Annotated in this window: 59 protein-coding genes, 4 tRNA genes, 1 rRNA gene and 1 pseudogene (1 of these 65 only partly in view); 8 read left to right on the top strand and 57 right to left on the bottom strand. The window is 58.0% G+C overall.

All coding sequences use genetic code 11. From position 1 onward, the window contains the following. A protein-coding gene (locus KGA88_RS08305) for a sugar nucleotide-binding protein (RefSeq protein ID WP_046041630.1) crosses the window boundary here: on the bottom strand, positions 1–776 show its 5' portion. 109 nt of this gene lie to the left of the window's left edge; 776 of the gene's 885 nt are visible here — the first part of the coding sequence; its start codon is at positions 774–776; its stop codon lies off the left edge, out of view. A 353-nt stretch (positions 777–1129) separates the two neighbouring features. Here KGA88_RS08305 and KGA88_RS08300 point away from each other — a divergent pair, with 353 nt between their 5' ends. Next, positions 1130–5452, top strand: coding sequence for a DEAD/DEAH box helicase (locus KGA88_RS08300; protein WP_223590082.1), 4323 nt, complete (start codon positions 1130–1132; stop codon positions 5450–5452). Between the two features lie 153 nt (positions 5453–5605). Here KGA88_RS08300 and KGA88_RS08295 read toward each other — a convergent pair whose 3' ends face one another. Continuing rightward, positions 5606–7729 (bottom strand): mechanosensitive ion channel family protein, encoded by a 2124-nt coding sequence (locus KGA88_RS08295; RefSeq protein WP_223590079.1) that lies wholly within the window; start codon positions 7727–7729, stop codon positions 5606–5608. A 344-nt stretch (positions 7730–8073) separates the two neighbouring features. On the opposite strand from KGA88_RS08295, the pseudogene KGA88_RS08290 reads away from it, so the two are divergent. From KGA88_RS08290 to KGA88_RS08270, 5 genes and pseudogenes are all read left to right on the top strand, one after another. Then, positions 8074–8217: pseudogene (locus tag KGA88_RS08290) on the top strand (MFS sugar transporter); the annotation flags it as partial. Positions 8218–8451: 234 nt separating this feature from the next. Further along, positions 8452–9378, top strand: a complete 927-nt coding sequence (locus KGA88_RS08285; protein WP_223590077.1) for a DUF72 domain-containing protein — start codon at positions 8452–8454, stop codon at positions 9376–9378. Further along, positions 9375–10172, top strand: coding sequence for an endonuclease/exonuclease/phosphatase family protein (locus tag KGA88_RS08280; protein WP_223590075.1), 798 nt, complete (start codon positions 9375–9377; stop codon positions 10170–10172). Before KGA88_RS08285 ends, KGA88_RS08280 begins: the two co-directional genes overlap by 4 nt. Continuing rightward, on the top strand, positions 10169–11461 hold the full coding sequence (clsB, locus tag KGA88_RS08275; RefSeq protein ID WP_110662068.1) for a cardiolipin synthase ClsB: 1293 nt from the start codon (positions 10169–10171) through the stop codon (positions 11459–11461). Before KGA88_RS08280 ends, clsB begins: the two co-directional genes overlap by 4 nt. Next, entirely contained in the window at positions 11448–12434 is a 987-nt protein-coding gene (locus tag KGA88_RS08270; protein WP_223590072.1) for a lysylphosphatidylglycerol synthase domain-containing protein, read from the top strand. The genes clsB and KGA88_RS08270 overlap by 14 nt, the downstream gene beginning before the upstream one ends. 141 nt (positions 12435–12575) lie before the next feature. Here the strand turns inward: KGA88_RS08270 and KGA88_RS08265 are convergent, their stop codons facing one another. The 3 genes from KGA88_RS08265 to KGA88_RS08255 form a co-directional block, all read right to left on the bottom strand. After that, complete coding sequence (locus KGA88_RS08265; protein ID WP_223590071.1) at positions 12576–13334, bottom strand: alpha/beta hydrolase family protein; 759 nt, start codon at positions 13332–13334, stop codon at positions 12576–12578. Then, positions 13324–14433, bottom strand: a complete 1110-nt coding sequence (locus tag KGA88_RS08260) for a DUF3182 family protein (RefSeq protein WP_223590069.1) — start codon at positions 14431–14433, stop codon at positions 13324–13326. Before KGA88_RS08260 ends, KGA88_RS08265 begins: the two co-directional genes overlap by 11 nt. Before the next feature lie 298 nt (positions 14434–14731). After that, positions 14732–15724 (bottom strand): GlxA family transcriptional regulator, encoded by a 993-nt coding sequence (locus KGA88_RS08255; protein ID WP_223590067.1) that lies wholly within the window; start codon positions 15722–15724, stop codon positions 14732–14734. A 101-nt stretch (positions 15725–15825) separates the two neighbouring features. Here KGA88_RS08255 and KGA88_RS08250 point away from each other — a divergent pair, with 101 nt between their 5' ends. Beyond that, on the top strand, positions 15826–16374 hold the full coding sequence (locus KGA88_RS08250; RefSeq protein ID WP_110660253.1) for a cysteine hydrolase family protein: 549 nt from the start codon (positions 15826–15828) through the stop codon (positions 16372–16374). A 97-nt stretch (positions 16375–16471) separates the two neighbouring features. On the opposite strand, the gene KGA88_RS08245 is transcribed toward KGA88_RS08250, so the two are convergent. Together KGA88_RS08245 and KGA88_RS08240 are read right to left on the bottom strand one after the other, a co-directional pair. After that, positions 16472–16990 carry a single-stranded DNA-binding protein gene (locus KGA88_RS08245; protein WP_007984430.1) on the bottom strand — a complete coding sequence of 173 codons (519 nt, stop codon included), beginning with the start codon at positions 16988–16990 and terminating at the stop codon, positions 16472–16474. A 9-nt stretch (positions 16991–16999) separates the two neighbouring features. Continuing rightward, a complete protein-coding gene (locus KGA88_RS08240) occupies positions 17000–18397 on the bottom strand; it encodes an MFS transporter (RefSeq protein WP_110657346.1) in 1398 nt (465 codons plus the stop codon). Positions 18398–18588: 191 nt separating this feature from the next. On the opposite strand from KGA88_RS08240, the gene uvrA reads away from it, so the two are divergent. Further along, a complete protein-coding gene (uvrA, locus tag KGA88_RS08235) occupies positions 18589–21423 on the top strand; it encodes an excinuclease ABC subunit UvrA (protein WP_218486197.1) in 2835 nt (944 codons plus the stop codon). Positions 21424–21488: 65 nt separating this feature from the next. Here the strand turns inward: uvrA and bfr are convergent, their stop codons facing one another. The 50 genes from bfr to rrf all read right to left on the bottom strand — a co-directional run. After that, on the bottom strand, positions 21489–21953 hold the full coding sequence (bfr, locus tag KGA88_RS08230) for a bacterioferritin (protein ID WP_007970123.1): 465 nt from the start codon (positions 21951–21953) through the stop codon (positions 21489–21491). 148 nt (positions 21954–22101) lie between these two features. After that, on the bottom strand, positions 22102–23556 hold the full coding sequence (locus tag KGA88_RS08225) for a catalase (protein WP_223590065.1): 1455 nt from the start codon (positions 23554–23556) through the stop codon (positions 22102–22104). A 239-nt stretch (positions 23557–23795) separates the two neighbouring features. Beyond that, the gene (gene rplQ, locus KGA88_RS08220) at positions 23796–24182 is read right to left on the bottom strand and encodes a 50S ribosomal protein L17 (protein WP_046041617.1); all 387 of its coding nucleotides are present in this window, start codon (positions 24180–24182) and stop codon (positions 23796–23798) included. Between the two features lie 42 nt (positions 24183–24224). Beyond that, positions 24225–25226 carry a DNA-directed RNA polymerase subunit alpha gene (locus KGA88_RS08215; RefSeq protein WP_007970428.1) on the bottom strand — a complete coding sequence of 334 codons (1002 nt, stop codon included), beginning with the start codon at positions 25224–25226 and terminating at the stop codon, positions 24225–24227. Between the two features lie 22 nt (positions 25227–25248). Then, complete coding sequence (gene rpsD / locus KGA88_RS08210; RefSeq protein ID WP_003176404.1) at positions 25249–25869, bottom strand: 30S ribosomal protein S4; 621 nt, start codon at positions 25867–25869, stop codon at positions 25249–25251. An 18-nt stretch (positions 25870–25887) separates the two neighbouring features. Then, positions 25888–26277, bottom strand: coding sequence for a 30S ribosomal protein S11 (gene rpsK / locus KGA88_RS08205; RefSeq protein WP_002555466.1), 390 nt, complete (start codon positions 26275–26277; stop codon positions 25888–25890). Between the two features lie 30 nt (positions 26278–26307). Continuing rightward, the gene (rpsM, locus tag KGA88_RS08200; protein WP_009045849.1) at positions 26308–26664 is read right to left on the bottom strand and encodes a 30S ribosomal protein S13; all 357 of its coding nucleotides are present in this window, start codon (positions 26662–26664) and stop codon (positions 26308–26310) included. A gap of 130 nt (positions 26665–26794) precedes the next feature. Continuing rightward, positions 26795–26911: a 50S ribosomal protein L36 gene (gene rpmJ / locus KGA88_RS08195; protein WP_002555468.1), complete on the bottom strand. Its 117-nt coding sequence runs from the start codon at positions 26909–26911 to the stop codon at positions 26795–26797. 24 nt (positions 26912–26935) lie between these two features. Then, positions 26936–28264, bottom strand: coding sequence for a preprotein translocase subunit SecY (gene secY / locus KGA88_RS08190; RefSeq protein WP_003228718.1), 1329 nt, complete (start codon positions 28262–28264; stop codon positions 26936–26938). Further along, positions 28265–28702 carry a 50S ribosomal protein L15 gene (gene rplO / locus KGA88_RS08185; RefSeq protein WP_003228720.1) on the bottom strand — a complete coding sequence of 146 codons (438 nt, stop codon included), beginning with the start codon at positions 28700–28702 and terminating at the stop codon, positions 28265–28267. Positions 28703–28705: 3 nt separating this feature from the next. Next, a complete protein-coding gene (gene rpmD, locus KGA88_RS08180) occupies positions 28706–28882 on the bottom strand; it encodes a 50S ribosomal protein L30 (RefSeq protein WP_003176408.1) in 177 nt (58 codons plus the stop codon). A gap of 2 nt (positions 28883–28884) precedes the next feature. Then, positions 28885–29385: a 30S ribosomal protein S5 gene (rpsE, locus tag KGA88_RS08175; protein ID WP_003186035.1), complete on the bottom strand. Its 501-nt coding sequence runs from the start codon at positions 29383–29385 to the stop codon at positions 28885–28887. Between the two features lie 3 nt (positions 29386–29388). Continuing rightward, complete coding sequence (gene rplR, locus KGA88_RS08170; RefSeq protein WP_003186037.1) at positions 29389–29739, bottom strand: 50S ribosomal protein L18; 351 nt, start codon at positions 29737–29739, stop codon at positions 29389–29391. 10 nt (positions 29740–29749) lie between these two features. Continuing rightward, positions 29750–30283 (bottom strand): 50S ribosomal protein L6, encoded by a 534-nt coding sequence (gene rplF / locus KGA88_RS08165; RefSeq protein ID WP_003176412.1) that lies wholly within the window; start codon positions 30281–30283, stop codon positions 29750–29752. Between the two features lie 12 nt (positions 30284–30295). Further along, the gene (rpsH, locus tag KGA88_RS08160; RefSeq protein ID WP_003186040.1) at positions 30296–30688 is read right to left on the bottom strand and encodes a 30S ribosomal protein S8; all 393 of its coding nucleotides are present in this window, start codon (positions 30686–30688) and stop codon (positions 30296–30298) included. Positions 30689–30897: 209 nt separating this feature from the next. Continuing rightward, positions 30898–31203 carry a 30S ribosomal protein S14 gene (gene rpsN, locus KGA88_RS08155; protein WP_003176414.1) on the bottom strand — a complete coding sequence of 102 codons (306 nt, stop codon included), beginning with the start codon at positions 31201–31203 and terminating at the stop codon, positions 30898–30900. Positions 31204–31216: 13 nt separating this feature from the next. After that, a complete protein-coding gene (gene rplE, locus KGA88_RS08150) occupies positions 31217–31756 on the bottom strand; it encodes a 50S ribosomal protein L5 (protein WP_003210069.1) in 540 nt (179 codons plus the stop codon). Between the two features lie 22 nt (positions 31757–31778). Continuing rightward, positions 31779–32093, bottom strand: coding sequence for a 50S ribosomal protein L24 (gene rplX / locus KGA88_RS08145; protein WP_003176416.1), 315 nt, complete (start codon positions 32091–32093; stop codon positions 31779–31781). Positions 32094–32104: 11 nt separating this feature from the next. After that, entirely contained in the window at positions 32105–32473 is a 369-nt protein-coding gene (gene rplN / locus KGA88_RS08140; RefSeq protein WP_002555479.1) for a 50S ribosomal protein L14, read from the bottom strand. A gap of 23 nt (positions 32474–32496) precedes the next feature. After that, a complete protein-coding gene (rpsQ, locus tag KGA88_RS08135) occupies positions 32497–32763 on the bottom strand; it encodes a 30S ribosomal protein S17 (RefSeq protein ID WP_003176419.1) in 267 nt (88 codons plus the stop codon). A gap of 2 nt (positions 32764–32765) precedes the next feature. Beyond that, positions 32766–32957, bottom strand: a complete 192-nt coding sequence (rpmC, locus tag KGA88_RS08130) for a 50S ribosomal protein L29 (RefSeq protein ID WP_002555481.1) — start codon at positions 32955–32957, stop codon at positions 32766–32768. Then, the gene (rplP, locus tag KGA88_RS08125; protein WP_003228729.1) at positions 32957–33370 is read right to left on the bottom strand and encodes a 50S ribosomal protein L16; all 414 of its coding nucleotides are present in this window, start codon (positions 33368–33370) and stop codon (positions 32957–32959) included. The genes rpmC and rplP overlap by 1 nt, the downstream gene beginning before the upstream one ends. A 12-nt stretch (positions 33371–33382) precedes the next feature. After that, positions 33383–34069 (bottom strand): 30S ribosomal protein S3, encoded by a 687-nt coding sequence (gene rpsC, locus KGA88_RS08120; protein WP_007970424.1) that lies wholly within the window; start codon positions 34067–34069, stop codon positions 33383–33385. A 13-nt stretch (positions 34070–34082) separates the two neighbouring features. After that, entirely contained in the window at positions 34083–34415 is a 333-nt protein-coding gene (gene rplV, locus KGA88_RS08115; RefSeq protein WP_003103908.1) for a 50S ribosomal protein L22, read from the bottom strand. Positions 34416–34426: 11 nt separating this feature from the next. Further along, positions 34427–34702, bottom strand: a complete 276-nt coding sequence (gene rpsS / locus KGA88_RS08110) for a 30S ribosomal protein S19 (RefSeq protein ID WP_002555486.1) — start codon at positions 34700–34702, stop codon at positions 34427–34429. 16 nt (positions 34703–34718) lie between these two features. Continuing rightward, positions 34719–35543 (bottom strand): 50S ribosomal protein L2, encoded by an 825-nt coding sequence (rplB, locus tag KGA88_RS08105; RefSeq protein WP_008018194.1) that lies wholly within the window; start codon positions 35541–35543, stop codon positions 34719–34721. Positions 35544–35557: 14 nt separating this feature from the next. Beyond that, complete coding sequence (gene rplW / locus KGA88_RS08100) at positions 35558–35857, bottom strand: 50S ribosomal protein L23 (protein ID WP_002555488.1); 300 nt, start codon at positions 35855–35857, stop codon at positions 35558–35560. Further along, positions 35854–36456, bottom strand: coding sequence for a 50S ribosomal protein L4 (gene rplD / locus KGA88_RS08095; protein WP_003228735.1), 603 nt, complete (start codon positions 36454–36456; stop codon positions 35854–35856). Before rplD ends, rplW begins: the two co-directional genes overlap by 4 nt. Positions 36457–36468: 12 nt before the next feature. Then, positions 36469–37104, bottom strand: a complete 636-nt coding sequence (gene rplC, locus KGA88_RS08090; protein WP_003186059.1) for a 50S ribosomal protein L3 — start codon at positions 37102–37104, stop codon at positions 36469–36471. Positions 37105–37184: 80 nt separating this feature from the next. Then, on the bottom strand, positions 37185–37496 hold the full coding sequence (gene rpsJ, locus KGA88_RS08085; protein ID WP_003186070.1) for a 30S ribosomal protein S10: 312 nt from the start codon (positions 37494–37496) through the stop codon (positions 37185–37187). Positions 37497–37653: 157 nt separating this feature from the next. Continuing rightward, the gene (tuf, locus tag KGA88_RS08080) at positions 37654–38847 is read right to left on the bottom strand and encodes an elongation factor Tu (protein ID WP_008053875.1); all 1194 of its coding nucleotides are present in this window, start codon (positions 38845–38847) and stop codon (positions 37654–37656) included. Between the two features lie 30 nt (positions 38848–38877). Beyond that, a complete protein-coding gene (gene fusA / locus KGA88_RS08075; RefSeq protein WP_007994652.1) occupies positions 38878–40983 on the bottom strand; it encodes an elongation factor G in 2106 nt (701 codons plus the stop codon). Positions 40984–41013: 30 nt separating this feature from the next. After that, positions 41014–41487, bottom strand: a complete 474-nt coding sequence (rpsG, locus tag KGA88_RS08070; RefSeq protein ID WP_007994653.1) for a 30S ribosomal protein S7 — start codon at positions 41485–41487, stop codon at positions 41014–41016. 108 nt (positions 41488–41595) lie between these two features. Then, positions 41596–41967, bottom strand: a complete 372-nt coding sequence (gene rpsL, locus KGA88_RS08065; protein WP_003186084.1) for a 30S ribosomal protein S12 — start codon at positions 41965–41967, stop codon at positions 41596–41598. Between the two features lie 216 nt (positions 41968–42183). Further along, positions 42184–46383 (bottom strand): DNA-directed RNA polymerase subunit beta', encoded by a 4200-nt coding sequence (rpoC, locus tag KGA88_RS08060; RefSeq protein WP_110657201.1) that lies wholly within the window; start codon positions 46381–46383, stop codon positions 42184–42186. A gap of 64 nt (positions 46384–46447) precedes the next feature. Continuing rightward, positions 46448–50521, bottom strand: coding sequence for a DNA-directed RNA polymerase subunit beta (rpoB, locus tag KGA88_RS08055; RefSeq protein ID WP_053162836.1), 4074 nt, complete (start codon positions 50519–50521; stop codon positions 46448–46450). 220 nt (positions 50522–50741) lie between these two features. Continuing rightward, the gene (gene rplL / locus KGA88_RS08050) at positions 50742–51107 is read right to left on the bottom strand and encodes a 50S ribosomal protein L7/L12 (RefSeq protein ID WP_056855887.1); all 366 of its coding nucleotides are present in this window, start codon (positions 51105–51107) and stop codon (positions 50742–50744) included. A 75-nt stretch (positions 51108–51182) separates the two neighbouring features. Beyond that, positions 51183–51683, bottom strand: coding sequence for a 50S ribosomal protein L10 (gene rplJ / locus KGA88_RS08045; RefSeq protein WP_007970413.1), 501 nt, complete (start codon positions 51681–51683; stop codon positions 51183–51185). Between the two features lie 198 nt (positions 51684–51881). Further along, positions 51882–52577: a 50S ribosomal protein L1 gene (gene rplA, locus KGA88_RS08040; RefSeq protein WP_003186095.1), complete on the bottom strand. Its 696-nt coding sequence runs from the start codon at positions 52575–52577 to the stop codon at positions 51882–51884. Continuing rightward, positions 52577–53008, bottom strand: a complete 432-nt coding sequence (rplK, locus tag KGA88_RS08035) for a 50S ribosomal protein L11 (RefSeq protein ID WP_007933726.1) — start codon at positions 53006–53008, stop codon at positions 52577–52579. The genes rplA and rplK overlap by 1 nt, the downstream gene beginning before the upstream one ends. A 117-nt stretch (positions 53009–53125) precedes the next feature. Further along, a complete protein-coding gene (gene nusG / locus KGA88_RS08030; protein ID WP_007984405.1) occupies positions 53126–53659 on the bottom strand; it encodes a transcription termination/antitermination protein NusG in 534 nt (177 codons plus the stop codon). 9 nt (positions 53660–53668) lie between these two features. After that, a complete protein-coding gene (secE, locus tag KGA88_RS08025) occupies positions 53669–54037 on the bottom strand; it encodes a preprotein translocase subunit SecE (protein ID WP_007984402.1) in 369 nt (122 codons plus the stop codon). A 45-nt stretch (positions 54038–54082) separates the two neighbouring features. After that, positions 54083–54158 (bottom strand) — tRNA-Trp (locus KGA88_RS08020). A gap of 175 nt (positions 54159–54333) precedes the next feature. After that, positions 54334–54409 (bottom strand) — tRNA-Thr (locus KGA88_RS08015). Positions 54410–54435: 26 nt separating this feature from the next. After that, a tRNA-Gly gene (locus tag KGA88_RS08010) sits at positions 54436–54509 on the bottom strand. A 25-nt stretch (positions 54510–54534) separates the two neighbouring features. Then, positions 54535–54619, bottom strand: a tRNA-Tyr gene (locus KGA88_RS08005). A 142-nt stretch (positions 54620–54761) separates the two neighbouring features. Further along, positions 54762–55202, bottom strand: a complete 441-nt coding sequence (locus tag KGA88_RS08000; RefSeq protein WP_223590062.1) for a hypothetical protein — start codon at positions 55200–55202, stop codon at positions 54762–54764. A 7-nt stretch (positions 55203–55209) separates the two neighbouring features. Next, positions 55210–55959 (bottom strand): pantothenate kinase, encoded by a 750-nt coding sequence (locus KGA88_RS07995; RefSeq protein ID WP_223590060.1) that lies wholly within the window; start codon positions 55957–55959, stop codon positions 55210–55212. Continuing rightward, positions 55949–56908: a bifunctional biotin--[acetyl-CoA-carboxylase] ligase/biotin operon repressor BirA gene (gene birA, locus KGA88_RS07990; protein ID WP_223590058.1), complete on the bottom strand. Its 960-nt coding sequence runs from the start codon at positions 56906–56908 to the stop codon at positions 55949–55951. The genes KGA88_RS07995 and birA overlap by 11 nt, the downstream gene beginning before the upstream one ends. A gap of 135 nt (positions 56909–57043) precedes the next feature. After that, a 5S ribosomal RNA gene (gene rrf / locus KGA88_RS07985) occupies positions 57044–57153 on the bottom strand; the annotation flags it as partial.

Below are 57153 nucleotides of genomic sequence, written 5' to 3'. Positions count from 1 at the left end.
TGTGGCTCTTCCGCCGCATCCGGACGCGCGGCGTGGGCCTGGGCGGTCGGCGCTTCGATGGCCAGCGGATGCAGGCTGCGGGCTTCGGTCAGAATCGCCTGCCCCAGCGCCAGCGGCGTGGTCGCCTCATGCCCGGCGTAGTGGTAGGTGCCCCAGAGCGGCGCGGCGCAATCGAGTTGCTTGAGCACTGAAATGATCACGCGGGCAGCATCGTCGACCGGCGTCGGATTGCCGCGTCGATCGTCGGCCATCAATAGTTCTTCGGGTTGTTCGGCACGGGCGAGGAAGCGGCCAAGGGCACCGTCCGGGCTGTCATCCAGCAGCCAGCCGAAACGCAGCAGCACATGTTGCGGGCAGGTGGCGCGAACACTTTGCTCGATCCGCCACAACGCCTGACCGCGCAGGCCCAAGGGCACCGGTTCGTCTTTTTCGCTGTAGGCCGTGGCGCGGGAGCCGTCGAACACTCGATAGCTGGAAGGCTGCAGCAGAACGATGTTGTGGTGCTGGCACAATTCCGCCAGACGCTCGATAGCGCGCTCCTGGCCGGCCAGACGCGACTCGCTCACTGCCTCGGCCTGAAACCAGTCGAAGTAGTAGGCAAGGTTGATCAATGCATCGGGACGGGTGTCGTCGAGCAATTGTGTCAGGCTCGCGGCATCCCAGCCGTCTTGCGGCGGGCGGGGGGCGAGGAAACCGATGTCTTCCTCCGCACCGAGGCGAATCAGCGCCTGCCCAAGGGCATTTCCGCCGCCCAGTAACATAAGGCGCATTCGCATAGAGTCAGCAGGCCCAGTCTGATTGGAACGATGGCTTTTTCGACACCGCGCCCAGGCGATGTCGTTGGTAATTGCCGGAATCGTTGCATTTTGCGGGTTTAGTGCGCAACCGTCATCCGTAAAGTGTAGATGTCCGGGATTTGTGGTGCTGCCACTGGCCCCTGTGGCGAGGGGGCTTGCCCCCGTACGGCTGCGCAGCAGTCGCAAAATTGTTGAAGGCGGTTTGCCTGTTACACCGCGCTTGCGGATTTTGGGGCCGCTTCGCGCCCCAACGGGGGCAAGCCCCCTCGCCACAGGTTACCGACCAGCCTGCGAGACTTGCATCTTGCGCCCCCACCCGCATAACTTGCTGCATGAACCTGCCCATCCCCGCAGACAGTGCCCTGAGCGGCTTCCACCCCGCCGTCAGCGCCTGGTTCAACCACACGTTCGCAGCGGTCACCGCCGCCCAGGCCCGGGCGTGGCCGCTGATTCGCCAGCGCCGCTCGACCCTGGTCGCCGCGCCCACCGGCTCCGGCAAGACCCTCACCGCCTTTCTCGCCGTCATCGACGACCTGGTACACCGCGGCCTGGAACGCCCCGAAGGCTTGCCCGACGCCACCCTGGTGGTCTATGTCTCGCCCCTCAAGGCGCTGTCCAACGACATCCAGATCAACCTGCAAACCCCGCTGGCCGGCATTACCGAGCAATTGCGCGTGATGGGCCTGCCCGAACTGCAGATCAGCACCGCCGTGCGCACCGGTGACACGCCGCAAAAAGACCGCTCGGCGATGCGCAAGACGGCGCCGCACATTCTGGTGACCACACCGGAATCCCTGTACGTGCTGCTCGGATCTGATTCCGGCCGGCAGATGCTCGGCACCACACAAACGGTGATCGTCGACGAGATCCACGCCATGGCCGCCAGCAAACGCGGCAGCCATCTGGCGCTGAGCCTTGAACGCCTGCAAGCGCTCTGTCCGGAGCCACTGTTGCGCATCGGTCTGTCGGCCACGCAAAAACCTATCGAAGCCGTCTCGCGTTTTCTGGTGGGCCGCGATCGCCCGTGCGAGATCGTCGACATCGGCCACGCCCGCCCCCGCGATCTGGACATCGAAGTGCCACCCGTGCCGCTATCGGCGGTGATGGCCAATGATGTCTGGGAACTGGTCTACGACCGCCTCGCCGCCCTCGCCCGGGAACACCGGACCACGCTGATTTTCGTCAACACCCGGCGCCTGGCCGAACGCCTGAGCCGGCACTTGAGCGAACGCCTGGGCAAGGATGCCGTGGCGGCCCACCACGGCAGCCTGGCCAAGGAGTTTCGCCTGGATGCCGAGCAGCGCCTCAAGCGCGGCGACCTGCAAGTGCTGATCGCCACGGCATCACTGGAGCTGGGGATCGACATCGGCGACGTCGACCTGGTGTGCCAGATCGCCTCGCCGCGTTCGATTGCCGGATTTCTGCAACGGGTCGGCCGTTCCGGGCACCAGGTCGGCGGCACGCCCAAGGGCCGTTTGTTCGCCACCACCCGCGACGACCTGATCGAATGCGCCGCGCTGCTCGACTGCGTGCGCCGGGGCGAACTCGACACCTTGTTGATCCCGCAAGCGCCGCTGGACGTGCTGGCGCAGCAGATCATCGCCGAGGTCAGCTGCCAGGAATGGCCGGAGCAAGCGTTGCTGGAGATGCTGCGCCGCGCCTCGCCCTACGCCGCACTCGACGACAAACATTACCAGGCGCTGCTGCACATGCTCGCCGAGGGCTACAACGGACGTCAGGGCATCCGTAGCGCCTACCTGCACCGCGACGCCGTGAGCCGCACCCTGCGCGGTCGCCGGGGCGCGAAACTGACCGCGGTGACCAGTGGCGGGACCATTCCGGACAACGCCGACTACAGCGTGCTGTTGGAGCCACAAGGGCTGAACATCGGCACCATCAACGAAGACTTCGCGGTGGAAAGTATTGCCGGGGATGTCTTCCAGCTGGGCAACACGTCCTATCGAATCCTGCGCGTGGAAACCGGAAAGGTCCGGGTCGAGGACGCCCAAGGCCAGCCGCCGACCATTCCGTTCTGGCTCGGGGAAGCGCCGGGGCGCAGTGCCGAATTGTCCTCGGCGGTGGCGCGCTTGCAGGCACAACTCGACGACCTGCTGGGTGCCGCGCCAGGCAACGTGCAACCTGCACTCGACTGGCTGACCGAGACCCTGGGCCTGAACCTCGCCAGCGCCGAACAACTGGTGGATTACCTGGCCCGTGCGCGACAAACGCTGGGGGCCCTGCCCTCGCAAGACACGCTGTTGATGGAGCGTTTTTTCGACGAGTCCGGCGGCACGCAACTGGTCATTCACACGCCGTTCGGCAGCCGCATCAACCGCGCCTGGGGCCTGGCCCTGCGCAAGCGTTTCTGTCGCACCTTCAACTTCGAATTGCAGGCCGCCGCCAGCGAAGACGCCATCGTGCTGTCGCTGTCCACCAGCCACAGTTTTGAACTGGACGATGTCTGGCGCTACCTGCACAGCAACAGCGCCGAACACATCCTGATCCAGGCCGTGCTCGAGGCGCCGCTGTTCGGCGTGCGCTGGCGCTGGAATGCCGGCGTGGCCCTGGCCCTGCCGCGCTACAGCGGCGGGCGCAAAGTCCCGCCGCAGATCCAGCGGATGAAAAGCGAAGACCTGATCGCCAGCGTGTTTCCCGACCAGATCGCCTGCGTGGAAAACCTCGCCGGCGAACGGGAGATTCCCGACCATCCGCTGGTGGAACAAACCCTCGACGATTGCCTGCACGAAGCCATGGACACTGAAGGCTGGCTGGCCTTGCTGCGGCGCATGGAGCGCAGCGACATCCGCCTGATCAGCCGCGACTTGCCGGCGCCCTCGCCGCTGGCGGCGGAGATTCTCAGCGCCCGACCCTATACCTTTCTTGACGATGCACCGCTGGAAGAACGCCGTACCCAAGCCGTGCTCAACCGGCGCTGGAGCGACCCGCAATCCACTGACGATCTCGGTGCACTGGACGCCGAGGCGATTGCCGCCGTGCGCGACGAAGCCTGGCCGGCGCCCTCCGGGGTCGATGAAATGCACGAGGCCTTGATGAGCCTGGCGTGCATTACCGATGCCGAGGCCGGCGCCAATGCGCAGTGGCCCGATTGGCTCAACAGCCTGGCCGCCAGCGGGCGCGCAAGCCGTTTGCAGATCAACCCCGGGCAATCGCTGTGGCTGGCGCTGGAGCGACTGACCTGCCTGCGGGCTATTTACCCACAAGCTGAACTGACGCCTCCCCTGCAAGCGCTGCCGGACTTCGATGAAGTCTGGGAGCCCGACGAAGCCGTACTCGAACTGATCCGCGCGCGACTCAGCGCCTTCGGGCCGCTCGCGCTCAATCGCATTGCCGAACCACTCGGCTTGCCCGCCGCTCAAGTCAATCAAGCCCTGGCGCAACTGGAACGCGAAGGCTATGTGCTGCGCGGTCGCTTCACCCCTGGCACCGCCCAGGAAGAATGGTGCGAGCGGCATTTGCTGGCACGGATTCACCGCTATACGGTCAAGCGCCTGCGCCGGGAAATCGAACCGGTGGCGTTGCAGGATTTCATGCGGTTCCTGTTCGACTGGCAGCATGTGTCGAGCGCAAGCCAGGGCCAGGGCGCGGCGGTACTGCCAGCTATCGTCGCGCAATTCGAGGGCTACCCCGCCGCCGCTTCAGCCTGGGACAGCGACATCCTGCCGGCGCGGATCAAGGACTACGCGGCGACCTGGCTGGATGAGTTGTGCCGCAGCGGCAGACTGGTGTGGACACGCCTGACCGCGCACAACAAAAGCGCCAGCACCGCGTTGCGCAGCACGCCGATTGTGTTGCTGCCGCGCAACCGGGTCGGCCTCTGGAGCGGCTTGACCGAGCAGACACCGGTCAGCGAATTGTCGCCGAAAACACAAAAAGTCCACGCGGCCCTCAGCCAGCACGGCGCGCTGTTTTTCGATGAGCTGATCCATGAGGCCCACCTGCTGCGATCGGAGCTGGAGATCGCTCTGCAGGAACTGGTGGGCGCAGGGTTGGTGAACGCCGACAGCTTCGCCGGATTGCGCGCACTGATCACCCCGGCCAGCAAGCGCCAGCCGCGCAACGCTCGGCGCGGGCGCGGGCGCGGGGCGTTTATCGGAGGCATGGATGACGCCGGACGCTGGGCCTTGTTGCGACGAGTGCCGGCCATGCCGCTCTCGGAAAACCCGCGCCCCGCACCGACGCCGGCCGACACCCTGGAACACATCGCAATGACCCTGCTACGCCGCTACGGCGTGGTGTTCTGGCGCTTGCTGGAGCGTGAGGCGGACTGGCTGCCGAGCTGGCGCGAACTGCTGCGCACTTTCCATCGTCTGGAGGCACGTGGCGAGATTCGCGGCGGGCGGTTTGTCAGTGGCCTGGCGGGCGAGCAATTCGCCCTGCCCGAGGCGATTCCATTGCTGCGCGAGGTCCGGCGTCGGCCCCATGACGGTAGCCTGGTCGCGGTGTGCGGGGTCGATCCGTTGAACCTCGCCGGTACGCTATTGCCTGGGGTAAAAGTCCCGGCGCTGGCGAGTAATCGGCTGGTGTATCGCGATGGCTTGCCGGTGGCTGCCGAGATTGCCGGCAAGCAGCAGTTTTGGGGGGAGTTGGATCAGCAGGTGGGTGCCGAGGTGCGCAGCAAATTGATCCGGCATTGAGGGTGTCTCTACCGGCCCCTTCGCGAGCAAGCCCGCTCCCACATTGGATCTATGTCCGGACGCAGATTGGTGTTCCAACACAAAACCCTGTGGGAGCGGGCTTGCTCGCGAAGAGGCCATCACAGGCAATAAAGAACCTCAGCACAAAACCCTCTACTGAGACCGCGGCCGATCCGGCATCAGCACCGCCGCATGCTCTGGCTCAATCTCCGGTGGTGCTTCGACCGGATGCCGCGGCACCAGCGCCTGCTGTGGATAAGTCTGCGCGAAATGCACCCACGGGGAGTTATCCACAAGCTTCTTCAAACGCTGGTTGAAGGCTCGGCTCACCGCATACTGACCACCGGACACCGTGCGAAACTGCGCGGTCAGCACCACGCCGTTGAGGTCCATCCTGTCCACGCCAAACACATCCAGCGGCCCTTGCAGGTTGTAGCGCAGGAACGGGTCGTTGCTGATGGAATGCCCGGCCTCGCGGATCAGTTCGATGGCCTTGTCGACATCGGTGTCGTAGGTGAATTGCACCGAGAAAAACGCATAGGCGAATTGCCGCGATTGGTTGGTCACCGCCTTGATCTGCCCGAACGGCACCGAGTGCACGAAGCCCTTGCCGTCGCGCAGGCGCAAGGTGCGGATGGTCAGGCCTTCGACCGTGCCGGCATGCCCGGAATCAAGCACCACCCAGTCGCCGATGGACAGGGTGTCTTCGATGATGATGAACAGCCCGGTAATCACGTCCTGCACCAGTTGCTGGGAACCAAAACCGATTGCCAGGCCGATGACCCCGGCACCGGCCAGGAACGGCGCGACGTTAATGCCCAGGTTGGCCATGGTGGTGATCGCGCAAATCACCACCAGGATGATTTTGATCGCGTTGCGCAGCAGTGGCAGGATGGTTTTCACCCGCGTGCTCGGCTGGCGCGCCGAGCGCTTGTTGGCCGGTGGTTTCAGGGCCTCCTGTATCGCCGTGTCGAGCAAGACCCAGACCATCCAGGTCACCAGCAGGATCAGCCCGATGTGGCTCAGGGAATCACTGATCGCCCGGCCCACGGCATTGCTCACCGCGAATTCGAACAGCGACACACCCCAGATCCGCCCGAGGATATCGATGAACACGATGGCCATGCCGATACGCAACAAGGCATGGGACAGATTGAGAAAGCGCTCCTTGTAGGCGCTGCTGCGGCGCAGGTCCGCTTCGCTGCGCGCCTTGAACAAATGATGCAGCGTGGTGCTGAGGAATACCGTGGCAATCAGCAACACCGTGGTGAACAAGGCGCTGCGCAGGACTCTCTGGTTGTCCGCCCCGGCGCCGATCAGGTTGATGATCGAGACCATCACCATCAACAGAATCGGCCAATACCAGAGCCCGGAAAATATCCGCAGGGTCTCACGCAATGCCGGTTGGCTGAGGCGTTGGGCCAGCGGCAGGATGCGGATGACCTGGGCTACCGGGCGACGCATGCGGATCACCAGCAAGCCGAAGGAAATCGATGCCGCCAACCCGGTGAACACGGCGATGCTGCTGGTGAGGTTGCTGCCCAGTTGATGGGCGATCTGCGGACTGGTCAGGGCATCGCTCAAGGCCACCAGAAAGCCGATAACGAACAAGGGACGGGGACTCTTCTCGCGGATGATCTGCACCGCCCGCCGCTTGTGCCCGGCATTGAACACCACCACCAGCGACAGCACCAATGACGCAGCAAATATCCCCGCGCTAGCGGCATAAGCCAGACACAGCGCCAGCGCCCGTCCCGCCGATATCGGCAAAAACTGGCTGGCATAAATCGTCAACGGCAGACTGACCACCGCCGGAAGGGTGTAGGGCAGTACGTAACCGAGCAACGCCTGGCCCCGTTCACGACTGAGCAGCAGACGATGTTCGCACAGGCGCCTGACGGCCATCCGCCCAAGCAGCCACAGACAGGCAAACACGGCCACCCACACGCAGGTCAGCAGCAGGAAATCGCCGGCAACGCTCCAGGGCGAACGGGCCGATGGCTGATTGACCAACTGATCCACTTCATCGGCCGCGCGGTCGGCACGCAGGCGCCAGACGTCGACGAGGTTTTCGTTGAGATCGAGTTTGCTCTGGACCTCGTCGATGCTCGAGCTGATGGCACCGAGCAAGCCGCCCTGTACCAGCGGTTCGGGGTGCGCCGGCGGCGTCGCGGCGGTCGCGGCGGCCGGCAACCCCGGTATCGCGGCGGCCTCCAGTTGCTCGCTACCCACGAACAGTAACGCTCCCAGCAATATCGCCGTCTTGAGCCTGATCAAAGCACCCGCTCCTTTGGCTGTGTCTGTAAGAAACTGATCGAGAAATGCCGGGCAGGTTCGGACATTGCCAGCGGATAGCAGGACAGTGACGCCTTATGTGGCGAGGGGGCTTGCCCCCGTTGGGGTGCGAAGCGCCCCCAAAACCTACCGTTCGAATTCATCTGAAACACCGCATGCAATGGGTTTACGACTGCTTCGCAGCCGAACGGGGGCGAGCCCCCTCGCCACAAGTATGCATCTGCGCTCGCGATATTTGATCTACACGCAAATATCAAATGTCCATCCCTGTATTTTTCTGAACGAGCCAAATCCCGACACTGCGCTCCATCGAATCAATCTCCGGAGAGTCGTTGATCCTCGCACGGATCGGCACCGGCCGGGCTCACGGGGTGTTTTTCTCGATCGGCTCGACCATCGCCACCAGTCTAGTGCCGAAGGAAAAAGCCGCCAGCGCGATCGCCATCATGTTCACCGGCCTCACCTCGGCCCGGTCTATGCCGAGAGTTCAACGCCAATCATTGCCGGTCACGGCCCCCCCTGTAGGAGCCGGCTTGCCGGCGATGGCGGCGGAACAGTCGACATGGAAGTGACTAACACAGCGCTTTCGCCAGCAAGCCGGCTCCTACAGAACCGGCAAGGCGTACCGTCCGTACCGACGCCGAAACTTTCGCCGTTGCCCCGTAGTCATCCCAAGACAGGGTAGGCAGACCGGAGAAGGCAACATGGCGGCGATTCATATCGGTATTTCAGGCTGGCGCTATGTGCCCTGGCGGGGAGACTTCTACCCCAAGGGCCTGATCCAGAGGCGCGAATTGCAATTCGCCTCCCGGGCGGTCAACAGTATCGAAATCAATGGATCGTTCTACGCCCTGCAACGGCCCGAACGTTATGCGCAGTGGTATGGCGAAACCCCGGCGGGTTTCGTCTTCAGCGTAAAAGCCCCGCGCTTCATTACCCACATCAGGCGCCTGCGTGACATCCACAAGCCTCTGGCGAATTTCTTCGCTTCCGGGGTTCTGGAACTGAAAGAAAAACTCGGCCCGATCCTCTGGCAGTTTCCACCCAGTTTCAAATTCGATGCCGAACTGTTCGAAACCTTCCTCGACCAATTGCCCCGCGAAACTGAAAAGGCCGCCACCCTGGCCCGCCAGCACGATGCCCACGTCAATGGCCACGCCAGCCTGAAAGCTTACACAAAGCAGCCCTTGCGCCATGCCGTGGAAATCCGTCACGAGAGCTTTGTCGATCCGCTGTTCGTGCGCTTGCTCAAGCGCTACAACACGGCACTGGTCATCGCCGACACCGCAGTCAAATGGCCGTACCGCGAGGACATCACCAGCGACTTCGTCTACCTGCGCCTGCATGGCGCCGAGGAACTCTACGCCAGCGGTTATACCCCGCAAGCACTGAAGCGCTGGGGCGAGCGGATCGAAGCCTGGCATCACGGACAACAACCGGACGATCCACAATTGATCGCGCCCCGGCAAAAACCCAAGGCGTGCAAGTCCCGGGAAGTGTTCTGCTATTTCGATAACGACAGCAAAGTCCGCGCGCCCTTTGATGCACGCCTTTTGCTGGAGCGTCTGCACCTCGACAAAAACCTCGCCACCGTCCCCGGCAAACCTGCCGCCGAAGGTGCGTTGCCATGAGCATTCCCGAGCCGGTCGGCGTCACGGATGAACAGACGCCCATCAACACGACGGTGCGCCGCTTCACGGTGCTGACGGTCAACACCCATAAAGGATTCACCGCACTCAACCGGCGTTTCATCCTGCCGGAACTGCGTGAAGCGGTGCGCAGCGTATCTGCCGATGTGGTGTTTTTGCAGGAAGTCCACGGCACCCACGAACTGCACCCCAAGCGCTACACCAATTGGCCGGCGATGCCGCAATACGAGTTCCTCGCCGACACCCTCTGGCCGCAGTTCGCCTATGGCCGCAATGCGGTGTATCCGACGGGCGATCACGGTAATGCGTTGCTGTCGAAATTCCAGATCATCCGCCACGACAACCTCGACGTGTCCATCAGCGGCCACGAGAACCGCGGGCTCTTGCATTGCGTGTTGCGTTTGCCCGGCGACGGCCGGGAGGTGCATGCGATTTGCGTGCACCTTGGGCTGCGCGAAAGCCATCGCATCGCGCAACTGAAACTGCTTGCCCAACGCCTGGATGCCGTGCCCGGCGATGCCCCGGTGATTGTCGCCGGGGACTTCAACGACTGGCGCCAGCGCGCCGATGCAGTGCTCAAACCCAGTGGCCTGCGTGAAGTCTTCGCCGCGCAGCATGGCAAACCGGCACGCAGTTTTCCCGCGCGCTTGCCGGCATTGCGCCTGGACCGCATTTACGTGCGCAACCTCAAGGCCAGCCATCCGCAAGTACTGACCTCCCGACCCTGGTCGCACCTTTCCGACCACGTCCCGCTGTCGGTGGAGATCGAGCTATGAGCAGCCAGTCGATGGAAAAAACCACGCTGCAACATATCCCTGCCCCGCCGACCCGCGAGCCGACAGCGGTCGATGTCGAATATGGCTGGCAAGGCAGCAACCGGGTCGAGTTGCTGGAAAATGGCGAGGAGTACTTTCCCCGGGTGTTTGAAGCCCTGCGCCGGGCGCAAAGTGAAATCCTGCTGGAAACCTTCATTTTGTTTGAGGATAAGGTCGGCAATGAGCTGCAACAGATATTGATCGAAGCCGCCCAGCGCGGTGTGCGCACCACCGTCAGCCTCGACGGCTTTGGTTGCGGCGAACTGAGCACTGGCTTTCTCACCGCCCTGACTGCGGCCGGCGTACATCTGCAAATGTTCGACCCGGCACCGAAACGCCTGGGCATCCGCACCAACTGGTTCCGGCGCCTGCACCGCAAGATTGTGGTGGTGGATGGCAGCGTCGCCTTCGTCGGCGGGATCAACTTCTCCGCCGATCATCTGGCCGACTTCGGCCCCGAGGCCAAACAGGATTATTCCGTGGAAGTGCAAGGCCCGGCCGTGGCCGATATCCATCACTTCGCCCTGCTGCAATGCGGTCGCCCGGTGCGGGCCAAATACTGGTGGCAACGGCGCCGGTTGCGGCGTTCGGAACTGGCCTTCAGCGATCACGATGGCCAGGTGCGTCTGGTGTACCGCGACAACGCTGAACACCCGGCCGACATCGAAGAGGTTTACCGCCAGGTGTTGCGCCAGGCGCAGCGCCGAGTGGTGATCGCCAACGCCTACTTTTTCCCCGGTTTCCGCCTGCTGCGCGAGATCCGCAATGCGGCCCGCCGGGGCGTGGATGTGCGGCTCATCCTGCAGGGCCAGCCAGACATGCTGGTGGCCAAGCTCGCCGCGCGCATGACCTACGACTACCTGCTGAAGTCCGGGGTGAAGATCTACGAATACTGCGACCGTCCGCTGCACGGCAAGGTCGCGTTGGTGGATGAAGACTGGAGCACCGTCGGCTCCAGTAACCTCGACCCGTTGAGCCTGGCGATGAATCTGGAAGCCAACGTGCTGATCCGTGACCGCGGTTTCAATCGACATCTGTTCGATCGCCTGGAAGACCTCAGCGACAACCACTGCAAGGCCATGTCTTTCGACATCACGCCACGCGGGCGTGTCTGGCACATGACCATCGGTTTTCTGGTGTTTCACTTCCTGCGGCATTTCCCGGCATGGGCCGGTTGGTTGCCGGCGCATAAACCGCACCTGAAACCCTTCCAACCCCCAACCGGGAGCGCCGACCATGAACCGCGCTGAGACCCACGCGCCAGCCCATGCAAAGAGCCCGGGCAAGTCCCATTGGGGTCGCTGGAAACGACCGCTAACGATGCTGTTTTTCCTGATGCTGATCGTGCTGTTCGCGACGCTCGCCCAGCGCCTCGAATGGAACGAAGTGTTCGATAACCTGGCCGATTTCAAGGTGCGCACGCTGATCATTGCGTCGGGGCTGACCCTGGTGAGCTTTCTGGTGTACGCCTGCTTCGACCTGATCGGCCGCACCTACATCCGCCAGAACCTGACATGGAAGCAGATCCTGCCCGTGGGGATCATCAGCTATGCCTTCAACCTCAACCTGAGCGCCTGGGTCGGCGGTATCGCCATGCGTTACCGGCTGTATTCGCGGCTCGGGGTCAGCAAGAGCAACATCGCGAAAATCCTCGGCCTGAGCCTGGCGACCAACTGGTTCGGCTACATGGTGATTGCCGGCGCCGTGTTCAGCAGTGGGCTGGTGCGCATGCCGCCGGGCTGGAAGCTCAGCAGTAGCGCGCTGCAAGGCGTGGGGGTTTTGTTGCTACTGCTGAGCGCCGGGTACCTGGCGGCGTGCCAGTTTGCCAAACGTCGGGAGTGGGCGATTCGCGGTATCGAAATTGACCTGCCATCGCTGCGCATGGCGGTGCTGCAACTGGCCCTCGGGGCCCTGAACTGGGCGCTGATGGCGGCGGTGATTTTCACTTTGCTGCCGGGCAAACTGGATTTTCCATTGGTGCTGGGCGTGCTGTTGATCAGCGCCATCGCCGGGGTCATCACCCACATCCCGGCCGGGCTCGGCGTGCTCGAGGCGGTGTTCGTGGCGCTGCTGCAACATGAGGTTTCGCGAGGCAGCCTGGTGGCGGGACTGCTGGCTTATCGAGCGATTTACTTCATTTTGCCGCTGTTGATTGCCCTGGTGATGTATTTGCTGGTGGAGGCCAAGGCCAAGTCGTTGCGGATTTCCAGGAAACCCAAGTGATTTTGTGCTGGTTGTGAGGACGCCTTCGCGAGCAAGCCCGTTCCCACAAGGATCGAAGGCGTACCATAGAATTTGCATCCACCAACGGACCCTGTGGGAGCGGGCTTGCCCGCGAAGGCGTCCGCAAGATCACCACAAATCTCAGGACGATTGAATAATGCTCAACCGCTCCCCTACCACCATCTCGGTAATCCAATCGACGAGGATCGAGGTGTAGGCCTGTTGGGAAACCGGCTCACTCAAGGCATGGTCGGCGCCGTCGATGATGCGGTGAGTCAGTGAATGAGTCTGCTGGCACGCCGCGCGGTAGCTCATGATCGTCGCATGGGGCACGTAATCGTCAGTCTCGGACTGCACCAGCAGGACATCCCCGGTGAATTGCGAACAGGCATGCAAGGCGCGGTTACTGTCGGCACGCACCAGGGTGCTTCGATAGTCACGCAGATCCAACTTGTCGAGATCGCGTTTCGGCGCGTGCCATTGCTCGTCGCGATACAGCGCCGGCACCCGTAGCGCCAGCCAGCGCACGGGTCTGAGCGAGGTCAGGATCGAGGCCAGATACCCCCCGTAACTGGTGCCGACCACGGCAATCGCCGAGGTATCGAGGGCCGGGTGCGCGAGCAGGCGATCATAGGCTGCCAGCAGGTCGCGCAAGTTGTCTTCGCGGGTCACCCGGGACAATGGAATGCCGGTGCCGCCGGTGTGCCCGCGCAGGTCGAAAGTCAGACACACGCAGCCCAACCCGGCGATGCCTTTGGCGCGCTCCAGGTCCCGCTCCTGACTGCCGCCCCAACCGTGCACGAAGAGCACGCCGGGGACTTTCGATTTGGGGCTCAGAAAAGTCCCGCTCATCTGTTCGTTGTCGATGTCGATCTGAATGGATTCGCTTCTAGCCGTCATAGGATTTGACCGTTACGTACTTGAGCAGAAAGTCACTGGTCTGCGCCGGCCCGCGGTACACCTCGATGGCGTCTGCAGGCAGCGGCTGATCGTTGTAGGTTTCCACCGAAGACACCCGGATCGCGCGCATCCCCCGATCGTTGACGAAACTCTGCAACGCCGCCACTTCGGCACTGCTGGCACCACCCATGCGCCAGGACTGTTCGAGCACACCGCTGCGCGCCTGCCCGTCACTGTCAACACCTTGGGCGATGTCGTAGTTGCGCCGCGAGGCATAAAAGCCGGGATAGGCTTCATCCGCCGCCTTGTCGAACACCTGCGCCTGATGAATCGCCAGGCGCACATCTTCCGGCAGATCCAGTTTCAGCAATTCGTCGTAGTCGCCCGGCACCACCAGCAGGTTGGACCCGCCATACACAGCCTCGCCCTGCGCGTCTTCGGTAAGGTATTGATCACCGCAGTAACTGAGGACCTTGCCGCCAATAAAACTCTGGCCGACGCTGTGGGTGATCACCTGGTCCAGATCCTGTTCGAGCACCACGCCTTCGGTGAACGTAGTCCCGGCCTCTGGCCTGGCGAGCACTTCATCGAACCCGTCGAGGCTTTTGATCACTTCCTGACCGCGTCCGGCACAGGCATGAATCGGCTTCAGGCGGATCGGCCCGGTGTACAACAGATGCTCCGCCGCCGGACGCGCGTCCTTCAGGGAGAAGACGCTGAGACCGTCGAGCACCACGCTGCGCACCCGCTCGGAAAACAATGGAGCCCAGCCTGGCGGCGCATGGGCATGGCGGTTGAGCAATCCGTGACTGATGGCCTTGGTGCAGATGAAGTCGTGGTCGACATAACCACCCCACAAATCTTCCGGTCCCTTGACCCCCAGTTGCCGGGCAGCCGCAGCGCCCACCAGGGTCTGGGTCGGCAACAGGTAGAGATCCCGTCCGTCGTGCAACTGCGGGTCGTAGCTGCCGCCGTACTTGAGCCCCAATATCTGCGCCAGCCAGCGGGCCAGCGCACGGTTGGTTTCGACTTCATGCAGCGGCGCGTTGGCGAGCACCGAATGGGCGACCACCAGTTTCTTGCGGTTTGTTGGGGTCATGCATCCCCCTTCAATCGACGCTTGATGAATGTAGTTGAAGGGGTGCAGGGATCAGGCCAAGGCTCGTTGTGGCATAAGGCGTTTTAAATCAGACCGTTGCCCATAAAGTGATGGCATGGGGCCTGTTTTATTCTGCACGACGCCCTTTGATACTCCGGCATTTTGCACGACTCAGGACTGGCACAGACCCCATGTGGGAGCGGGCTTGCTCGCGAATGCTATCTGTCAGCGAGGCTGATGTTGACTGACACACCGCTTTCGCGAGCAAGCCCCACACAGGGGATTTGTGGTGCTGCGTCTACCGCGTCGCGGCCCCCGGCGTCACCCCGAACCGCGTCCGATAATCACTCGGCGCCAGCCCGGTGATTTTCTTGAAGGTCGCGCGAAACGCCCCGGGGTCCTGATAACCCACGGTCCAGGCGATGTGGTCAATGGTGCCGTTGGTGAATTCGAGCATTTCCCGGGCCTTGCCGACTCGCAGATGCTGGCAGTATTCGGTGGGTTTGAGGCCGGTGGCCGCACGGAATCGGCGCAGGAAGGTACGTTCTTCCATGCATGCCTTTTCGGCCATCGCCGCCAGTGATACATCCGTCGCCCCGGTGCTTTGCAGCCAGTGCTGCACCTTGAGGATCGCCGCATCACCATGGCTGAGGATCGGTGCAAAATTACTGCCGCACTCACTGGCGCTGTCGCTGTGCTCCACCACCAGAAACCGCGCGGTGCTGGTGGCAATGCTCGGCCCCAGCAGACGGTTGACCAGGCGCAGCCCCAGCTCGGACCAGGCCATCAACCCGGCAGTGGTGATCAGGTCGCCGTCATCGACAATTGGCGTATCGGCCTTGAGCCTGATTGACGGGTAACGCTCGGCAAAGGCTTTGGCCGAGGTCCAGTGGGTGGTGGCACTGCGGCCATCGAGCAGACCGCTTTCCGCCAACAGGATAGACCCCACGCAAACCCCGCCCAGTGTCGCGCCGCCGGCATGTTGCTCGCGTAACCAGCGGATCAATCCCTGTGGCGCCTGGCCCTCGGTAAATCCGGCAATCGACGGGGGAATCAACACGGCCACCAGGGCGCGCTCCGGACCGGGATGGCTGTCGAAGACCCGCGCCGGCAACTGATCGCCTTCGACCTGCCAATGGCTGACCCGCAACAGCGGCAACTGCGCAGACTGATGTTCGGCGGCAATCCGGTTGGCCACCCCGAACAAATCCGTCAAGCCATGCACCGCCGCCATCTGCGCGCCGGGATAGATCAGCACGCCCAGCTCAGCGATTGCCCTTTCTGCATCCATTGTCAGTTTTCCCCCTTCTATTGTCGGTGCGACCAATCCCCGGATCGCCGGCCAGAGCCAATACTTCATTCCACACCAACACACACTTCGAGGAAACAGTCATGGCCAAGCAAGCGCTCATCGTAGTCGATATCCAGAACGACTACTTCCCCCAAGGCAAGTGGCCGCTGGTCGGCGCCGACGCCGCTGCGGACAACGCCGTTCGCCTGATCAAGGCCTTCCGCGATGCCGGTGATTCGGTGGTGCACATCCGCCACGAATTCACGTCCGAAGAGGCGCCGTTTTTCACCCCGAACTCCGAAGGCGCCAAGCTGCACCCCAAAGTGCTCAACCGCGCCGACGAACCGGTGGTGCTCAAGCACTTCGTCAACTCGTTCCGCGAAACCGAGCTGAAATCGATCCTCGACGAACAAGGCATCAAGGAACTGGTGGTCGTGGGCAGCATGAGCCACATGTGCGTCGACGGCATCACCCGTGCGGCGGCGGACTTTGGCTACAAGGTGACCGTGATCCACGACGCCTGCGCCACCCGTGACCTGGAATTCAATGGCGTGAATGTACCGGCGGCCCAGGTTCATGCGGCGTTCATGGCAGCCCTGGCGTTTGCGTATGCCAGCGTGGTGTCGGCCAACGATTTCCTCGCGGCCTGAGCCTGCAACTAAATATCACCGACCATAAAAAACCCGCACTTCAGACCGAAGTGCGGGTTTTGTTTTTCAGCTTGCCGTTTGCAGGCTTTCAGCAGCTTTAGAAAGGAATATCGTCATCAAAGCTGTCGAAATCCGGAGCCGGCTGAGGTGCCGCCTGCTGTGGAGCCGGACGCGACTGCTGCGGCGCCGACTGCTGTGGACGCGGAGCCTGCTGGCGCGGAGCGGATTGCTGGTAGTTGTTACCGCCGCCCTGGCCCTGCTGGTCGCCCTGTGGACGACCGCCCAGCAGTTGCATGGTGCCTTGCATGTCGACCACGATTTCGGTGGTGTAACGCTTGATACCGTCTTTTTCCCACTCACGGGTCTGCAGCTTGCCTTCGATGTACACCTGCGAACCTTTACGCAGGTATTCGCCGGCGATTTCCGCAACCTTGCCGAACATCGACACACGGTGCCATTCGGTCTTTTCGACTTTCTGACCAGTTTGCTTGTCGGTCCACTGTTCGCTGGTTGCCAGACTCAGGTTGGTCACGGCATTACCGTTAGGCAAGTAGCGAACTTCGGGATCCTGGCCGCAAGTGCCGACCAATATGACTTTGTTAACCCCACGGGCCATAACGTTCTCCTAGGCTACGCACGCTGCCTCGGCCGGGTTGTTCACCAGGCGCTCAAGGGTGGTGCGATCCAATAGTTCGGTGTCCAGTTTGATGTAAATCGCCGCCTCTTCCGCGACGATGACTGCATCTGTTACCCCTACGACCGCCTTCAGGCGCTCGACCAGACCCGCTTCGCGGATCGCCTCGGGCGACAACGGCAAGCGCAGGCTTGTGACGTAGGGAGGTTCGCGCATGGTAACAGCAAAGGCTAGCCAGAGGGCAGCCAGACCGGCGCATCCGAGGAACACAACCGACAGACCGCCATGCTGGAACAGCCAGCCACCGAGGATTCCCCCCAGTGCCGAGCCGAGGAACTGGCTGGTGGAATAAACCCCCATCGCCGTGCCCTTGCCGCCTGCCGGTGAAACCTTGCTTATCAGCGACGGCAACGAGGCTTCCAGCAGATTGAACGCGGTGAAAAACACCACCGTACCGATCACCAGAGACCGCAAGCTATCGCCAAACTGCCAGAAGAATAGCTCAGTGAGCAGCAGCGTCACGACGGAGCCGAGCAAAACTCGTTTCATTTTGCGTTTCTTCTCGCCGTAGATAATGAACGGGATCATGGCGAAGAAAGAAATCAGCAGCGCGGTCAGGTACACCCACCAGTGCTGCTCCTTGGGCAGCCCGGCCTTCTCGACCAGCGCCAGCGGCAAGGCGACGAAGCTGGACATCAACATCGCGTGCAACACAAAAATGCCCAGGTCCAGACGCAGCAGGTCCGGATGCTTGAGCGTCGGGATCAGCGCCTGGCGCGCTACACCGGACTCACGATGCTGCAACGGGCCGGTGGAACGCGGCACCATGAACATCACGATCACAATGCCGAACAATGCCATGCCGCCGGTGGCGAGGAACAACCCGGACAGGCCGAAAGCGCGGGTCAGCAGCGGGCCGACCACCATGGCCACCGCAAACGACAGGCCGATGGTCATGCCGATCATGGCCATGGCCTTGGTCCGGTGTTGCTCGCGGGTCAGGTCGGACAGCAAGGCCATGACCGCTGCGGAAATCGCCCCGGCGCCCTGCAGGATTCGCCCGGCGATCACACCCCAGATCGAATCGGCATTGGCTGCCAGCAGGCTGCCGAGGGCAAACACGATCAGGCCCAGGTAAATCACCGGGCGGCGACCGATGCGGTCGGAAATGAAACCGAAAGGAATCTGGAAAACCGCCTGGGTCAGGCCATAAGCGCCAATCGCCAGGCCGATCAGGGCCGGCGTGGCTCCGGCCAGATCCATCCCATAGGTCGCCAGTACCGGCAACACCATGAACATGCCAAGCATACGGAAGGCGAACACCAGGGCCAGACCGCTTGCCGCGCGGGTCTCGCTGCCACTCATGCGCTCGCTGTGGGGATCGTGCATGGAAAAACCTCATGTGAACCGGCGGCGATTCTACCAGTCCCATCGATTGGCGGGGTATATCGCGACGCTTTGACGCGCATTGCTGACACACTCTTCATGTAAGACAGTAGCCCACTCGTTTGATAGTGTGCATCCATCCAGTATTTGGCCGTATACTCCTACGTTTTCGACGCCCGCCGAGCGAGGCCACCTTGGACAAGATCCTGATTCGTGGGGCTCGAACCCACAACCTGAAGAACATCGACCTGACCCTGCCACGGGACAAGCTGATCGTCATCACCGGCCTGTCCGGCTCCGGCAAGTCGTCCCTGGCGTTCGACACCCTGTACGCCGAAGGTCAGCGCCGCTACGTCGAATCGCTGTCGGCCTACGCCCGGCAGTTCCTGTCGATGATGGAAAAGCCCGACGTCGACACCATCGAAGGCCTGTCGCCGGCAATTTCCATCGAACAGAAATCGACCTCGCACAACCCGCGTTCGACGGTCGGCACCATTACCGAAATCTACGACTACCTGCGCCTGCTTTATGCACGCGTGGGTATTCCGCGCTGTCCGGATCACGATATCCCGCTGGAAGCGCAGACCGTCAGCCAAATGGTCGACCTGGTTCTCGCCGAGCCGGAAGGCAGCAAGCTGATGCTGCTGGCCCCGGTCATCCGCGAACGCAAAGGCGAGCACCTGTCGGTTTTCGAAGAACTGCGCGCGCAAGGCTTCGTTCGTGCCCGAATCAACGGCAAGCTTTACGAACTGGACGAAGCGCCGAAGCTCGACAAGCAGAAAAAGCACACCATCGATGTCGTGGTCGACCGATTCAAGGTCCGCGCCGACCTGCAACAACGCCTGGCCGAATCTTTCGAGACCGCGCTGAAGCTGGCGGACGGCATCGCCCTGGTGGCTCCGATGGACGACGAGCCCGGTGAAGAGATGATCTTCTCCGCACGCTTTGCCTGCCCGATCTGCGGCCACGCCATCAGCGAGCTGGAACCCAAGCTGTTCTCCTTCAACAACCCGGCCGGCGCTTGCCCGACCTGTGATGGCCTGGGGGTAAAGCAGTTCTTCGATATCAAGCGTCTGGTCAACGGCGAACTGACACTGGCCGAAGGGGCAATTCGCGGCTGGGATAGGCGCAACGTCTATTACTTCCAGATGCTCGGGTCGCTGGCGGCCCACTACAAATTCAGCCTGGAAGTACCGTTCAACGAACTGCCAGCCGATCAGCAGAAATTCATCCTGCACGGCAGCGGCTCGCAAAACGTCGATTTCAAGTACCTGAACGACCGTGGCGACATCGTCAAACGCTCGCATCCGTTCGAAGGCATCGTGCCGAACTTGGAGCGCCGTTACCGCGAAACCGAATCCGCTTCGGTGCGCGAAGAGCTGGCCAAGTTCCTCAGCACCCAGTCGTGCCCGGACTGCCGTGGCACCCGCCTGCGTCGCGAAGCGCGGCACGTTTGGGTTGGCGAGAAAACCCTGCCGGCGGTGACCAACCTGCCGATCGGCGATGCATCCGATTATTTTGGCGGGCTCAAGCTTACCGGTCGCCGTGGCGAAATCGCCGACAAGATCCTCAAGGAAATCCGCGAGCGTCTGCAGTTTCTGGTCAACGTCGGCCTCGACTATCTGTCGCTGGACCGCAGCGCCGACACCTTGTCCGGTGGCGAGGCCCAGCGTATTCGTCTGGCCAGCCAGATTGGCGCCGGCCTGGTGGGTGTCCTGTACATCCTCGACGAACCCTCCATCGGCCTGCATCAGCGCGACAACGACCGGCTGCTGGGCACCCTCAAGCACCTGCGCGATATCGGCAACACGGTGATCGTGGTCGAGCACGACGAAGATGCCATTCGCCTGGCTGACTACGTGGTGGACATCGGCCCGGGCGCTGGCGTGCACGGCGGGCATATCGTCGCCGAGGGCACACCCGCCGAGGTCATGGCGCATCCGGACTCGCTGACGGGCAAATACCTGTCGGGCCGGGTGAAGATCGAAGTCCCGGCCAAGCGCACACCGCGCAACAAGAAGCTGACGCTGGCGCTCAAGGGTGCGCGTGGCAACAACCTGCGCAATGTCGACCTGGAAATTCCGATCGGCCTGCTGACCTGTGTCACCGGCGTATCCGGCTCGGGCAAGTCGACGCTGATCAACAACACGCTGTTCCCGCTGAGCGCCACGGCACTGAATGGCGCCACCACGCTTGAGGCCGCCGCCCACGACAGCATCAAGGGCCTGGAGCACTTGGACAAGGTCGTGGACATCGACCAGAGCCCGATCGGCCGGACACCGCGCTCCAACCCGGCGACCTACACCGGATTGTTCACGCCGATCCGCGAATTGTTCGCCGGCGTACCGGAGTCTCGCTCCCGTGGCTACGGGCCGGGGCGTTTCTCCTTCAACGTCAAGGGCGGCCGCTGCGAAGCCTGCCAGGGCGACGGCCTGATCAAGGTCGAGATGCACTTCCTGCCGGACATCTACGTGCCTTGCGACGTGTGCAAGAGCAAGCGTTACAACCGCGAGACCCTGGAGATCAAGTACAAGGGCAAGAGCATCCACGAAACCCTCGAGATGACCATCGAGGAAGCGCGGGTGTTCTTCGACGCCGTACCGGCCCTGGCGCGCAAGCTGCAAACATTGATGGACGTCGGCCTGTCGTACATCAAGCTGGGGCAATCGGCGACCACGCTCTCCGGTGGTGAAGCCCAGCGGGTAAAACTGTCCCGCGAACTGTCCAAGCGTGACACCGGCAAGACCCTGTACATCCTCGATGAACCGACCACCGGCCTGCACTTCGCGGATATCCAGCAACTGCTGGACGTGTTGCATCGCCTGCGCGACCACGGCAACACCGTGGTGGTGATCGAGCACAACCTGGACGTGATCAAGACCGCCGACTGGCTTGTGGACCTCGGTCCGGAAGGTGGTTCAAAGGGCGGGCAAATCATTGCCGTCGGCACGCCGGAGGAAGTATCCGAGATGAAGCAGTCTCATACCGGTTACTACCTCAAGCCTTTGCTGGAGCGTGACCGGGCTTAACCGGGTGCCATGAAAAAGCCCCTGTCACTTCGTCAGTGACAGGGGCTTTTTTTGTATCCGCTGAATCAGGCGTGGGATTGCAGGTAGTTCTCAAGCCCGATCAACTTGATCAGACCCAACTGCTTTTCGAGCCAGTAGGTGTGATCTTCTTCAGTGTCATGTAATTGAACCCGCAGCATTTCGCGGCTGACATAATCTTTGTGCTGCTCGCAGAGCTTGATGCCCTTGCACAGCGCAGCCCGCACCTTGTATTCCAGGCGTAGATCCGCTTCGAGCATCTCAGTGACCGTGGTGCCGACATCAAGATCGTCCGGACGCATGCGCGGCGTGCCTTCGAGCATCAGAATCCGGCGCATCAGAGCATCAGCGTGCCCAGCCTCTTCTTCCATCTCGTGGTTGATTCGTTCGTAGAGCTTGGTGAAACCCCAGTCCTCATACATCCGCGAATGGACGAAATATTGATCACGCGCAGCCAGTTCGCCGGTCAGCAACGTGTTGAGGTAATCGATCACATCTGGGTGGCCTTGCATCGCCCTACATCTCCCTGCTTGAAAGTTGTAGTTTGAACCAACACGGCCATATCGTCACTCGGAAGACGCAATAAAAGCGAAGATATTCTGAGAAAAGCAGCTGAAATAACGCAAAAACCGCCCAAACAAGGGCGGTTCTGCTTCTCATTTAGACTTCGTTAAGCTGTACGTTGAGCAGCTTTGCGATTGCTTCTCCATACGCCGGGTCCGCCTTGAAAAAATGCTGCAACTGGCGATCAACCACGTCACTCGACACACCCGCCATCGCACCAGCGATGTTGCTGACCAGCAATGATTTCTGCTCTGCAGACATCAAGCGGAACAATGCGCCTGCGTGACTGTAGTAGTCGGTATCTTCGCGGTGATCATAACGATCGGCTGCACCGCTCAGGGCCAATGCCGGCTCTGCATAACGAGGCGCCTGCTTCGGAGACTCGACGTAGCTGTTTGGCTCGTAGTTCGGCGCCGCACCGCCATTGCTGCCAAAAGCCATTGAGCCGTCGCGCTGGTAGGTGTTGACCGGGCTGCGCGGAGCATTGACTGGCAGTTGTTGGTGATTGGTGCCGACACGGTAGCGGTGCGCGTCCGCATAGGCGAACACCCGGCCTTGCAGCATACGATCCGGCGAGAGGCCAACGCCTGGCACCATGTTGCTGGGACCGAACGCCGCCTGCTCGACTTCCGCAAAGTAATTCTGCGGATTGCGATTGAGCTCCAGTTCGCCCACTTCAATCAGTGGAAACTCTTTCTGCGACCAGGTTTTGGTCACATCAAACGGGTTCTCGTAATGCGCTGCCGCCTGAGCCTCGGTCATGATCTGAATGCACACGCGCCATTTCGGGAAATCGCCTCGTTCGATGGCATTGAACAAGTCACGCTGGGCGTAATCCGGATCGGCACCCGCCAGGCGCGCAGCCTCGGCAGGAGCAAGGTTCTTGATCCCCTGCTTGGTCTTGTAGTGCCACTTCACCCAGTGACGCTCACCTTGAGCGTTGATAAGACTGTAAGTGTGGCTACCAAAGCCGTGCATATGACGGTAGCCGTCAGGGATACCCCGGTCGGAGAACAGGATGGTGACCTGATGCAGCGCCTCGGGCGAATGCGACCAGAAGTCCCACATCATCTGGGCACTCTTGAGGTTGCTTTGCGGCAAGCGCTTCTGGGTGTGGATAAAGTCTGGAAACTTCAGTGGATCGCGAATGAAGAACACCGGGGTGTTGTTGCCGACGATGTCCCAGTTGCCTTCCTCGGTGTAAAACTTCAGGGCAAAGCCACGCGGATCACGCTCGGTATCGGCCGAACCACGCTCACCACCCACGGTGGAAAACCGCAGGAACGTCGGAGTTTGCTTGCCAACCGCTTCGAACAGCTTGGCACTGGTGTATTGGCTGATATCGCTGGTCACGGTAAACGTACCGTAGGCACCCGAGCCTTTGGCGTGTACACGGCGCTCAGGGATGTTTTCACGGTTGAAGTGGGCAAGCTTCTCGATCAGGTGGAAGTCGTCGAGCATCAGCGGGCCACGAGGGCCGGCGGAACGGGAATTCTGGTTATCGGCAACAGGAGCGCCACTGGCGGTTGTAAGCGTTGTGTTTTGGCTCATGCGAAATTCCTTCCTCTGTCGGTCTTTAACTGCCGGCTAATCGGCTGAGAAGGAGTATTGATCATCAATATGACAGCTACAAATTCATTAACTTGCAGACATCGATAGAGAAATACTAATGATCATCCCCATCCCATACTGACAACGGGAAAGATTCGAGGATTGTATGAACGGCGCGTTTTTCTTACAGGCACAAAAAACCGGGCACTAGGCCCGGTTCCTTGTTTCAGACTGACGTCTTACTCGGCGGATACAGCTTCGCCAGCAGTAGCACGATCAACCAACTCGACGTACGCCATAGGCGCGTTGTCGCCAGCGCGGAAACCGCACTTGAGGATGCGCAGGTAGCCACCCTCACGGGTAGCGTAACGCTTGCCCAGGTCGTTGAAGAGCTTACCAACGATAGCTTTCGAACGAGTACGGTCGAAAGCCAGACGGCGGTTAGCAACGCTATCTATCTTGGCCAAAGTGATCAGCGGCTCAGCAACGCGACGCAGTTCTTTAGCTTTTGGCAGAGTAGTTTTGATCAGCTCGTGCTCGAACAGCGACACCGCCATGTTTTGGAACATGGCCTTGCGGTGCGAGCTGGTGCGGCTCAGGTGACGACCACTTTTACGATGACGCATGGTTCATTCCTTACCAAACACTACGTTCGGTGATTACGACGATCAGGCAGTCGCCTTGTCGTCCTTCTTAAGACTTGCAGGCGGCCAGTTGTCGAGGCGCATGCCGAGGGACAGACCGCGGGAGGCCAGAACGTCCTTGATTTCAGTCAAGGATTTCTTGCCCAGGTTCGGAGTCTTCAACAGTTCCACTTCGGTACGCTGAATCAGGTCACCGATGTAGTAAATGTTTTCCGCCTTAAGGCAGTTAGCCGAACGTACAGTCAGTTCCAGATCGTCAACCGGGCGAAGCAGGATCGGATCGATCTCGTCTTCCTGCTCGACAACCACTGGCTCACTGTCACCTTTGAGGTCGACGAACGCAGCCAACTGCTGTTGCAGGATGGTTGCAGCGCGGCGAATAGCCTCTTCAGGATCCAGAGTACCGTTGGTTTCCAGATCAATAACCAGCTTGTCCAGGTTAGTACGCTGCTCGACACGGGCGTTTTCCACCACGTATGCGATACGGCGAACCGGGCTGAACGAAGAGTCAAGCTGCAAGCGACCGATGCTGCGGCTTTCGTCTTCATCGCTCTGACGCGAGTCTGCCGGTTCATAACCACGACCACGAGCTACTACGAGCTTCATGTTCAGGGCGCCGTTAGACGCCAGGTTAGCGATTACGTGATCGGGATTAACGATCTCGACATCATGATCCAGCTGAATATCGGCAGCGGTAACCACCCCCGAACCCTTCTTCGACAAGGTCAGCGTAACTTCGTCACGACCGTGCAGCTTGATAGCCAGACCTTTAAGGTTCAACAGGATTTCAATTACGTCTTCCTGTACACCTTCGATGGCGCTGTACTCGTGGAGCACACCGTCAATCTCGGCCTCGACTACTGCACAGCCGGGCATTGAGGACAACAGGATGCGGCGCAGCGCGTTGCCCAGGGTATGGCCGAAACCACGCTCGAGAGGCTCGAGAGTGATCTTGGCGCGGGTTGGACTGACAACCTGCACATCAATGTGGCGGGGTGTCAGGAACTCATTTACCGAAATCTGCATGGATGCACCTATTTTCTAGCCCTTACTTGGAGTAGAGCTCGACAATCAGGCTTTCGTTGATGTCGGCGGACAGATCACTGCGAGCTGGAACGTTCTTGAAAACGCCCGACTTCTTCTCAGTGTCTACTTCTACCCATTCTACGCGGCCACGTTGGGCACACAGATCGAGAGCTTGGACAATGCGAAGTTGATTTTTTGCTTTCTCGCGAACAGCAACCACGTCACCAGCACGAACCTGGTAGGACGGAACGTTAACGGTCTGACCGTTTACGCTGATCGACTTGTGCGATACCAGCTGACGGGATTCGGCACGAGTCGAACCAAAGCCCATACGGTATACAACGTTGTCCAGACGGCATTCGAGCAGTTGCAGCAGGTTCTCACCGGTTGCACCTTTCTTGCCAGCAGCTTCTTTGTAGTAGCCGCTGAATTGACGCTCGAGAACGCCGTAGATACGACGGACCTTCTGCTTTTCACGCAGTTGGGTGCCGTAGTCGGACTGGCGACCGCGGCGTTGGCCGTGGATACCAGGTGCTGCTTCAATGTTGCACTTCGATTCGATCGCGCGCACGCCGCTCTTCAGGAAGAGATCGGTGCCTTCGCGACGAGCGAGTTTGCATTTTGGACCAATGTAACGAGCCATTCTTTACAATCTCCTGGATTACACGCGGCGCTTCTTCGGCGGACGGCACCCGTTGTGCGGGATTGGCGTCACGTCGGTGATGCTGGCGATCTTGTAGCCACAGCCGTTCAAAGCGCGGACTGCGGATTCACGACCTGGACCTGGACCTTTGACATTGACGTCGAGGTTTTTCAGGCCGTATTCCAGCGCAGCTTGACCAGCACGTTCAGCAGCTACTTGAGCAGCAAACGGGGTGGACTTGCGGGAACCGCGGAAACCCGAACCACCGGAGGTAGCCCAGGAAAGAGCGTTACCTTGACGGTCGGTAATGGTCACGATGGTGTTGTTAAAAGATGCATGGATGTGGGCGATGCCATCAACCACTGTCTTTTTAACTTTTTTACGAGGACGAGCAGCAGGTTTTGCCATGATTAAATTCCTGTCGATTCGCTGGGGCGATTACTTGCGGATCGGCTTACGCGGACCTTTACGGGTACGCGCGTTGGTCTTGGTACGCTGACCGCGTACTGGAAGACCGCGACGATGACGCAGACCGCGATAGCAACCGAGGTCCATCAAGCGCTTGATTTTCATGTTGATTTCGCGACGCAGGTCACCTTCAGTGGTGAACTTCGCCACTTCGCCACGCAGCTGTTCAATTTGCTCGTCGCTCAGATCTTTGATCTTTGCTGCTGGGTTTACCCCAGTCTCTGCACAAATTTTCTGTGCAGTAGTGCGACCAACACCATAGATGTAGGTCAGCGAGATAACAGTATGCTTGTTATCTGGAATGTTAACGCCTGCAATACGGGCCATTCAGTGGGACTCCAATTGACAGCTACCTACGCCCCGGAAGCCAAGAAATAGGGCGCGAGATAATATCGCTGTAATAACAAATAATCAACCCGGCAGCGCACTAGCTGCCGGGCTTGAAGCACAATCACACTCAGCCTTGGCGCTGTTTGTGACGCGGTTCCGCGCTGCAAATTACTCGAACAACACCTTCGCGGCGAATAATCTTGCAGTTACGGCACAGCTTTTTCACCGATGCACGAACTTTCATCACCAACTCCTCGAACCTTATGGGTCAGCGCAGCATGCCGCTGCCGTAACCCTTCAGGTTGGCTTTCTTCATCAGGGATTCGTACTGGTGCGAAACGAGGTGCGATTGTACTTGGGACATGAAGTCCATCACAACCACGACGACGATCAGCAACGAGGTCCCGCCAAGGTAGAACGGTACGTTGGCTGCAACCACCAGGAACTGGGGCAACAGGCAGACGGCCGTCATGTAAAGAGCACCGAACATGGTCAAGCGAGTCAGAACGCCATCAATGTAGCGCGCAGACTGCTCACCTGGACGGATGCCCGGAATAAAGGCACCGGACTTCTTCAGGTTTTCCGCTACGTCTTTCGGATTGAACATCAACGCCGTATAGAAGAAGCAGAAGAAAATAATCCCTGCACTAAACAGCAGAATATTCAACGGCTGACCAGGAGCGATCGACTGCGAGATGTCCTGCAACCAGCCCATACCTTCAGACTGACCGAACCAGGCACCCAACGAAGCCGGGAACAGCAAAATGCTGCTCGCGAAAATAGCCGGAATAACACCAGCCATGTTCACCTTCAGCGGCAAGTGGCTTGTCTGCGCAGCGAAGACCTTGCGGCCCTGCTGACGCTTGGCGTAGTGAACAGCAATACGACGCTGACCACGCTCAATGAACACCACGAAACCGATAATCGCTACTGCCAGCAAACCGATGGCAACCAGGGCGAAGATGTTGATATCACCCTGACGTGCAGACTCGAAAGACTGCCCGATCGCTCTCGGAAGACCGGCGACGATACCCGAAAAAATCAACATCGAGATACCGTTGCCAACACCACGCTCAGTAATCTGCTCACCCAGCCACATCATGAACATCGCACCAGCCACAAAAGTGGATACCGCGACGAAATGGAAGCCAAAGTCACCAGTGAACGCAACGCCCTGCCCCGCCAGACCAATGGACATGCCAATGGCCTGGACGAGAGCGAGGACGACAGTGCCGTAGCGGGTGTACTGGCTGATCTTGCGACGGCCAGCTTCACCTTCCTTCTTCAACTGCTCCAGCTGCGGACTGACGGCGGTCATCAGTTGCATGATGATCGATGCCGAGATGTACGGCATGATCCCCAGTGCAAAGATGCTCATCCGTTCCAGCGCGCCGCCGGAAAACATGTTGAACAAGCTAAGAATGGTCCCCTCATTCTGTCGAAACAGGTCCGCGAGTCGGTCCGGGTTGATACCTGGAACCGGGATGTGTGCGCCTATTCGGTAGACGATAATCGCCAGGAACAGAAAACGCAGACGAGCCCAGAGTTCAGACATACCGCCTTTGCCGAGCGCAGAGAGAGCACCTTGCTTAGCCATTTATTCCTCGAACTTGCCGCCAGCTGCTTCGATAGCCGCACGCGCACCTTTGGTGGCGCCGATTCCCTTGCCGATAGTGACAGCGCGAGTCACTTCACCGGACAGCATGATTTTCACACGCTGTACGTTGACGTTGATCACGTTGGCATCTTTCAGGGACTGCACGGTGACGATGTCGCCTTCCACTTTAGCCAGCTCGGACAGACGCACTTCTGCGCGATCCATGGCCTTCAGGGAAACGAAACCGAACTTCGGCAGGCGACGATGCAGCGGCTGTTGACCGCCTTCAAAGCCTGGAGCAATGGTGCCACCGGAGCGGGAGGTCTGACCTTTGTGACCACGGCCACCAGTCTTACCCAAACCGCTACCGATACCACGGCCCGGACGATGCTTTTCGCGACGGGAACCCGGCGCTGGACTCAGATCATTGAGTTTCATCGATTAACCCTCGACACGCAGCATGTAGTAAGCCTTGTTGATCATCCCGCGATTCTCGGGAGTATCCTGGACTTCTACAGTGTGACCGATGCGACGCAGACCCAGACCCTTAACGCACAGTTTGTGGTTAGGGATGCGGCCGGTCATGCTTTTGATCAGCGTTACTTTTACGGTAGCCATGATCAGAAGATCTCCTTGACGCTTTTGCCACGCTTGGCGGCAATGGATTCAGGAGACTGCATTGCTTTCAAACCCTTGAAAGTGGCGTGAACCACGTTTACCGGGTTAGTCGAGCCGTAGCACTTGGCCAGAACGTTCTGAACGCCAGCAACTTCGAGGACAGCACGCATAGCGCCGCCAGCGATGATACCGGTACCTTCAGAAGCAGGCTGCATGTACACCTTCGAAGCGCCGTGAGCGGACTTCATTGCGTACTGCAGAGTGGTGCCGTTCAGATCAACCTGGATCATGTTGCGGCGAGCAGCTTCCATTGCCTTCTGGATCGCAGCAGGCACTTCACGCGACTTGCCACGGCCGAAGCCAACACGGCCTTTACCATCACCAACCACGGTCAACGCGGTGAAAGTGAAGATACGGCCGCCTTTAACGGTTTTGGCTACGCGGTTAACTTGAACCAGCTTCTCGATGTAGCCTTCGTCGCGCTTTTGGTCGTTATTTGACATAACTTAGAACTCCAGCCCAGCTTCACGAGCAGCATCAGCCAGCGCTTTAACGCGGCCGTGGTACTTGAAGCCAGAGCGGTCGAAAGCCACTTGCGAGACGCCAGCGGCCTTAGCACGCGTAGCGACCAGCTGGCCAACCTTAGTGGCCGCGTCGATGTTGCCGGTGGCACCATCACGCAGTTCTTTATCCAAAGTCGAGGCGCTTGCCAGGACTTTGTTGCCGTCGGCCGAAATGACCTGGGCGTAGATGTGCTGCGAAGAGCGGAACACGCAGAGACGCACGACTTCGAGTTCGTGCATTTTCAGGCGTGCTTTGCGAGCGCGACGCAGTCGAGTAACTTTTTTGTCGGTCATTTGCTATGCCCTACTTCTTCTTGGCTTCTTTACGACGGACGACTTCGTCCGCGTAGCGCACACCTTTGCCTTTGTACGGCTCTGGTGGACGGAAGTCGCGGATCTCGGCGGCCACTTGACCTACCAGCTGCTTGTCGATGCCCTTGATCAGGATATCGGTCTGGCTAGGAGTCTCAGCGGTGATGCCTTCCGGCAGTTCGTAATCCACTGGGTGCGAGAAGCCAAGAGCCAGGTTCAGCACTGTGCCTTTTGCTTGCGCTTTGTAACCAACACCGACCAGCTGGAGCTTGCGCTCGAAGCCTTGGCTTACGCCTTGGACCATGTTGTTTACCAACGCACGAGTGGTACCAGCCATTGCGCGAGTCTGTTGATCGCCATTGCGAGCAGCGAAACGCAGCTCACCAGCTTCTTCAACGATCTCAACGGACGAATGGATGTTCAGTTCGAGAGTGCCCTTGGCACCCTTCACCGAAAGCTGTTGGCCTGCGAATTTTACTTCGACACCGGCTGGCAGCTTAACGGGGTTCTTAGCGACGCGAGACATGCTTATCCCCCCTTAGAACACAGTGCAAAGAACTTCGCCGCCGACACCGGCAGCGCGCGCAGCACGATCAGTCATCACACCCTTGTTGGTGGAGACGATAGACACACCGAGACCGCCACGAACTTTTGGCAGATCATCGACGGACTTGTACTGACGCAGGCCTGGACGGCTAACGCGCTTCACTTCTTCGATAACCGGACGGCCTTCGAAGTACTTCAGCTCGATGGACAGCAGAGGTTTGATTTCGCTGCTGATCTGATAACCCGCAATGTAACCTTCGTCCTTCAGGACTTTGGCAACAGCTACCTTCAACGTGGAAGATGGCATGCTTACGACGGACTTTTCAGCCATCTGGGCATTACGGATACGAGTTAGCATGTCCGCTAACGGGTCCTGCATACTCATGGGCTAGACGCTCCTAATACAAAAAAATTAGCCTTGCGGCTATTACGTGTCGCCGAGAATCTCCGAGCATGAAAAACACGGGCTCAGGCGAGCCGGGTATTCTAGACACACCCCAGAAATGAATCAAGCCCCAAAAGGGGCTTGATTCAGATTCAAGGCCACCGGTGGTCAGGATCTTGCGATCCTGGACACCGAGACTTTGACAGTACTTACCAGCTGGCTTTAACCAGACCCGGTACGTCACCACGCATTGCAGCTTCACGCAGCTTGTTACGGCCGAGGCCGAACTTGCGGTAAACGCCGTGTGGACGACCGGTCAGGCGGCAGCGGTTACGCATGCGCGAAGCGCTTGCGTCACGTGGCTGCTTCTGCAGGGCTACTGTAGCTTCCCAACGCGCTTCTGGACTTGCGTTCAGATCAACGATGATAGCTTTCAGTGCTGCACGCTTCTTGGCGTACTTGGCAACCGTGAGCTGACGCTTCAGCTCGCGGTTTTTCATGCTCATCTTGGCCATGGTCCTACTCCAATCAGTTGCGGAACGGGAATTTGAACGCACGCAGCAGAGCGCGGCCTTCATCATCGTTCTTGGCAGTGGTGGTCAGGGTGATGTCCAGACCGCGGAGAGCATCGATCTTGTCGTAGTCGATTTCCGGGAAGATGATCTGCTCTTTCACGCCCATGCTGTAGTTGCCACGACCATCGAAGGACTTGGCATTCAGGCCGCGGAAGTCGCGAACCCGAGGCAGGGAGATCGACAGCAGACGATCCAGGAACTCGTACATACGCTCACGGCGCAGGGTCACTTTGACGCCGATCGGCCAACCTTCACGGACTTTAAAGCCAGCGATGGATTTGCGAGCGTAGGTCACAACGACTTTCTGGCCGGTGATCTTTTCCAGGTCAGCAACAGCGTGCTCGATGACTTTTTTGTCGCCGATCGCTTCGCCCAGACCCATGTTCAGGGTGATTTTGGTAACGCGCGGAACTTCCATCACGTTCGAAAGCTTAAGTTCTTCCTTAAGTTTCGGAGCAATTTCCTTCCGGTAAATCTCTTTTAGTCGTGCCATGGTCTCATCTACCTAGCAGTGTTCAAGCATCAACCGCTTTTTGGGTCGACTTGAAGACACGAATTTTCTTGCCGTCTTCTACTTTGAAACCAACGCGGTCAGCCTTGTTGGTTTCGCCGTTGAAAATGGCGACGTTAGAAGCATCCAGTGGAGCTTCTTTTTCGACGATACCGCCCTGCACGCCCGACATCGGGTTAGGCTTGGTATGACGCTTGACAAGGTTCAGACCACCAATAACCAGACGGTTGTTAGCGAGAACCTTAAGCACCTTACCGCGCTTACCTTTGTCTTTGCCGGCGATCACGATGATCTCGTCGTCACGACGAATCTTTTGCATGTCGGATCTCCTTACAGCACTTCTGGGGCGAGCGAGACGATCTTCATGAACTTCTCAGTACGAAGTTCACGGGTCACTGGCCCAAAGATACGGGTGCCGATCGGCTCTTGCTTGTTGTTCAGAAGAACAGCAGCGTTGCCATCAAAGCGGATAATGGAGCCATCAGCACGACGTACGCCGTGACGAGTGCGGACTACAACAGCAGTCATCACTTGGCCTTTTTTCACTTTACCGCGAGGAATTGCTTCCTTCACGGTAACTTTGATGATGTCACCGATACCAGCGTAACGACGATGGGAGCCACCCAGCACCTTGATGCACATAACGCGGCGAGCGCCGCTGTTATCGGCCACATCGAGCATGGATTGAGTCTGAATCATATAATTTCTCCGACCCCTAGTCCTTAGACTTCCACAGCGCGTTCGAGAACATCAACCAGCGCCCAAGACTTGGTCTTGGCCAAAGGACGAGTTTCACGAATAGTGACTTTGTCGCCGATGTGGCACTGATTGGTTTCGTCGTGCGCGTGCAGCTTAGTCGAACGCTTAACGTATTTACCGTAGATCGGGTGCTTAACGCGACGCTCGATCAGAACGGTGATGGTTTTGTCCATCTTGTCGCTGACAACACGGCCAGTCAGCGTACGGACAGTTTTTTCGGCTTCAGCCATGATTACTTACCTGCCTGCTGGTTGAGCACAGTCTTCACGCGAGCGATGTCACGCTTAACTTGCGAGAGCAGATGAGACTGCCCCAACTGGCCAGTTGCTTTCTGCATACGCAGATTGAACTGGTCGCGCAGCAAGCCGAGCAGTTGCTCGTTCAGCTGCTGTGCGGATTTTTCACGAAGTTCATTCGCTTTCATCACATCACCGTCCGTTTAACAAAGGAGGTGGCGAGCGGCAGCTTTGCAGCAGCCAGGGCGAAAGCCTCACGCGCCAGCTCTTCAGAAACACCCTCGATTTCATACAGGACTTTGCCTGGCTGAATCTGGGCAACCCAGTATTCGACGTTACCCTTACCTTTACCCATCCGAACTTCGAGTGGCTTCTTGGAAATAGGCTTGTCCGGGAATACACGGATCCAGATCTTGCCGCCACGTTTTACGTGACGGGTCAGAGCACGACGCGCTGACTCGATCTGACGAGCAGTGAGACGACCACGAGCAACAGACTTCAGCGCGAACTCGCCGAAGCTGACTTTGCTACCGCGCAATGCCAGGCCACGGTTGTGACCAGTCATTTGCTTGCGGAACTTCGTACGCTTTGGTTGCAACATTTGGCGTACCCCTTACTTAGCAGCTTTTTTACGAGGCGCTGGTGCTTGTGGTTTCAGTTCTTCTTGGCGACCACCAATTACTTCGCCTTTGAAGATCCAAACCTTTACACCGATCACACCGTAAGTGGTGTGAGCTTCGTAGTTGGCATAGTCGATGTCGGCACGCAGGGTGTGCAATGGCACACGACCTTCGCGATACCATTCAGTACGTGCGATTTCAGCACCGCCGAGACGACCGCTCACTTGGATTTTGATGCCTTTGGCACCAATGCGCATTGCGTTCTGTACAGCGCGCTTCATAGCGCGACGGAACATTACGCGACGCTCCAGCTGCTGAGCTACGCTCTGCGCAACCAGCATACCGTCGAGTTCCGGCTTGCGGATCTCTTCGATATTGATGTGCACAGGCACACCCATTTGCTTGGTCAGGTCCTGACGCAGTTTCTCAACATCTTCACCTTTCTTCCCGATAACGATACCTGGACGAGCGGTGTGGATGGTGATGCGTGCAGTTTGGGCCGGACGATGGATATCGATACGGCTTACGGACGCGCTTTTTAGTTTGTCTTGGAGGTACTCACGCACATTCAGATCTGCGAGCAAATAGTCCGCATAAGTCCGACCGTCTGCGTACCAGACGGAGGTGTGCTCCTTGACGATTCCCAGGCGAATGCCAATGGGATGTACTTTCTGACCCATCTCTTCGACTCCGTTACTTGTCAGCAACCTTGACAGTGATATGGCAAGACCGCTTGACGATGCGATCAGCACGGCCTTTGGCACGTGGCATGATGCGCTTCAGCGAACGCCCTTCGTTGACGAAAACAGTGCTGACCTTCAGGTCATCAACGTCTGCGCCTTCGTTATGCTCGGCGTTGGCTACGGCCGACTCCAGCACTTTCTTCATGATCTCGGCGGCTTTCTTACTGCTGAAAGCCAACAGGTTGAGCGCTTCGCCCACCTTCTTCCCGCGGATCTGGTCGGCGACCAAGCGGGCTTTCTGGGCGGAGATTCGAGCGCCCGACAACTTAGCGGCTACTTCCATTTCCTAACCCCTTAACGCTTGGCTTTCTTGTCAGCCACGTGCCCGCGATAAGTGCGGGTACCGGCGAACTCGCCCAGTTTGTGGCCGACCATGTCTTCGTTCACGAGAACTGGGACGTGCTGACGACCGTTGTGTACTGCGATGGTCAGACCGACCATTTGTGGCAGGATCATCGAACGACGCGACCAGGTTTTCACCGGTTTGCGATCGTTCTTTTCCGCCGCCACTTCGATCTTCTTCAGTAGGTGAAGATCGATAAAAGGACCTTTTTTCAGAGAACGTGGCACTGTCGTATCCCTCTATTTACTTGCGACGACGGACGATCATTTTGTCGGTACGCTTATTACCACGAGTCTTCGCGCCCTTAGTCGGGAAGCCCCATGGCGATACCGGATGACGACCACCAGAGGTACGACCTTCACCACCACCATGTGGGTGGTCAACCGGGTTCATGGCAACACCACGAACGGTTGGGCGAACGCCACGCCAGCGTTTGGCACCAGCTTTACCCAGCGAACGCAGGCTGTGCTCGGAGTTCGAGACTTCGCCCAGGGTCGCACGGCATTCAGCCAGGACTTTACGCATTTCACCGGAACGCAGACGCAGGGTAACGTACACGCCTTCACGAGCGATCAGCTGAGCCGAAGCACCAGCGGAACGAGCGATCTGCGCGCCTTTACCTGGCTTCAGTTCGATGCCGTGTACGGTAGAACCGACTGGAATGTTGCGCAGTTGCAGAGCGTTGCCTGGCTTGATTGGAGCCAGAGCGCCTGCGATCAGCGTGTCGCCAGCACTCACGCCTTTAGGGGCGATGATGTAGCGGCGCTCGCCGTCTGCGTAGCAGAGCAGTGCGATGTGAGCAGTACGGTTTGGATCGTATTCGATACGCTCGACAGTGGCGACGATGCCATCTTTGTCGTTGCGACGGAAATCGACCATACGGTAATGCTGCTTATGACCACCACCGATGTGACGAGTGGTAATACGGCCATTGTTGTTACGACCACCAGTCTTCGACTTCTTCTCGAGCAGCGGTGCGTGAGGAGCGCCTTTATGCAGCTCCTGGTTGACCACCTTGACCACAAAACGGCGGCCAGGGGAAGTCGGTTTGCATTTAACGATTGCCATGATGCACCCCTTCCTTACTCAGCACTGCTGCTGAAATCGAGATCTTGGCCTGGCTGAAGGGAGATAACTGCCTTCTTCCAGTCATTACGCTTGCCCAGACCGCGAGCAGTGCGCTTGCTCTTACCCAGAACGTTCAGGGTAGTAACACGCTCTACTTTCACGCTGAACAGGCTTTCGACGGCCTTCTTGATTTCCAGCTTGGTTGCATCAGTAGCAACCTTGAAAACGAACTGGCCTTTCTTGTCTGCCAGAACCGTAGCCTTCTCGGAAACGTGCGGGCCAAGCAGAACTTTAAATACGCGTTCCTGGTTCATCCCAGCAGCTCCTCGAATTTCTTCACGGCCGACACGGTGATCAACACCTTGTCGTATGCGATCAGACTAACTGGATCGGAACCTTGCACGTCACGTACATCTACGTGCGGCAGGTTACGAGCAGCCAGGTACAGGTTCTGATCAACAGCGTCGGACACGATCAGAACGTCGGTCAGGCTCATGTTGTTCAGTTTGCCCAGCAGGTCTTTGGTTTTCGGCGTTTCAACGGCGAAATCCTGAACCACGACCAGACGATCAGTACGCACCAGCTCAGCAAGGATGGAACGCATTGCTGCGCGATACATCTTCTTGTTCAGCTTCTGGGAGTGATCCTGAGGACGAGCTGCGAAAGTGGTACCGCCGCCACGCCAGATTGGGCTACGGATAGTACCGGCACGAGCACGGCCAGTACCTTTCTGACGCCATGGGCGCTTACCGCCACCACGAACGTCGGAACGGGTCTTTTGCTGCTTGGAACCCTGACGACCGCCAGCCATGTAGGCTACGACTGCTTGGTGAACCAGCGTCTCGTTGAATTCGCCGCCAAATGTCAGTTCGGAAACTTCGATCGCTTGAGCGTCATTTACATTTAATTGCATGTCAGCTTCCCCTTAACCGCGAGCCTTGGCTGCTGGACGTACAACCAAGTTGCCGCCAGTAGCGCCAGGAACAGCGCCCTTGACCAACAACAGATTGCGTTCAGCGTCCACGCGCACTACTTCGAGGGACTGCACGGTCACGCGCTCAGCGCCCATATGACCGGACATTTTTTTGCCCTTGAATACACGACCAGGAGTCTGGCACTGGCCGATAGAGCCTGGAACGCGGTGGGATACGGAGTTACCGTGGGTGTTATCTTGCCCGCGGAAATTCCAACGCTTGATCGTACCCTGGAAGCCTTTACCCTTGGACTGACCGGTTACATCAACCAGTTGACCAGCGGCGAAGATTTCAGCGTTGATCAGATCGCCGGCCTGGTACTCGCCTTCTTCAAGGCGGAATTCCATTACGGTACGACCAGCGGCAACGTTCGCTTTAGCGAAGTGGCCAGCCTGAGCTGCTGTTACACGCGAAGCACGACGCTCGCCGACAGTGACTTGCACTGCACGATAGCCATCGGTCTCTTCAGTTTTGAACTGGGTGACGCGATTCGGTTCGATCTCAATGACCGTGACCGGAATGGAGACACCTTCTTCGGTGAAAATACGGGTCATACCGCATTTACGACCGACTACACCAATAGTCATGTTGTAAACCTCATGAGTGTACGGGGCTTTCACCCGCTATGGCCGCCCATTTCAGAGCGTTACACGACTAAGACCGAGTCTTAGCCGAGGCTGATCTGCACTTCCACACCGGCCGCAAGATCAAGCTTCATAAGAGCATCAACGGTTTTATCCGTTGGCTGGACGATGTCCAGAACGCGCTTATGAGTACGGATCTCGTACTGGTCACGCGCGTCTTTGTTGACGTGCGGGGAGACCAGAACGGTGAACCGCTCTTTACGGGTAGGCAGTGGAATTGGACCACGCACTTGAGCACCAGTACGTTTCGCGGTTTCCACGATTTCCTGGGTTGATTGGTCGATCAGGCGATGGTCGAAAGCCTTCAACCTGATACGGATTTGCTGATTTTGCATTGGATTTCAGACTCCGGCTGCTATTCCCACCGGGCGCAATACGCCCGTTAAAAGGAGGCGCAATTCTATAGACGCCCCAGATGGGTGTCAACCCAATAAAAAAGCCCCCGCTGAGCGGGGGCCTTTCAAAGCATCGAAGCTATCTCAAAAGAGATGCTTACTCGATGATTTTGGCTACGACGCCAGCGCCGACGGTACGACCGCCTTCACGGATAGCGAAACGCAGGCCGTCTTCCATTGCGATGGTCTTGATCAGGGTAACTTCCATCTGGATGTTATCACCTGGCATTACCATTTCAACGCCTTCTGGCAGCTGGCAGTTACCAGTCACGTCAGTAGTACGGAAGTAGAACTGTGGACGGTAGCCTTTGAAGAACGGAGTGTGACGACCGCCTTCTTCCTTGCTCAGAACGTAAACTTCTGCGGTGAACTTGGTGTGCGGCTTAACCGAACCTGGCTTAACCAGAACCTGGCCACGCTCAACGTCGTCACGCTTGGTACCACGCAGCAGAACGCCGCAGTTCTCGCCAGCACGACCTTCGTCGAGCAGCTTGCGGAACATTTCAACACCGGTGCAGGTGGTGGTGGTGGTGTCACGCAGACCAACGATTTCCAGTGCATCTTGAACGCGAACGATACCGCGCTCGATACGACCAGTCACAACAGTACCACGACCCGAGATCGAGAATACGTCTTCGATTGGCATCAGGAATGGCTTGTCGATAGCACGCTCTGGTTCTGGGATGTAGCTGTCCAGGGTTTCAACCAGTTTACGAACGGCAGTGGTGCCCATTTCGTTGTCGTCTTTGCCTTCCAGCGCCATACGAGCCGAACCGATGATGATTGGAGTGTCATCGCCCGGGAAGTCGTAGGTGGACAGCAGGTCGCGAACTTCCATCTCGACCAGTTCCAGCAGCTCAGCGTCGTCTACCAGGTCAGCCTTGTTCAGGAAAACCACGATGTACGGAACGCCTACCTGACGGGACAGCAGGATGTGTTCACGGGTTTGTGGCATCGGACCATCAGCGGCCGAGCAAACCAGGATCGCGCCGTCCATCTGGGCAGCACCGGTGATCATGTTCTTCACATAGTCAGCGTGACCTGGGCAGTCAACGTGAGCGTAGTGACGGATCTTCGAGTTGTACTCGACGTGCGCGGTGTTGATGGTGATACCACGAGCTTTTTCTTCTGGAGCGCTGTCGATTTTATCGAAATCAACGATTGCGGAACCGAAAACTTCGGAGCAAACGCGAGTCAGAGCTGCGGTCAGAGTGGTTTTACCGTGGTCAACGTGACCGATGGTGCCAACGTTGACGTGCGGTAGGGAACGATCAAATTTTTCTTTAGCCACGACAATTAACTCCTTGCCTAAAGGACTGAATCAGCCTTGTTTTTTGGTTACAGTTTCGACGATGTGCGACGGAGCTGTATTGTATTTTTTGAATTCCATAGAGTAGCTTGCGCGACCCTGGGACATCGAACGAACGTCGGTCGCATAACCGAACATCTCGCCCAACGGAACTTCAGCACGGATCACCTTACCGGAGACCGTGTCTTCCATACCCAGAATCATGCCGCGACGACGGTTAAGGTCGCCCATCACGTCACCCATATAGTCTTCAGGCGTAACAACCTCTACCGCCATGATCGGCTCGAGCAACTCACCACCGCCCTTCTGGGCCAGTTGCTTGGTCGCCATGGAAGCAGCCACCTTAAACGCCATCTCGTTCGAGTCGACGTCGTGGTAAGAACCATCAAACACGGTAGCCTTCAGGCCGATCAGCGGATAGCCGGCAACTACGCCGTTCTTCATCTGCTCTTCGATACCCTTCTGGATAGCCGGGATGTATTCCTTAGGAACCACACCACCCACTACTTCGTTCACGAATTGCAGACCTTCCTGACCTTCGTCAGCAGGAGCAAAACGGATCCAGCAATGGCCGAACTGGCCACGACCGCCGGACTGACGAACGAACTTGCCTTCGATTTCGCAATTCTTCGTGATGCGCTCACGATACGAAACCTGAGGCTTGCCGATGTTGGCTTCGACGTTGAACTCACGGCGCATCCGGTCAACCAGGATGTCCAGGTGCAACTCGCCCATGCCAGAGATGATCGTTTGACCAGTCTCTTCATCAGTCTTGACGCGGAAAGACGGGTCTTCCTGAGCAAGTTTGCCCAGAGCGATACCCATTTTTTCCTGGTCATCCTTGGTCTTAGGCTCAACGGCAACCGAAATAACCGGCTCCGGGAAGTCCATGCGAACCAGGATGATTGGCTTGTCAGCGTTGCACAAGGTTTCACCAGTGGTGACGTCCTTCATGCCGATCAGGGCCGCGATGTCGCCAGCGCGCACTTCCTTGATCTCTTCGCGGGCGTTTGCGTGCATCTGCACCATACGACCCACACGCTCTTTCTTGCCCTTGACCGAGTTGATAACGCCGTCGCCGGAGGCCAACACGCCCGAGTAAACACGGACGAAGGTCAAGGTACCCACGAATGGGTCGGTAGCGATCTTGAACGCCAGAGCCGAGAACGGCTCGTTGTCGTCTGCATGACGCTCCATCTGCTTTTCCTCGTCATCCGGGTCAGTACCCTTGATGGCAGGAATGTCGGTTGGAGCCGGCAGGTAGTCGATAACGGCGTCGAGAACCAGGGGAACACCCTTGTTCTTGAAGGAAGAACCGCAAACAGCCAGAACGATCTCACCAGCGATAGTACGCTGACGCAGAGCACCCTTGATTTCCTCGATGGTGAGTTCTTCACCTTCAAGGTACTTGTTCATCAGCTCTTCGCTGGCTTCGGCCGCAGCCTCAACCATGTTGTTGCGCCACTCTTCAGCCAGTTCCTGCAGTTCAGCAGGGATGGCTTCACGACGAGGAGTCATACCCTTGTCGGCATCGTTCCAGTAAACCGCTTCCATGGTCATCAGATCGATCTGACCCTGGAAGTTGTCTTCGGAACCGATAGCCAGCTGGATAGGCACCGGAGTGTGACCCAGACGCTGCTTGATCTGAGCGATCACGCGCAGGAAGTTCGCACCGGCACGGTCCATCTTGTTCACGTAAACGATACGTGGAACACCGTACTTGTTGGCTTGACGCCATACGGTTTCGGACTGCGGCTCAACGCCGGAAGTACCACAGAACACAACGACCGCGCCGTCGAGTACACGCAGGGAACGCTCAACTTCAATAGTGAAGTCTACGTGGCCCGGGGTATCGATGACGTTGAAACGGTACTGGTCCTTGTGCTGCTTCGCAGAACCCTGCCAGAAGGCGGTAATAGCAGCAGAAGTAATGGTAATACCACGCTCCTGCTCCTGCACCATCCAGTCTGTGGTCGCGGCGCCGTCATGCACCTCGCCCATCTTGTGGCTTTTGCCCGTGTAAAAAAGGACGCGCTCGGTGGTGGTGGTTTTACCAGCATCCACGTGAGCAACGATACCAATGTTACGGTAGCGATTAATCGGTGTAGTACGAGCCATAAAGCCCTCGCAAAATTAGTGACGCAAAAATTAGAAGCGGTAGTGCGAGAAAGCCTTGTTGGCTTCAGCCATACGGTGCACGTCTTCACGCTTCTTAACTGCAGCACCTTTACCTTCGGCAGCGTCCAACAGTTCGCCAGCCAAACGCAGAGCCATAGACTTCTCGCCGCGCTTGCGGGCGTAGTCTACCAACCAGCGCATTGCCAGAGCGTTACGACGGGAAGGACGAACCTCGACCGGAACCTGGTAAGTAGCACCACCAACGCGGCGCGACTTCACTTCGACCAGCGGAGCGATGGCGTCGAGTGCTTTTTCGAAGAGTTCCAGGGGATCGGTGCCGGCCTTACGAGCCTTCACGGTATCCAGGGCACCATAAACGATACGCTCGGCAACGGCTTTCTTGCCGCTTTCCATTACGTGGTTCATGAATTTGGCGAGGATTTGGCTTCCGTATTTCGGATCGTCCAGAATCTCACGCTTGGCTGCTACGCGACGTCTTGGCATTGATAAGCCCTCAAACGGTCTTCAGGTTAGCCCGGGACAGCTCCTATGGATGCGTGCCCGACCTTACTCTTATCGACTCAATAAAATGAAAAACTGCAAAACGGCCGATTACTTCGGACGCTTGGTACCGTACTTCGAACGACCCTGGTTACGGCCTTTAACGCCGGAAGTATCCAAGGAGCCGCGAACGGTGTGGTAACGAACACCTGGCAAGTCTTTTACACGACCGCCGCGGATCAGTACCACGCTGTGCTCTTGCAGGTTGTGGCCTTCACCGCCGATGTACGAGGAAACCTCGAAACCGTTGGTCAGACGCACACGGCATACTTTACGCAGTGCCGAGTTAGGTTTTTTCGGCGTAGTGGTGTACACACGGGTGCACACGCCACGACGTTGCGGGCAGTTCTGCAGCGCAGGCACGTCGGATTTCTCGACGATACGCTTACGCGGCTGACGTACCAGCTGGTTGATAGTTGCCATCTACTAGCTCCACTGTTGTCTTGCGACGCTATTGTCTTGCAAGAAAAGCAAAATGGCAGGAACGAGTTCCCGCCAAATTTAGGGGTACAAGAGTCTAAAGAGGATCTTGTCCCCAGTCAAGGCAAGGCCCCGCCCTCCCCGCTCATCCAGTCTCGACAAATTGTCTCGATTCGATGAACGGAGCGACCAGGGCCTCACTCTCATTTACCGCAGAACTCAGTTACCGCTCGAGTTCAGCGCTTCGGTCAGTGCAGCTTCCACTTCACTGGCGCTTACGCGCAACGGCTTGTCTGCTTCACGACGGCGCTTACGCTCGCTGTGATATGCCAGGCCGGTACCGGCCGGGATCAGACGACCCACGACCACGTTTTCTTTCAGGCCGCGCAGGTAGTCGCGCTTGCCGGTTACCGCCGCTTCGGTCAGTACGCGAGTGGTTTCCTGGAAGGAAGCCGCCGAGATGAACGATTCGGTGGACAACGACGCCTTGGTGATACCCAGCAGAACGCGAGTGAACTTGGAGACAAATTTGTCTTCGCCGCTCAGACGCTCGTTCTCTACCAGTACGTGAGTCAGTTCCATCTGGTCGCCCTTGATGAAACTGGAATCGCCGGATTCAGCGATTTCAACTTTACGCAGCATCTGACGCAGGATGGTCTCGATGTGCTTGTCGTTGATCTTCACGCCTTGCAGACGGTAAACGTCCTGGATCTCGTTAACAATGTACTTGGCCAGCGCACTCACACCCAGCAGACGCAGGATGTCGTGTGGATCGCTCGGACCGTCGGAGATAACTTCGCCGCGGTTTACCTGTTCGCCTTCGAACACGTTCAGGTGACGCCACTTCGGAATCAGCTCTTCGTAAGGATCGGTACCGTCGTTCGGGGTGATAACCAGGCGGCGCTTGCCCTTGGTCTCTTTACCGAACGCGATGGTGCCGCTGACTTCAGCCAGAATCGACGCTTCTTTCGGACGACGGGCTTCGAACAAGTCGGCAACACGCGGCAGACCACCGGTGATGTCACGGGTCTTCGAAGTTTCTTGCGGGATACGAGCGATAACATCACCGATCGCGATCTTCGCACCGTCCGCTACACCGACCAGGGCGTTGGCTGGCAGGAAGTACTGAGCGATAACGTCAGTGCCTGGCAGCAACAGATCCTTGCCGTTGTCGTCGACCATCTTCACGGCAGGACGGATGTCTTTACCGGCAGCTGGACGATCTTTGGCGTCGAGTACTTCAATGTTGGTCATACCGGTCAATTCGTCAGTCTGACGCTTGATCGTGATGCCTTCTTCCATGCCCACGTAGGTCACGGTACCTTTCATTTCGGTAACGATCGGGTGAGTGTGCGGATCCCACTTGGCCACGATTGCGCCAGCGTCGACCTTGTCACCTTCTTTAACCGAAATCACGGCACCGTACGGCAGCTTGTAACGCTCACGCTCACGACCGAAATCATCAGCGATGGCCAGCTCACCGGAACGGGACACAGCAACCAGGTGGCCATCCACTCGCTCCACGTGCTTCAAATTGTGCAGACGAACGGTACCGCCATTCTTCACCTGGACGCTGTCCGCAGCGGAGGTCCGGCTTGCCGCACCACCGATGTGGAACGTACGCATCGTCAGCTGGGTACCCGGCTCACCGATGGACTGGGCAGCGATAACGCCGACCGCTTCACCGATGTTCACCTGGTGACCACGAGCCAGGTCACGGCCGTAGCACTTGGCACAAATGCCGTAGCGGGTTTCGCAGCTGATCGGCGAGCGAACGATCACTTCGTCGATGCTGTTGAGTTCGATGAACTCGACCCACTTCTCGTCGACCAGGGTGCCAGCAGGAACGATGACGTCCTCGGTACCTGGCTTGAATACGTCACGGGCGATAACACGACCCAATACGCGCTCACCCAACGGCTCTACAACGTCACCGCCTTCAATGTGCGGAGTCATCAGCAGACCGTGTTCGGTGCCGCAATCGATCTCGGTTACAACCAGGTCTTGTGCAACGTCCACCAGACGACGAGTCAGGTAACCGGAGTTAGCCGTTTTCAACGCGGTATCCGCAAGACCCTTACGAGCACCGTGAGTGGAGATGAAGTACTGAAGTACGCTCAAACCTTCACGGAAGTTCGCAGTAATCGGCGTTTCAATGATGGAACCGTCCGGCTTGGCCATCAGGCCACGCATACCGGCCAGCTGACGAATCTGTGCTGCGGAACCCCGCGCACCCGAGTCAGCCATCATGTACATCGAGTTGAAGGATTCCTGGTCGACTTCGACGCCATGACGGTCGATGACTTTCTCTTTCGAGAGGTTGGCCATCATCGCCTTGGAAACTTCGTCGTTCGCCTTGGACCAAAGGTCGATCACTTTGTTGTACTTCTCGCCCTGGGTTACCAGGCCGGAGGCGTACTGGCTCTCGATCTCTTTCACTTCGTCAGTGGCGGCACTGATGATGCGGGCTTTTTCATCCGGGATAACGAAGTCGTTAACACCGATGGAAACGCCGGAAATGGTCGAGTAAGCAAAACCGGTGTACATCAACTGGTCAGCGAAGATCACGGTCTCTTTCAGACCAACCACGCGGTAGCACTGGTTGATCAGCTTGGAGATCGCCTTTTTCTTCATCGGCAAGTTGACGACGTCGTACGACAGGCCTTTTGGCACAACCTGGTACAACAGAGCACGGCCGACAGTGGTGTCGACGATACGAACGTTGCTCACGCTGCCGCCATCACGGTCGTTGACGGTTTCGTGGATGCGCACTTTAACCTTGGCGTGCAGTGCGGCTTCGCCGGCACGGAACACACGGTCAACTTCTTGCAGGTCAGCGAACACACGACCTTCGCCCTTGGCGTTGATCGCTTCACGGGTCATGTAGTACAGACCCAGTACAACGTCCTGCGACGGAACGATGATTGGCTCACCGTTGGCTGGCGACAGAATGTTGTTGGTCGACATCATCAACGCACGCGCTTCGAGCTGGGCTTCCAGCGTCAGCGGTACGTGCACGGCCATTTGGTCGCCGTCGAAGTCGGCGTTGTACGCGGCGCAGACCAGAGGGTGCAGCTGGATAGCCTTACCTTCGATCAGAACCGGTTCAAACGCCTGGATACCCAGACGGTGAAGGGTAGGTGCACGGTTGAGGAGAACCGGGTGTTCGCGGATCACTTCAGCGAGAACGTCCCAAACTTCCGGCAGCTCGCGCTCGACCATCTTCTTGGCAGCCTTGATGGTGGTAGCGAGACCACGCATTTCCAGCTTGCCGAAAATGAACGGCTTGAACAGCTCGAGAGCCATTTTCTTCGGCAGACCGCACTGGTGCAGACGCAGGGTCGGACCTACGGTAATTACCGAACGACCCGAGTAGTCAACACGCTTACCGAGCAAGTTCTGACGGAAACGACCCTGCTTACCCTTGATCATGTCAGCCAGGGATTTCAGAGGACGCTTGTTCGAACCGGTGATAGCGCGGCCACGACGGCCGTTGTCGAGCAGTGCGTCGACAGCTTCCTGCAACATACGCTTTTCGTTGCGCACGATGATGTCCGGAGCGGACAGATCCAGCAGGCGCTTCAAACGGTTGTTACGGTTGATCACTCGACGATACAGATCGTTGAGGTCGGAAGTCGCGAAGCGACCGCCATCGAGCGGGACCAGTGGACGCAGATCTGGCGGCAGAACCGGCAGAACGGTCAGCACCATCCACTCTGGCAGGTTGCCGGAACCCTGGAAGGCTTCCATCAACTTCAGACGCTTGGACAGCTTCTTGATCTTGGTTTCGGAGTTGGTTTGCGGAATTTCTTCACGCAGACGGCCAATCTCGTGTTCCAGGTCGATAGCGTGCAGCAGTTCGCGGACAGCTTCGGCACCCATGCGGGCATCGAAATCGTCACCGAATTCTTCCAGCGCTTCGAAGTACTGCTCGTCGTTTAGCAGCTGACCTTTTTCAAGGGTGGTCATGCCTGGATCGATAACGACATAGCTCTCGAAATAGAGAACGCGTTCGATATCACGCAGGGTCATGTCCATCAGCAAGCCGATACGGGACGGCAGCGACTTCAGGAACCAGATGTGGGCAACAGGCGAGGCCAGTTCGATGTGCGCCATGCGCTCACGACGAACTTTTGCCAGTGCAACTTCAACGCCGCACTTCTCGCAGATCACACCGCGGTGCTTCAAGCGCTTGTACTTACCGCACAGGCACTCGTAATCCTTTACCGGGCCAAAGATCTTGGCGCAGAACAGGCCGTCACGCTCAGGTTTGAACGTACGGTAGTTGATGGTTTCCGGCTTTTTAACTTCACCGAACGACCACGAACGGATCATCTCAGGCGATGCCAATCCGATACGGATGGCGTCGAACTCTTCGACTTGACCCTGGTTTTTCAGCAAATTCAGTAGGTCTTTCAAGGCCTTTCCTCCTGGCGGAGCAGAGAGCGGGCAATCCTGCCCCGCTCTCGATTCGCGTCACGTGTTATTCGGTTTCCAGATCGATATCGATGCCGAGGGAACGAATTTCCTTGATCAACACGTTGAAGGACTCGGGCATGCCCGGCTCCATACGGTGATCGCCATCCACGATGTTTTTGTACATCTTGGTACGGCCGTTCACATCGTCCGACTTCACTGTGAGCATTTCTTGCAGAGTGTAAGCGGCACCGTATGCTTCCAGTGCCCAGACCTCCATCTCCCCGAAACGCTGACCACCGAACTGCGCCTTACCACCCAGCGGCTGCTGGGTAACCAGGCTGTACGAACCGGTAGAACGAGCGTGCATCTTGTCGTCTACCAAGTGGTTCAGCTTCAGCATGTACATGTAGCCAACGGTAACCGGGCGCTCGAACTTGTTGCCGGTACGGCCGTCGGTCAGCTGCATCTGGCCGCTTTCTGGCAGGTCTGCCAGTTTCAGCATGGCCTTGATTTCGCTTTCCTTGGCGCCGTCGAACACTGGAGTGGCCATTGGAACGCCGCCACGCAGGTTTTGAGCCAGATCCAGGATTTCCTGGTCCGAGAAGTCATCGAGGCTTTCCTGACGACCGCCGATCTCGTTGTAGATCTCGTGCAGGAATTTACGCAGCTCGGCAACCTTGCGCTGCTCTTCAATCATGCGATTGATCTTCTCGCCCAGACCTTTGGCCGCGAGGCCCAGGTGGGTTTCGAGGATCTGACCAACGTTCATACGCGAAGGTACGCCCAACGGGTTGAGAACGACGTCGACCGGGGTGCCATTGGCATCGTGCGGCATGTCTTCAACCGGCATGATCACGGAGACCACACCCTTGTTACCGTGACGACCGGCCATCTTGTCGCCCGGCTGGATGCGACGACGGATTGCCAGGTAAACCTTGACGATTTTCAGCACGCCTGGAGCCAGGTCATCGCCCTGCTGCAGTTTGCGCTTCTTGTCTTCGAACTTGTCGTCCAGCAGACGGCGACGATCAACGATGTAGGCCTGGGCCTTCTCGAGCTGCTCGTTCAGGGCGTCTTCAGCCATGCGCAGTTTGAACCACTGGCCGTGCTCAAGACCGTCGAGAACTTCGTCGGTGATGTCCTGGCCTTTCTTCAGACCGGCGCCGCCTTCGGCTTTGTGGCCGACCAGAGCGGAACGCAGACGTTCGAAAGTAGCGCCTTCGACGATACGGAACTCTTCGTTGAGGTCCTTGCGGATCTCGTCCAGCTGGGACTTCTCGATCGACAGGGCACGAGCATCACGCTCAACGCCATCGCGGGTGAAGACCTGTACGTCGATGACAGTACCTTTGGTACCGGTAGGTACACGCAGGGAAGTGTCTTTAACGTCGCTGGCTTTTTCACCGAAGATCGCACGCAGCAGTTTTTCTTCCGGAGTCAGTTGGGTCTCGCCTTTCGGAGTGACCTTACCCACCAGGATGTCGCCTGCGCCAACTTCAGCACCTACGTAAACGATACCGGCTTCGTCCAGCTTGTTCAGTGCAGCTTCACCCACGTTCGGGATGTCTGCAGTGATTTCCTCTGGGCCAAGCTTGGTGTCACGGGCCACACAGGTCAGTTCCTGAATGTGGATCGTGGTGAAACGGTCTTCCTGAACAACACGCTCGGACAGGCAGATGGAGTCTTCGAAGTTGAAGCCGTTCCATGCCATGAACGCGATGCGCATGTTCTGGCCCAGTGCCAGTTCACCCATGTCGGTGGACGGGCCGTCGGCCATGATGTCGCTACGCTGAACCCGATCACCCTTACGCACCAGCGGACGCTGGTTGATGCAGGTGTTCTGGTTGGAGCGGGTGTACTTGGTCAGGTTGTAGATGTCGACACCGGCTTCACCGGTTTCAACTTCGTCATCGGCAACACGAACCACGATACGGCTGGCGTCGACGGAGTCGATCACGCCGCCACGACGAGCCACGACGCAAACGCCGGAGTCACGGGCTACGTTACGCTCCATGCCGGTACCTACCAGCGGCTTGTCAGCGCGCAGGGTTGGTACAGCTTGACGCTGCATGTTCGAACCCATCAACGCACGGTTGGCGTCGTCGTGCTCGAGGAACGGAATCAGCGACGCAGCAACCGAAACTACCTGCTTCGGCGATACGTCCATCAAGGTGACGTCTTCCGGCGCCTTGACGGTGAATTCGTTCAGGTGACGAACAGCTACCAGCTCGTCGATCAGGACTTTCTTGTCGTTCATCGTGGCCGAAGCCTGAGCGATCACGTGATCAGCTTCTTCAATGGCGGACAGGAACACGATCTCGTCGGTGACCAGAGCGTCTTTCACCACGCGGTACGGGCTTTCCAGGAAGCCGTACTGGTTGGTGCGCGCATAGGCAGCCAGGGAGTTGATCAGACCGATGTTCGGACCTTCCGGCGTTTCGATCGGGCATACACGACCGTAGTGAGTCGGGTGTACGTCACGAACTTCAAAGCCAGCACGCTCACGAGTCAAACCGCCAGGGCCGAGTGCAGAGACACGACGCTTGTGGGTGATCTCGGACAGCGGGTTGTTCTGGTCCATGAACTGGGACAGCTGGCTGGAACCGAAGAACTCTTTCACCGCCGCAGCCACTGGCTTGGCGTTGATCAGGTCTTGCGGCATCAGGCCTTCGCTTTCAGCCATCGACAGACGCTCTTTGACCGCACGCTCAACACGTACCAGGCCAACGCGGAACTGGTTCTCGGCCATTTCGCCTACGCAGCGAACACGACGGTTACCCAGGTGGTCGATGTCATCGACGATGCCTTTACCGTTACGGATGTCGACCAGGGTCTTCAGTACCGCGACGATGTCTTCCTTGCACAGCACGCCCGAACCTTCGATCTCGGTACGACCGATACGACGGTTGAACTTCATCCGGCCGACCGCAGACAGATCATAGCGCTCAGGGCTGAAGAACAGGTTGTTGAACAGGGTCTCGGCAGCGTCTTTGGTTGGCGGCTCGCCAGGACGCATCATGCGATAGATCTCGACCAGCGCTTCCAGTTGGTTGCTGGTGGAGTCGATCTTCAGGGTGTCGGAGACGAACGGACCGCAGTCGATATCGTTGGTGTACAGAGTTTCGATTCGAACAACCTGGGCCTTGGCGATTTTGGCCAGGATCTCGGTGTTCAGCTCGGTGTTGCACTCTGCCAGGATTTCGCCGGTTGCCGGGTGCACGATGACCTTGGCGGTTGTGCGGCCCAGGACGTAGTCCAGAGGCACATCCAGCTCTTTGATCCCGGCTTTTTCCAGCTGGTTGATGTGGCGAGCGGTGATACGACGACCCTGCTCGACAATAACCTTGCCTTTGTCATCCTGAATATCGAGGACAGCGATTTCACCACGCAGGCGCTGAGGCACCAGCTCCAGGCTCAGGGTCTCGCCCTTCACGTGGAATACGTTGGTGGTATAGAACGCGTCCAGCACTTCTTCAGTGGTATAGCCCAGCGCGCGCAGCAGTACCGAGGCAGGCAGCTTGCGACGACGGTCGATACGCACGAATACGCAGTCTTTCGGGTCGAACTCGAAGTCCAGCCACGAACCGCGGTAAGGAATGATGCGCGCGGAGTACAGCAGTTTACCGGAGCTGTGCGTCTTGCCACGGTCGTGGTCGAAGAACACGCCCGGGGAACGGTGCAGCTGGGAAACGATTACACGCTCGGTACCGTTGATTACGAAGGTACCGTTTTCAGTCATCAGGGGAATTTCACCCATGTAGACTTCTTGCTCTTTGATGTCCTTGATCGCTTTGTTCGACGATTCTTTGTCGAAAATGATCAGGCGCACTTTTACCCGCAAAGGTACGGCGTAAGTTACACCGCGCAATACGCATTCTTTGACATCAAATGCCGGTTCGCCCAGACGATATCCGACGTACTCCAGCGCAGCATTGCCGGAGTAGCTGATGATCGGGAAAACGGATTTGAAGGCCGCATGCAGGCCCACGTCGCGGAACTGATCTTTAGTCGCTCCCGCTTGCAAGAATTCACGATACGAATCCAGCTGGATGGCCAGGAGGTACGGCACATCCATGACGTCCGGCAACTTGCTAAAGTCCTTGCGGATACGTTTTTTCTCAGTATATGAGTAAGCCATCAGCGTTCCCCAGCTTGGTCACCTGCTTGTTTGGCCCCTCCCGACGGGAGCAGCCAGAAAATCGTGCAAACCCCATGGTTTGCGCCACCGCATCGGGTGGTTACAGCACGTTATCGGCACCGACCCAGTCGGCTGCCAATAACGGAAAAAGGCCGGTGGCAAGAGCCACCAGCCATCAGCCTGTCGCTTAACGCTCGGGCTGGAGGAGCAAAGTCGATGCTTACTTCAGCTCGACTTTAGCGCCTGCTTCTTCCAGAGCTGCTTTGGCTTTGTCAGCTGCGTCTTTGGCAACAGCTTCCAGAACCATGGCAGGTGCGCCGTCAACTACAGCCTTGGCTTCTTTCAAGCCCAGACCGGTCAGTTCACGTACAGCCTTGATCACGTTAACTTTCTTCTCGCCAGCTTCGGTCAGCATGACGTTGAATTCGGTTTGCTCTTCAACAACAGCGGCAGCAGCAGCTGGACCAGCCGAAGCAGCAGCAGCGGTAACGCCGAATTTTTCTTCGAAAGCTTTGATCAGCTCAACAACTTCCATTACGGACATGTTGCCAACTGCTTCAAGGATATCGTTCTGAGAGATAGACATGAATCTAATTCCTGATATTGGGGACGGCCTACGCGACCATCGAAAAAAACAAAAAACGCGAGAAGTTGACGAGCCTTAGGCTGCAGCAGCTTCTTTCTGGTCGCGAATTGCCGCCAGAGTACGAGCCAATTTGCTGGTAGCGCCTTGAATCACGCTCATCAGCTGAGAAATTGCTTCGTCACGGGTCGGCAGAGTTGCCAGTACGTCGATTTGGTTAGCTGCGAGGAACTTGCCCTCGAACGCAGCTGCCTTGATCTCGAACTTGTCCTGACCCTTTGCGAATTCCTTGAAGATCCGGGCAGCAGCGCCTGGATGTTCTTTGGAGAACGCAATCAGGGTAGGGCCGGTGAACACGTCGTTGAGGACACTGAATTCAGTGTCAGCAACAGCGCGCTTGAGCAGGGTGTTACGTACAACACGTACGTAAACGCCAGCTTCACGAGCCTCTTTACGGAGTCCGGTCATCGCGCCTACTGTTACGCCACGGGCATCAGCCACGACAGCGGACAGAGCGACTTTGGCAGCCTCGTTGACTTCAGCGACGATGGCCTTCTTGTCTTCGAGTTTAATTGCCACGGGTTTAACTCCTGCTTGTTACCGTTTCATCTGGTCGAAACCGGATGTCGTTTTGGTGTCTGATTCGGTAAGGAACCGGGAGCACCATCTGCGTAGGCTTGTGGTTTAAGACTTGCGTCGCCTACGGTCTTGGATAGCCCCCGCCAGGCAGGGACCCCAATTTTTCAATTGGCGCAATCGCTTGCGCCAATCTTTGTCTTACGCGTCGAGCGAGCTTTGGTCGATGACCAGACCTGGGCCCATAGTGGTGCTCAGGGTAACGCGCTTGACGTAAATGCCTTTCGAGGAAGCTGGCTTGATACGCTTCAGATCAGCGATCAGGGCTTCAACGTTTTCCTTCAGCTTGACGGCGTCGAAGCCGATCTTGCCAACGGAAGTGTGGATGATGCCGTTTTTGTCGGTGCGATAACGAACCTGACCAGCCTTGGCGTTTTTAACCGCGGTAGCTACGTCTGGAGTTACGGTGCCGACTTTAGGGTTAGGCATCAGGCCACGTGGACCGAGGATCTGACCCAGTTGACCTACAACGCGCATTGCATCCGGGGATGCAATCACTACGTCATAGTTCAGGTCGCCGCCTTTCATTTCGGCAGCCAGGTCGTCCATGCCTACGCGGTCAGCGCCGGCAGCCAGAGCGGCTTCAGCAGCTGGACCCTGGGTGAACACAGCAACGCGAACGGTCTTGCCAGTGCCGTGTGGCAGCACAGTAGCGCTACGAACGACCTGGTCGGATTTACGCGGGTCAACACCCAGGTTTACAGCTACGTCGAACGACTCGCTGAACTTGACAGTCGACAGCTCAGCCAGCAGGGCAGCAGCGTCTACAAAGTTGTAGGCCTTGCCTGCTTCGATTTTGCCGGCGATAGCCTTTTGACGCTTGGTCAGCTTAGCCATTACACACCCTCCACGTTAAGGCCCATGCTACGAGCAGAACCGGCGATAGTACGCACGGCTGCTTCCATATCAGCTGCAGTCAGATCCGCGTTTTTGGTTTTCGCGATTTCTTCCAGCTGAGCACGAGTCACGGTGCCAACCTTAACGGTGTTCGGACGAGCGGAACCGCTGGTCAGACCGGCCGCCTTCTTCAGCAGAACCGAAGCAGGGGTGGATTTGGTTTCGAAAGTGAAGCTACGGTCGCTGTAGACAGTGATGATCACTGGAGTCGGCAGACCTGGCTCAAGACCCTGAGTACGGGCGTTGAAAGCCTTGCAGAATTCCATGATGTTCACGCCGTGCTGACCCAGAGCAGGACCAACAGGTGGGCTTGGGTTAGCCTGAGCGGCCTTCACTTGCAGCTTGATGTAAGCGGTAATCTTCTTGGCCATGAGGCACTCCAATTACGGGTTCGAACGCCTCGAGAGGCTCCCCGGTTACTTGCGCGTTTATCCCAGTGACGACAAAACCCCACAGCCTATGGCTGCGGGGTTGGGATGCTTGCTCAACTAGACCTTTTCGACCTGGCTGAACTCGAGCTCCACCGGAGTAGAGCGACCGAAAATGAGCACTGCGACCTGAATCCGGCTCTTTTCGTAGTTAACTTCTTCAACAACACCGGTAAAGTCCGCAAACGGACCGTCATTGACACGTACCGACTCACCCGGCTCGAACAACGTCTTCGGCTTCGGCTTGTCGCTACCATCAGCAACGCGGCGCAGAATCGCTTCTGCCTCTTTATCGGTGATCGGCGCAGGCTTATCGGCAGTACCGCCAATGAAACCCATCACCCGAGGAGTATCCTTGACCAAGTGCCAAGTACCCTCGTTCATATCCATCTGCACCAGCACGTAGCCAGGGAAGAATTTACGTTCGCTTTTGCGCTTCTGGCCATTGCGCATCTCAACCACTTCTTCAGTGGGAACCAGAATTTCGCCGAAGCCATCTTCCATACCAGCCAGCTTCACGCGCTCGATCAGCGAGCGCATTACATGCTTCTCGTAACCGGAGTAAGCATGCACAACATACCAACGCTTAGCCACGGGACACCCTTAGCCGACAATCAAGGAAACAAGCCAGCCGAGCAGGGAATCAAGCCCCCACAACAGCAACGCCATAACCAGGACAACAGCCACAACGATCAACGTGGTCTGCGTGGTTTCTTGGCGAGTTGGCCAAACGACTTTACGAATTTCGGTGCGCGCTTCCTTAACCAGTACAAAGAAAGACTTGCCCTTGACCGTCTGCAGGCCTACAAAGGCAGCTACAGCAGCAATAGCAAGCAATGCGAGTACGCGGTACAGGATCGGCGAAGCAGAAAAGTACTGATTGCCAACAACGCCAACAACCACCAGAGCGACTACTACAAGCCACTTGAGGAGGTCGAAACGAGAGCCTTGAGCTTCAGCTTTAGGAGTCATCTATGAAGATCCTGTGAAAAGAAAGCCAGACACACCAGGTGAATCTGGCAGGTCAGGAGGGAATCGAACCCCCAACCTACGGTTTTGGAGACCGTCGCTCTGCCAATTGAGCTACTGACCTAAAACAAAATCAGGCCGACCATTATGCCGACCCGAAAAAGACTTTACAACAACTTACTAGGCAACCTTGACTGCAACACCGACATTCACGACACCGGCAACCTTCAGAAACACATTCAGGCGCAACCACTACCACCTAAAACAAAGGCAGATATTTTCATATCTGCCTTGTTATATGGAGCTCTTGAGCGGATTTGAACCGCTGACCTCACCCTTACCAAGGGTGTGCTCTACCAACTGAGCTACAAGAGCGTAACACTGTGCAAAACCTGTAAACTTGGAGCGGGTAGCGGGAATCGAACCCGCATCATCAGCTTGGAAGGCTGAGGTTCTACCACTAAACTATACCCGCGAGCGCTTACAGCTCTCGCTAAAAATGGTGGAGGGGGAAGGATTCGAACCTTCGAAGTCGTAGACGTCAGATTTACAGTCTGATCCCTTTGGCCGCTCGGGAACCCCTCCTAAGCGAGCCGGCATTCTACATCATGCCAGCCTTCTGTCAAGCATTTTCTCAATTAAATCTTGAGGTTAGCTGCGTTGACCTCGCTTCACATCGTTAACCGTTTCCGGTGTTCGCTGTGGAGCGGGCGCCATTCTATGCAAACTATTCAGTGGGCGCAACCCCCTCGCACGGCATTATTTTATGTTTTAACTCATTGAATTCTTTAGAAAGGTTTTGCAGCTGCAGATCGTCCAGCCAACGCCGGCTTTCCGGTGCGATACGCACCCAATACCCCGCGCTTTCAGCTGCAGCTTTAGGCAGGGACTGATACTTGACCTCCATCCCGCTTAGACGACGCTCAACCGCCTGCGCGGCCTCCTGGCGCGTATAGCCGCCCAGATAAAGGCAGCCATTGTCTGTCGAGACAGTCTTACCCTTGTCTTTGGAGATGTCACTTGCTTCGCTCAACAAGCGGATATCTTGCTGAGACCCGCGATACAGACTCAAAGGCGTGACATCCTTCGCACGCAAAGGAGCCTCTTGTTGATGCCAGATGTAGTAGAAGCCATTGAGGACAAGCAGCAGCAGAAACAACCAACGCATAAAAACCTCAGGACAAGGGACAGGCCATGGCCAATCCAACAAACACCAAGTCCGGAACAACCCTGGCGTGAGGCACGACCTCAGCAACCAGGCTCGCATCCCCCCCAGTGAGGAATACGACAAAGTCCTCACCCCAGTAGCTGCGCGCCAATTCGAGCTGGGTCAGCACGAAGCCGCGCAACATCAACAGACAACCACGTTCTACAGCCTCGACAGTCGCGCGACCAGGAACAAGACTTTCCTGAGCCTGCTCGGCTGCCAGATCCCCATAACGAATTTTGCGAGTGTGGGTGCGCAACTGGTTGCGCATCAACGGCATCCCCGGACAGATGAAACCACCCAGGTGCTCTCCATCCGCCGCGACAAAGTCAGCGGTCACGGCCGTACCGAAATCGAGCACCAGGCACGCACCTGAAGCGAGATGAAAACCTCCGAGCATTGCCAGCCACCGATCCAGCCCCAGCCGCTCAAACTCTTCATACCCATTGCGCACGCCTGACATTTCGCGCGCAGGCGCTGCGCACACAACTGGCACATCAAAGGTATCGCCGAGCAAAGACGTCAGCGCTGCGGTTTCCTCCGCGGTCCTGACACTCACCAACCGGCAAAACGTGAGGGCAAGCCCTTTGAGCGCCCCCAACCCCTCCAGCAATCCAAGATCGGAATCGACGACCCCTTCACCCAGCACCTGCCCGGCATTTGCGGCAAGCACACGCCACTTGATGAAACTATTCCCACAATCGAGCTCAAGAATCATCACGCAACCTCAGGCTCAACTCACCACCACTGAAGACTTTCTCCACACCATCCACCTTCAGGCGCAAGGCGCCCTGGCCATCAATGCCCAGCACTTCACCATCAATTTGATTGACGCCGGCAATCAACGACACGCTTCGCCCCTGCCACAGGTGATTTTGCTCCCACTCTGACTGGATGGCCAAAAAGCCACCCGCCTGGTGACGAGCCAGGTATCGCTGCAGCGTCTCCCCCAACACCGCGACCAATTGGTTGCGATCAAACAATTTGCCTGACTCGAGCCGCAGGGATGTCCATTGCTGGTCCACCTCTTCTGCGGACTGCATGTTCACATTGATTCCAACCCCCAGGACCACGTGACACACATCAGCAGGATCACCAACCAACTCGAGCAGTATTCCCGCGATCTTTTTCTGACCTACAAGGACATCGTTCGGCCATTTCAATCCAGCGGATGCAACACCGAGCTCACGCAACGTCTGCAACACTGCGAGCCCAACGACGAGACTCAAGCCTTCCAACTGGCGCATCCCGCCATCAATGCGCAGCACCAGGCTGTAATAGACGTTTTCTGCGAACGGACTGACCCACTTGCGACCACGTCGCCCGCGACCGGCTGTCTGCCGCTCCGAAAGCACCACAAACGGTGCCGCTTGCCCGCGCTCAATAGCGCGCAGCGCTTCGGCATTAGTCGAGTCGATTGAGTCGTGAACCTGGACAGGCCAGGCGCAAGAGTGCGCCTGAGCGCTTATCTCGGCAGGATCGAGCAGCGCTAATGGCGCGGACAATTGATAGCCGCGCCCACGAACCTTATGAATAGACAACCCCAGCTCAGCCTCTAAATGCTGAAGCTGCTTCCACACGGCACTACGACTGACGCCCAGGGCAGCACCCAACGCCTGACCCGAATGGAATCGGCCATCTTTAAGAAGCTTTAACAACGTCAGCATGCAGGTCTCGCCTCACAATGAGGCCCGCATGATAGCCACGCGCCGAGCGATTGCATAGAAATCCAGTAGTCGTGGCTTTTCTTCGGCCAAAAACAAAACCCCAACTGCTTTCGCAATTGGGGTTTCGGAATTTAATCTTGACGATGACCTACTCTCACATGGGGAAACCCCACACTACCATCGGCGATGCATCGTTTCACTGCTGAGTTCGGGATGGGATCAGGTGGTTCCAACGCTCTATGGTC

Origin of the sequence: Pseudomonas sp. A-R-19 (genome assembly GCF_019956575.1) — a bacterium.
Lineage (GTDB): Bacteria > Pseudomonadota > Gammaproteobacteria > Pseudomonadales > Pseudomonadaceae > Aquipseudomonas.
This window is presented reverse-complemented; position numbering and strand designations above follow the sequence as displayed.

Bases quoted from the DNA above. Each gene is read 5' to 3' on its own strand.
- KGA88_RS08300 (WP_223590082.1), top strand. From the start codon at position 1,130: ATGAACCTGCCCATCCCCGCAGACAGTGCCCTGAGCGGCTTCCACCCC.
- KGA88_RS08285 (WP_223590077.1), top strand. From the start codon at position 8,452: ATGGCGGCGATTCATATCGGTATTTCAGGCTGGCGCTATGTGCCCTGG.
- KGA88_RS08280 (WP_223590075.1), top strand. From the start codon at position 9,375: ATGAGCATTCCCGAGCCGGTCGGCGTCACGGATGAACAGACGCCCATC.
- clsB (WP_110662068.1), top strand. From the start codon at position 10,169: ATGAGCAGCCAGTCGATGGAAAAAACCACGCTGCAACATATCCCTGCC.
- KGA88_RS08270 (WP_223590072.1), top strand. From the start codon at position 11,448: ATGAACCGCGCTGAGACCCACGCGCCAGCCCATGCAAAGAGCCCGGGC.
- KGA88_RS08265 (WP_223590071.1), bottom strand. From the start codon at position 13,334: ATGACGGCTAGAAGCGAATCCATTCAGATCGACATCGACAACGAACAG.
- KGA88_RS08260 (WP_223590069.1), bottom strand. From the start codon at position 14,433: ATGACCCCAACAAACCGCAAGAAACTGGTGGTCGCCCATTCGGTGCTC.
- KGA88_RS08255 (WP_223590067.1), bottom strand. From the start codon at position 15,724: ATGGATGCAGAAAGGGCAATCGCTGAGCTGGGCGTGCTGATCTATCCC.
- KGA88_RS08250 (WP_110660253.1), top strand. From the start codon at position 15,826: ATGGCCAAGCAAGCGCTCATCGTAGTCGATATCCAGAACGACTACTTC.
- KGA88_RS08245 (WP_007984430.1), bottom strand. From the start codon at position 16,990: ATGGCCCGTGGGGTTAACAAAGTCATATTGGTCGGCACTTGCGGCCAG.
- KGA88_RS08240 (WP_110657346.1), bottom strand. From the start codon at position 18,397: ATGCACGATCCCCACAGCGAGCGCATGAGTGGCAGCGAGACCCGCGCG.
- bfr (WP_007970123.1), bottom strand. From the start codon at position 21,953: ATGCAAGGCCACCCAGATGTGATCGATTACCTCAACACGTTGCTGACC.
- KGA88_RS08225 (WP_223590065.1), bottom strand. From the start codon at position 23,556: ATGAGCCAAAACACAACGCTTACAACCGCCAGTGGCGCTCCTGTTGCC.
- rplQ (WP_046041617.1), bottom strand. From the start codon at position 24,182: ATGCGTCATCGTAAAAGTGGTCGTCACCTGAGCCGCACCAGCTCGCAC.
- KGA88_RS08215 (WP_007970428.1), bottom strand. From the start codon at position 25,226: ATGCAGATTTCGGTAAATGAGTTCCTGACACCCCGCCACATTGATGTG.
- rpsD (WP_003176404.1), bottom strand. From the start codon at position 25,869: ATGGCTCGTTACATTGGTCCAAAATGCAAACTCGCTCGTCGCGAAGGC.
- rpsK (WP_002555466.1), bottom strand. From the start codon at position 26,277: ATGGCAAAACCTGCTGCTCGTCCTCGTAAAAAAGTTAAAAAGACAGTG.
- rpsM (WP_009045849.1), bottom strand. From the start codon at position 26,664: ATGGCCCGTATTGCAGGCGTTAACATTCCAGATAACAAGCATACTGTT.
- rpmJ (WP_002555468.1), bottom strand. From the start codon at position 26,911: ATGAAAGTTCGTGCATCGGTGAAAAAGCTGTGCCGTAACTGCAAGATT.
- secY (WP_003228718.1), bottom strand. From the start codon at position 28,264: ATGGCTAAGCAAGGTGCTCTCTCTGCGCTCGGCAAAGGCGGTATGTCT.
- rplO (WP_003228720.1), bottom strand. From the start codon at position 28,702: ATGAAACTCAATGATCTGAGTCCAGCGCCGGGTTCCCGTCGCGAAAAG.
- rpmD (WP_003176408.1), bottom strand. From the start codon at position 28,882: ATGGCTACCGTAAAAGTAACGCTGATCAAAAGCATGACCGGCCGCATC.
- rpsE (WP_003186035.1), bottom strand. From the start codon at position 29,385: ATGTCAAATAACGACCAAAAGCGCGACGAAGGCTACATCGAGAAGCTG.
- rplR (WP_003186037.1), bottom strand. From the start codon at position 29,739: ATGACCGACAAAAAAGTTACTCGACTGCGTCGCGCTCGCAAAGCACGC.
- rplF (WP_003176412.1), bottom strand. From the start codon at position 30,283: ATGTCTCGCGTCGCTAAGAACCCCGTTAAGCTGCCAGCCGGTGTCGAA.
- rpsH (WP_003186040.1), bottom strand. From the start codon at position 30,688: ATGAGTATGCAGGACCCGTTAGCGGACATGCTAACTCGTATCCGTAAT.
- rpsN (WP_003176414.1), bottom strand. From the start codon at position 31,203: ATGGCCAAGATGAGCATGAAAAACCGCGAGCTGAAGCGTCAGCTCACG.
- rplE (WP_003210069.1), bottom strand. From the start codon at position 31,756: ATGGCACGACTAAAAGAGATTTACCGGAAGGAAATTGCTCCGAAACTT.
- rplX (WP_003176416.1), bottom strand. From the start codon at position 32,093: ATGCAAAAGATTCGTCGTGACGACGAGATCATCGTGATCGCCGGCAAA.
- rplN (WP_002555479.1), bottom strand. From the start codon at position 32,473: ATGATTCAGACTCAATCCATGCTCGATGTGGCCGATAACAGCGGCGCT.
- rpsQ (WP_003176419.1), bottom strand. From the start codon at position 32,763: ATGGCTGAAGCCGAAAAAACTGTCCGTACGCTGACTGGCCGTGTTGTC.
- rpmC (WP_002555481.1), bottom strand. From the start codon at position 32,957: ATGAAAGCGAATGAACTTCGTGAAAAATCCGCACAGCAGCTGAACGAG.
- rplP (WP_003228729.1), bottom strand. From the start codon at position 33,370: ATGTTGCAACCAAAGCGTACGAAGTTCCGCAAGCAAATGACTGGTCAC.
- rpsC (WP_007970424.1), bottom strand. From the start codon at position 34,069: ATGGGTCAGAAAGTACATCCCATTGGCATTCGCCTGGGAATCGTCAAG.
- rplV (WP_003103908.1), bottom strand. From the start codon at position 34,415: ATGGAAGTAGCCGCTAAGTTGTCGGGCGCTCGAATCTCCGCCCAGAAA.
- rplB (WP_008018194.1), bottom strand. From the start codon at position 35,543: ATGGCAATCGTTAAATGCAAACCGACTTCCCCTGGCCGCCGTTTTGTG.
- rplW (WP_002555488.1), bottom strand. From the start codon at position 35,857: ATGAACCAGGAACGCGTATTTAAAGTTCTGCTTGGCCCGCACGTTTCC.
- rplD (WP_003228735.1), bottom strand. From the start codon at position 36,456: ATGCAATTAAATGTAAATGACGCTCAAGCGATCGAAGTTTCCGAACTG.
- rplC (WP_003186059.1), bottom strand. From the start codon at position 37,104: ATGACTATTGGTGTAGTCGGTCGTAAATGCGGTATGACCCGTATTTTC.
- rpsJ (WP_003186070.1), bottom strand. From the start codon at position 37,496: ATGCAAAATCAGCAAATCCGTATCAGGTTGAAGGCTTTCGACCATCGC.
- fusA (WP_007994652.1), bottom strand. From the start codon at position 40,983: ATGGCTCGTACTACACCGATTAATCGCTACCGTAACATTGGTATCGTT.
- rpsG (WP_007994653.1), bottom strand. From the start codon at position 41,487: ATGCCAAGACGTCGCGTAGCAGCCAAGCGTGAGATTCTGGACGATCCG.
- rpsL (WP_003186084.1), bottom strand. From the start codon at position 41,967: ATGGCAACTATCAACCAGCTGGTACGTCAGCCGCGTAAGCGTATCGTC.
- rpoB (WP_053162836.1), bottom strand. From the start codon at position 50,521: ATGGCTTACTCATATACTGAGAAAAAACGTATCCGCAAGGACTTTAGC.
- rplL (WP_056855887.1), bottom strand. From the start codon at position 51,107: ATGTCTATCTCTCAGAACGATATCCTTGAAGCAGTTGGCAACATGTCC.
- rplA (WP_003186095.1), bottom strand. From the start codon at position 52,577: ATGGCTAAGCTGACCAAGCGTCAAAAGGCTATCGCCGGCAAAATCGAA.
- rplK (WP_007933726.1), bottom strand. From the start codon at position 53,008: ATGGCCAAGAAGATTACCGCTTACATCAAGCTGCAAGTGAAGGCCGCT.
- secE (WP_007984402.1), bottom strand. From the start codon at position 54,037: ATGACTCCTAAAGCTGAAGCTCAAGGCTCTCGTTTCGACCTCCTCAAG.
- KGA88_RS08000 (WP_223590062.1), bottom strand. From the start codon at position 55,202: ATGCGTTGGTTGTTTCTGCTGCTGCTTGTCCTCAATGGCTTCTACTAC.
- KGA88_RS07995 (WP_223590060.1), bottom strand. From the start codon at position 55,959: ATGATTCTTGAGCTCGATTGTGGGAATAGTTTCATCAAGTGGCGTGTG.
- birA (WP_223590058.1), bottom strand. From the start codon at position 56,908: ATGCTGACGTTGTTAAAGCTTCTTAAAGATGGCCGATTCCATTCGGGT.